45 protein-coding genes and 1 pseudogene are annotated in these 44,621 nt (G+C 63.2%); 13 read left to right on the top strand and 33 right to left on the bottom strand.

The genetic code is table 11. The features are described 5' to 3' along the window. Nucleotides 1–550: 550 nt before the first annotated feature. Nucleotides 551–817 (top strand): hypothetical protein, encoded by a 267-nt coding sequence (locus JQ597_RS35020; protein ID WP_212269957.1) that lies wholly within the window; start codon nt 551–553, stop codon nt 815–817. A gap of 45 nt (nt 818–862) precedes the next feature. Here the strand turns inward: JQ597_RS35020 and JQ597_RS35015 are convergent, their stop codons facing one another. Next, a complete protein-coding gene (locus JQ597_RS35015; protein WP_212269960.1) occupies nt 863–1,720 on the bottom strand; it encodes a PCC domain-containing protein in 858 nt (285 codons plus the stop codon). A gap of 35 nt (nt 1,721–1,755) precedes the next feature. Next, the gene (locus tag JQ597_RS35010; RefSeq protein ID WP_212269956.1) at nt 1,756–3,396 is read right to left on the bottom strand and encodes an acyl-CoA synthetase; all 1,641 of its coding nucleotides are present in this window, start codon (nt 3,394–3,396) and stop codon (nt 1,756–1,758) included. A gap of 212 nt (nt 3,397–3,608) precedes the next feature. Between JQ597_RS35010 and JQ597_RS38180 the strand changes: the two genes are divergently transcribed. Continuing rightward, nucleotides 3,609–3,737 carry a hypothetical protein gene (locus JQ597_RS38180; RefSeq protein ID WP_283813479.1) on the top strand — a complete coding sequence of 43 codons (129 nt, stop codon included), beginning with the start codon at nt 3,609–3,611 and terminating at the stop codon, nt 3,735–3,737. 112 nt (nt 3,738–3,849) lie between these two features. Here the strand turns inward: JQ597_RS38180 and JQ597_RS35005 are convergent, their stop codons facing one another. Next, complete coding sequence (locus JQ597_RS35005) at nt 3,850–4,254, bottom strand: SPW repeat protein (RefSeq protein WP_212269955.1); 405 nt, start codon at nt 4,252–4,254, stop codon at nt 3,850–3,852. A 144-nt stretch (nt 4,255–4,398) separates the two neighbouring features. Further along, on the bottom strand, nt 4,399–5,343 hold the full coding sequence (locus tag JQ597_RS35000) for a tetratricopeptide repeat protein (RefSeq protein WP_212269954.1): 945 nt from the start codon (nt 5,341–5,343) through the stop codon (nt 4,399–4,401). 98 nt (nt 5,344–5,441) lie between these two features. On the opposite strand from JQ597_RS35000, the gene JQ597_RS34995 reads away from it, so the two are divergent. Beyond that, a complete protein-coding gene (locus JQ597_RS34995; RefSeq protein ID WP_212269953.1) occupies nt 5,442–5,711 on the top strand; it encodes a GNAT family N-acetyltransferase in 270 nt (89 codons plus the stop codon). A gap of 132 nt (nt 5,712–5,843) precedes the next feature. Here JQ597_RS34995 and JQ597_RS34990 read toward each other — a convergent pair whose 3' ends face one another. Further along, nucleotides 5,844–6,632 (bottom strand): fumarylacetoacetate hydrolase family protein, encoded by a 789-nt coding sequence (locus tag JQ597_RS34990; RefSeq protein ID WP_212269952.1) that lies wholly within the window; start codon nt 6,630–6,632, stop codon nt 5,844–5,846. Between the two features lie 187 nt (nt 6,633–6,819). Between JQ597_RS34990 and JQ597_RS34985 the strand changes: the two genes are divergently transcribed. Beyond that, a complete protein-coding gene (locus JQ597_RS34985; RefSeq protein WP_212269951.1) occupies nt 6,820–6,984 on the top strand; it encodes a DUF1127 domain-containing protein in 165 nt (54 codons plus the stop codon). An 81-nt stretch (nt 6,985–7,065) separates the two neighbouring features. Here the strand turns inward: JQ597_RS34985 and JQ597_RS34980 are convergent, their stop codons facing one another. Continuing rightward, nucleotides 7,066–7,440, bottom strand: a complete 375-nt coding sequence (locus JQ597_RS34980) for a DUF3597 domain-containing protein (RefSeq protein WP_192739852.1) — start codon at nt 7,438–7,440, stop codon at nt 7,066–7,068. A 292-nt stretch (nt 7,441–7,732) separates the two neighbouring features. Here JQ597_RS34980 and JQ597_RS34975 point away from each other — a divergent pair, with 292 nt between their 5' ends. Beyond that, nucleotides 7,733–8,662 carry a DUF2189 domain-containing protein gene (locus JQ597_RS34975; protein ID WP_212269950.1) on the top strand — a complete coding sequence of 310 codons (930 nt, stop codon included), beginning with the start codon at nt 7,733–7,735 and terminating at the stop codon, nt 8,660–8,662. 257 nt (nt 8,663–8,919) lie between these two features. Next, on the top strand, nt 8,920–9,735 hold the full coding sequence (locus JQ597_RS34970; protein WP_212269949.1) for a lytic murein transglycosylase: 816 nt from the start codon (nt 8,920–8,922) through the stop codon (nt 9,733–9,735). A gap of 57 nt (nt 9,736–9,792) precedes the next feature. Here JQ597_RS34970 and JQ597_RS34965 read toward each other — a convergent pair whose 3' ends face one another. Next, nucleotides 9,793–10,056: a hypothetical protein gene (locus JQ597_RS34965; RefSeq protein WP_192739849.1), complete on the bottom strand. Its 264-nt coding sequence runs from the start codon at nt 10,054–10,056 to the stop codon at nt 9,793–9,795. Then, nucleotides 10,046–10,381, bottom strand: coding sequence for a hypothetical protein (locus JQ597_RS34960; protein ID WP_212269948.1), 336 nt, complete (start codon nt 10,379–10,381; stop codon nt 10,046–10,048). Before JQ597_RS34960 ends, JQ597_RS34965 begins: the two co-directional genes overlap by 11 nt. Before the next feature lie 516 nt (nt 10,382–10,897). On the opposite strand from JQ597_RS34960, the gene JQ597_RS34955 reads away from it, so the two are divergent. The 3 genes from JQ597_RS34955 (at nt 10,898) to JQ597_RS34945 (ending at nt 13,748) form a co-directional block, all read left to right on the top strand. Further along, on the top strand, nt 10,898–11,050 hold the full coding sequence (locus tag JQ597_RS34955; protein WP_016846063.1) for a DUF1127 domain-containing protein: 153 nt from the start codon (nt 10,898–10,900) through the stop codon (nt 11,048–11,050). A gap of 135 nt (nt 11,051–11,185) precedes the next feature. After that, nucleotides 11,186–12,619: a methylenetetrahydrofolate--tRNA-(uracil(54)-C(5))-methyltransferase (FADH(2)-oxidizing) TrmFO gene (gene trmFO / locus JQ597_RS34950; RefSeq protein WP_212269947.1), complete on the top strand. Its 1,434-nt coding sequence runs from the start codon at nt 11,186–11,188 to the stop codon at nt 12,617–12,619. A 4-nt stretch (nt 12,620–12,623) separates the two neighbouring features. Beyond that, the gene (locus JQ597_RS34945) at nt 12,624–13,748 is read left to right on the top strand and encodes a serine/threonine protein kinase (RefSeq protein ID WP_212269946.1); all 1,125 of its coding nucleotides are present in this window, start codon (nt 12,624–12,626) and stop codon (nt 13,746–13,748) included. On the opposite strand, the gene JQ597_RS34940 is transcribed toward JQ597_RS34945, so the two are convergent. The 5 genes from JQ597_RS34940 to yajC form a co-directional block, all read right to left on the bottom strand. Further along, complete coding sequence (locus tag JQ597_RS34940; RefSeq protein ID WP_212269945.1) at nt 13,745–14,608, bottom strand: phytoene/squalene synthase family protein; 864 nt, start codon at nt 14,606–14,608, stop codon at nt 13,745–13,747. The genes JQ597_RS34945 and JQ597_RS34940 overlap by 4 nt on opposite strands. Further along, the gene (locus JQ597_RS34935) at nt 14,605–15,000 is read right to left on the bottom strand and encodes an Mth938-like domain-containing protein (protein ID WP_212269944.1); all 396 of its coding nucleotides are present in this window, start codon (nt 14,998–15,000) and stop codon (nt 14,605–14,607) included. Before JQ597_RS34935 ends, JQ597_RS34940 begins: the two co-directional genes overlap by 4 nt. A gap of 45 nt (nt 15,001–15,045) precedes the next feature. Continuing rightward, entirely contained in the window at nt 15,046–16,047 is a 1,002-nt protein-coding gene (gene secF / locus JQ597_RS34930; protein WP_212269943.1) for a protein translocase subunit SecF, read from the bottom strand. Between the two features lie 122 nt (nt 16,048–16,169). Further along, on the bottom strand, nt 16,170–17,774 hold the full coding sequence (gene secD, locus JQ597_RS34925) for a protein translocase subunit SecD (RefSeq protein WP_212269942.1): 1,605 nt from the start codon (nt 17,772–17,774) through the stop codon (nt 16,170–16,172). A 39-nt stretch (nt 17,775–17,813) separates the two neighbouring features. Next, nucleotides 17,814–18,179: a preprotein translocase subunit YajC gene (gene yajC, locus JQ597_RS34920; RefSeq protein ID WP_211996710.1), complete on the bottom strand. Its 366-nt coding sequence runs from the start codon at nt 18,177–18,179 to the stop codon at nt 17,814–17,816. Between the two features lie 178 nt (nt 18,180–18,357). Here yajC and JQ597_RS34915 point away from each other — a divergent pair, with 178 nt between their 5' ends. Next, a complete protein-coding gene (locus tag JQ597_RS34915) occupies nt 18,358–19,329 on the top strand; it encodes an ATP-binding protein (protein ID WP_212269941.1) in 972 nt (323 codons plus the stop codon). Nucleotides 19,330–19,503: 174 nt separating this feature from the next. Here JQ597_RS34915 and JQ597_RS34910 read toward each other — a convergent pair whose 3' ends face one another. Together JQ597_RS34910 and JQ597_RS34905 are read right to left on the bottom strand one after the other, a co-directional pair. After that, nucleotides 19,504–20,883 (bottom strand): peptidoglycan DD-metalloendopeptidase family protein, encoded by a 1,380-nt coding sequence (locus JQ597_RS34910; protein WP_212269940.1) that lies wholly within the window; start codon nt 20,881–20,883, stop codon nt 19,504–19,506. Nucleotides 20,884–20,993: 110 nt separating this feature from the next. Further along, nucleotides 20,994–21,638 carry a protein-L-isoaspartate(D-aspartate) O-methyltransferase gene (locus tag JQ597_RS34905; protein ID WP_409363352.1) on the bottom strand — a complete coding sequence of 215 codons (645 nt, stop codon included), beginning with the start codon at nt 21,636–21,638 and terminating at the stop codon, nt 20,994–20,996. A 256-nt stretch (nt 21,639–21,894) separates the two neighbouring features. On the opposite strand from JQ597_RS34905, the gene JQ597_RS34900 reads away from it, so the two are divergent. Further along, on the top strand, nt 21,895–22,272 hold the full coding sequence (locus tag JQ597_RS34900) for a response regulator (protein ID WP_212269939.1): 378 nt from the start codon (nt 21,895–21,897) through the stop codon (nt 22,270–22,272). Between the two features lie 173 nt (nt 22,273–22,445). Here JQ597_RS34900 and surE read toward each other — a convergent pair whose 3' ends face one another. The 12 genes from surE to JQ597_RS34840 form a co-directional block, all read right to left on the bottom strand. After that, the gene (gene surE / locus JQ597_RS34895) at nt 22,446–23,213 is read right to left on the bottom strand and encodes a 5'/3'-nucleotidase SurE (protein ID WP_212269938.1); all 768 of its coding nucleotides are present in this window, start codon (nt 23,211–23,213) and stop codon (nt 22,446–22,448) included. Between the two features lie 91 nt (nt 23,214–23,304). After that, the gene (locus JQ597_RS38580; RefSeq protein WP_212269937.1) at nt 23,305–23,835 is read right to left on the bottom strand and encodes a hypothetical protein; all 531 of its coding nucleotides are present in this window, start codon (nt 23,833–23,835) and stop codon (nt 23,305–23,307) included. A gap of 11 nt (nt 23,836–23,846) precedes the next feature. After that, nucleotides 23,847–25,181: a serine--tRNA ligase gene (gene serS, locus JQ597_RS34885; RefSeq protein ID WP_212269936.1), complete on the bottom strand. Its 1,335-nt coding sequence runs from the start codon at nt 25,179–25,181 to the stop codon at nt 23,847–23,849. A 148-nt stretch (nt 25,182–25,329) separates the two neighbouring features. Then, nucleotides 25,330–26,157 (bottom strand): twin-arginine translocase subunit TatC, encoded by an 828-nt coding sequence (gene tatC / locus JQ597_RS34880; RefSeq protein ID WP_211996703.1) that lies wholly within the window; start codon nt 26,155–26,157, stop codon nt 25,330–25,332. Then, the gene (gene tatB, locus JQ597_RS34875) at nt 26,154–26,675 is read right to left on the bottom strand and encodes a Sec-independent protein translocase protein TatB (protein ID WP_212269935.1); all 522 of its coding nucleotides are present in this window, start codon (nt 26,673–26,675) and stop codon (nt 26,154–26,156) included. The genes tatC and tatB overlap by 4 nt, the downstream gene beginning before the upstream one ends. Nucleotides 26,676–26,814: 139 nt before the next feature. Further along, nucleotides 26,815–27,054 (bottom strand): twin-arginine translocase TatA/TatE family subunit, encoded by a 240-nt coding sequence (locus JQ597_RS34870; protein WP_192739514.1) that lies wholly within the window; start codon nt 27,052–27,054, stop codon nt 26,815–26,817. Between the two features lie 230 nt (nt 27,055–27,284). Next, nucleotides 27,285–28,016: an SMC-Scp complex subunit ScpB gene (gene scpB, locus JQ597_RS34865; protein ID WP_212269934.1), complete on the bottom strand. Its 732-nt coding sequence runs from the start codon at nt 28,014–28,016 to the stop codon at nt 27,285–27,287. Between the two features lie 21 nt (nt 28,017–28,037). Continuing rightward, entirely contained in the window at nt 28,038–28,868 is an 831-nt protein-coding gene (locus JQ597_RS34860) for a segregation and condensation protein A (protein WP_212269933.1), read from the bottom strand. Continuing rightward, nucleotides 28,865–29,887: a beta-N-acetylhexosaminidase gene (gene nagZ / locus JQ597_RS34855; RefSeq protein ID WP_212269932.1), complete on the bottom strand. Its 1,023-nt coding sequence runs from the start codon at nt 29,885–29,887 to the stop codon at nt 28,865–28,867. The genes JQ597_RS34860 and nagZ overlap by 4 nt, the downstream gene beginning before the upstream one ends. Nucleotides 29,888–29,934: 47 nt before the next feature. Then, nucleotides 29,935–31,395 (bottom strand): SPOR domain-containing protein, encoded by a 1,461-nt coding sequence (locus tag JQ597_RS34850; protein ID WP_212269931.1) that lies wholly within the window; start codon nt 31,393–31,395, stop codon nt 29,935–29,937. A gap of 120 nt (nt 31,396–31,515) precedes the next feature. Continuing rightward, nucleotides 31,516–33,309, bottom strand: coding sequence for an arginine--tRNA ligase (gene argS, locus JQ597_RS34845; RefSeq protein ID WP_212269930.1), 1,794 nt, complete (start codon nt 33,307–33,309; stop codon nt 31,516–31,518). A gap of 23 nt (nt 33,310–33,332) precedes the next feature. After that, entirely contained in the window at nt 33,333–34,541 is a 1,209-nt protein-coding gene (locus JQ597_RS34840) for a deoxyguanosinetriphosphate triphosphohydrolase (protein WP_212269929.1), read from the bottom strand. Between the two features lie 107 nt (nt 34,542–34,648). Here JQ597_RS34840 and erpA point away from each other — a divergent pair, with 107 nt between their 5' ends. Then, nucleotides 34,649–34,978: an iron-sulfur cluster insertion protein ErpA gene (gene erpA / locus JQ597_RS34835; RefSeq protein ID WP_192739521.1), complete on the top strand. Its 330-nt coding sequence runs from the start codon at nt 34,649–34,651 to the stop codon at nt 34,976–34,978. A gap of 6 nt (nt 34,979–34,984) precedes the next feature. Here erpA and JQ597_RS34830 read toward each other — a convergent pair whose 3' ends face one another. The 3 genes from JQ597_RS34830 to JQ597_RS34820 are packed head-to-tail and all read right to left on the bottom strand — an operon-like array spanning nt 34,985 to nt 40,101. Next, entirely contained in the window at nt 34,985–35,824 is an 840-nt protein-coding gene (locus tag JQ597_RS34830; protein WP_249148438.1) for an amidohydrolase family protein, read from the bottom strand. A gap of 17 nt (nt 35,825–35,841) precedes the next feature. Continuing rightward, nucleotides 35,842–38,967: an efflux RND transporter permease subunit gene (locus JQ597_RS34825; protein ID WP_212269928.1), complete on the bottom strand. Its 3,126-nt coding sequence runs from the start codon at nt 38,965–38,967 to the stop codon at nt 35,842–35,844. A 3-nt stretch (nt 38,968–38,970) separates the two neighbouring features. Beyond that, nucleotides 38,971–40,101: an efflux RND transporter periplasmic adaptor subunit gene (locus tag JQ597_RS34820; protein WP_212269927.1), complete on the bottom strand. Its 1,131-nt coding sequence runs from the start codon at nt 40,099–40,101 to the stop codon at nt 38,971–38,973. A 157-nt stretch (nt 40,102–40,258) separates the two neighbouring features. Between JQ597_RS34820 and xth the strand changes: the two genes are divergently transcribed. Further along, entirely contained in the window at nt 40,259–41,050 is a 792-nt protein-coding gene (gene xth, locus JQ597_RS34815) for an exodeoxyribonuclease III (protein WP_212269926.1), read from the top strand. 54 nt (nt 41,051–41,104) lie between these two features. On the opposite strand, the gene JQ597_RS34810 is transcribed toward xth, so the two are convergent. From JQ597_RS34810 to JQ597_RS34800, 3 genes and pseudogenes are all read right to left on the bottom strand, one after another. Further along, nucleotides 41,105–41,965, bottom strand: a complete 861-nt coding sequence (locus tag JQ597_RS34810; RefSeq protein WP_212269925.1) for a tetratricopeptide repeat protein — start codon at nt 41,963–41,965, stop codon at nt 41,105–41,107. Then, nucleotides 41,952–42,593, bottom strand: a pseudogene (locus JQ597_RS34805) (dihydroxy-acid dehydratase domain-containing protein); the annotation flags it as partial. The pseudogene JQ597_RS34805 and the gene JQ597_RS34810, both read right to left, overlap by 14 nt. A 340-nt stretch (nt 42,594–42,933) precedes the next feature. Beyond that, nucleotides 42,934–44,175 (bottom strand): cytochrome P450, encoded by a 1,242-nt coding sequence (locus JQ597_RS34800; RefSeq protein WP_212269923.1) that lies wholly within the window; start codon nt 44,173–44,175, stop codon nt 42,934–42,936. Nucleotides 44,176–44,621 lie beyond the last annotated feature (446 nt).

Raw genomic sequence — 44,621 nt, 5'->3', positions numbered from 1 at the left:
TCGTGTGCAGCTTTCTTTGCACTATTCGCACACGAGACCGCGGGTGCAGCGCGCATCCGGCATTCCCTGCGCCCTCTGAATTCTGAGGGCGGAAGATTTCGAGCAAGCCTCGGGCGCAATGTGCCGCGAGAATGCGAAGCTATTCCCGCGTCGTCCCGGCGAAGGCCGGGACCCATAACCCCAGGGAGTAGTTTTGCGGAAGGTCTCTGCTATCGAGCCACTATTGAGAGATCACGCAGTATGGGTCCCGGCCTTCGCCGGGACGACAACAACATATATCTGAATGATCGTCTCTGTTTGAAATGTGAATCAGAACCTCGCGCAAGAGATGCACGCCATCTGCATCTCTCACCCAGCAAAAAGGTTCAGGACAAACCCACGACGTTCGATCTCGTCCGTGATCCAACTCACACATGATGCCGATTGCTCCGTGAACCCATGGAACTTTTCCCGCCACCAACCTCCCGCAAACAGGACGCCAGCAATCCAGCGAGCGGCCGTTGTGAAAACGCCCACGCGACAATCGCGCCGGGCCAACAGAGGAAGTGTCATGAAGAAGTTCGTACTCATCGCTGCCGCTGCCGCCGCGCTCGCCGTGTCCGCAGCCTCCCCGGCCAGTGCCCTCACCATCATCAAGCCCGGCGTTGTCGGCGGTGGCCACCACCATCACCACCACGGCCACGGCTGGTGGGGTGGCGGATTGTCGATCGGCCTGATCGGCGACACCGGCTACGCCAGCGATTGCTACTACGCGCGTCGCACCGCGTTCGTCCCCGGCATCGGCTACGTCGCCAAGCGCCAGCTGGTCTGCTACTAAACGTCGTTCAGGTGGGAGGCTGGATTACCAGCCTTCCCACGCTGATCAGAGCACTTCGAGCACCAGCTCCATCGTCATCAACACCGGATTGTCGCCGCGCATCAGCCGGCCTTCGGCGATACCGCCGAGATAATCCACCAGCGCGATATCGAGCGCGGCCTCCAGCGTACCGTCGGCGGTTGACGTGATGGTGCCGGAACGGATCGCTAGCTCGGTCGCGAACGGCACGACGCATCGGCCATCGGTGAACTGCGCGCCAATCGTGCTGCCGACCCCGCCATGAATCCGGGCGTGAAAGATTCCGTGCTGCCGGCAGAAGGATTCCAGCGCGCACGCAAAATCCTGGTTCGGCCGCAACCGCAGCGCAAAGGCCCGACTCGTGGTGTCGGCATCGGTTGCCTCGCGCGGCACCGGCCCGAACAATTTGAAATTGGTCTCGCTATCCACCTCGGCGGTAAAGACAGCGCCATCGATCCCGAACGCTTCCACCGCGAACGGCTCCGCGACGATGCTCTCCTCGGGCAGGATATGACCGCCATGCAGGTCGCCATCGGTCTCGGTCCACAGGCCATGGCAGTGGAAGAACGGCGCGCCGTCGCGCTCGCCAAAAGTCATCGCCGCGAATTTGAGCTGCGTGACGCCTTCGGGCCGGAAGGTGTCGCTGTAGAACGCGGCATTGGCGCCGGTCTTGGACAGCGCCGGCATCACATAGGCCATCGGCCCGAGCGCCCCGCCCCGCATGCTCAGCACGCCGCCGGCAAATCCGGCCTCGGCAAAGCCGCGACGCACGGCTTCCAGCAGCGGCAGGCCGGCTTGCAGCGTGAACGAGAACGCGCGGCCGCGCGCCTCGACCCACTGGATGCGTTCAGGATTGGGCGGACCGGGCTGGACGATGCTTCGCATCGCCTCGGGCGCCGGCCGGTTTGCCTTCGCCGCCGTCATCGTGGCGCGTCTTGATTGGTGAGGTCGAGCAGCCCGCGCGCCTCGAGTTCGTCGCGCACCAGCCGCTTGGGAATCTTGCCGTAGCCGGACTTCGGCAACGCCTCCCAGAAAAAGAAACGCTTCGGCATCTTGTAGCGCGGCACCTTCGGCGACAGGAACGCGGCGAGCTCGGCTTCGCTCACCGCTGCGGCCCCCTCGCGCGCGACGCAGACAGCAACGCCCACCTCGCCCCAGAACGGGTCGGGCACCCCAATCACGGCGACCTCGCCGATCCCGGGATGAGTCAAAATCTTCTCCTCGACCTCGCGCGGATAGATGTTGGAGCCGCCCGAGATGTACATGTCGGAGGCGCGGCCGGTGATGTAGACAAAACCTTCCTCGTCCATATGGCCGAGATCGCCGGTGCGGAACCAGCCGTCGCGAAACGCCTTCGCGTTGGCATCGGGGTTGTCGTAATAGCCGGCGAACACGGCGGGGCCGATCACGCAGATCTCGCCGGTCTCGAAAGCTTTAAGTTCGCGCCCGTCATCGCCCTGGATCGAGACCTGCATGCCGGTGCGCTCGAAGCCGCAGGTGCCGATCCGCGCATGCGGGCTATCCTCGGGATCATGCAGATTGGCCGGCATGACCGTGATGTTGCCGGTGACTTCGCCGAGCCCGAAATACTGCACCAGCACCTTGCCCAGCTTGTTCAGCGCGGCCTTCTGGTCCTCGCGGTACATCGGCGCCCCCGCATAGATGATGAAGCGGAGCGAGGAATGGTCGTAGCGGTCGACCGCGGGATGCTCGACCATCATTTTCAAAATGGTCGGCACCGTAAAAATGTTGCTGACGCGATGCGCCTCGATCAGCCGGAACGCCTCGTTGATATCGAATTTTTCCGACGGCAGCAGGATGGTCGGCACCCCGCGCGCGGCCTGCACCAACTGGTGCACGCCGGCGCCATGCGACAACGGCGCCACCACCAGCGAGGCGTCCTGCTCGGTGGTGCCGGGCATCAGGTCGGCGAGATGGTTGGTGACCACAAAGGCCATTTGGCCGTGGGTCAGCACCGCCGCCTTGGACCGTCCCGTCGTGCCGGAGGTGAAGAAGAACCAGCAGGGGTCGTTGTAGTCGACCGCGGCATTGGCAAAACTCTCGCCCGCATGCGCCGCAATGGCGGCGCTCACCGACTTCTCGCCAAAGGCGCCCTCGCCGATCCGCCAGATGAACTCCAGCGCCGGGTTGGCGGCCGCGGCGGCATGCTCCGGGAAATCGCCGTGGCACAAAAACCCCTTGGCGCCGGAGGCGGTGGCGAGATAGGCGACCTCGTCCGGCATCAGGCGGAAATTGGTCGGCACCCAGACCACGCCGAGCCGGAACGCGGCAAACATCGACCAGAACATCTCGTCGCAATTTTTGGAATGCACCAGCAGCCGGTCGCCCTTGGCGAGGCCGCGTTCGGCAAGCGCCGCCGCCAGCGCCGAGACGGCGCGGTCGATCTCGCGCCAGGTCCAGGTCCGGTCGCCGTAGATAAAGCCGGTGCGATCGCCATGGCGGCGGGCGTTCTGGGTCACCAGATGCGCCAGATTCATCACCCGGTTCGACATCCGTGCCAGGCCGCCGCGCGGCGCGACTGTGGTTGCGGTTCCCGTCATGTCGGCACCGCCGCACTGCACAAGCCAAGCGAAATCATCATCGTCACGCTTCTCAACACTGATTTGAACGTCCCAGCCGGACGTTAGCAGAAAGCCCGGCCTCTGCCAGCGCGTCCAGGCGTCCCGGTGCTGGTTCAGGCTGCGTGCTTATAGACGCGGCTGCGGGGCTGGCTCATGGTGCCCTCAGCCAAAAACGCCGCTGGGAGATCATGATGGCCAATGAAAAAGGCCCGAACATCAAGAAGAAGCAGAAATGCAAGAATTGCGAGGGCAAGGGCCTGGTGAAGAAGGGCGACAACGTCGTGAAATGCCAGCGCTGCAAGGGGACCGGCGTGCGCTGACCTCCCGATTTCCTGAACCGGGGCCGTGGCCGATCCGGCGGGTATTGGCCGCCCCACCTCCCGAAAGACCAGCGGACCTGCCGCTCGCAGACCGGCAGGTCCGTGGCAGGATTTACTGCGGATGGTTGGCGAGTTCCTGGTCGCTCAGGCGCCAATCCTGCCACAGCTGAAGCGCGCCGAGCAGAGCCACGACTGCGCCGAGTATCGCGTGCCAGGCCGGTAGAAACGCGTCGCCGGAATAGCCGAAAATCCACGGTGAAGCGATCAGCCAGAGTCCGAGGACGATCTCCGCCACCTCCTCCCAGCGCTGCAATGCGACATATTCCAGCTGGGCGAGGCCGAATACCAGCATGCCGACCACGAACGTGTTGAGGATCATGGTGCTGCGATCGGCGGTCATGACCTCGTTGGCCGGCTGCAGGGGAAACCAGGGCGACACCACGATCAGCACGCCAAGCAGCATGCCGAACCAGTCCTCCCACGATCGATGCGTTCTGAAGAAACGAAAGTCCGACATGTAAACCTCCCATTGAAAAGAGGCATACGTCAGCGGCCGGCCATACCTGACATTTCCGATCTCGAACCACATCCGGCCGCATCGGGGCGTATGTCTTGCAAAAGACTTAGGCACACCCTTCCCGGTTGCAAGACCTCAACGGACTTATTGCGCTGCGCCAAGTAGCTGCAGGCCGTCACGGGCGGTGCGCAGGCTGGGATCGATCTCCAGGGCTTTGCGGAAATCCACGACCGCGCCGGCCTTGTCGCCCAGCCGCATCTTGGCCTGGCCGCGGTTGTTCCAGGAATAGGCGTCGGCCGGATCGTATTGCAACGCCTTGTCGTAATCGGCAATGCCGCGCTTGGTATCGCCCTGGTACAGCCGGATCATGCCGCGGTTGCGCCAGCCCCGCGCATCGGTCGGTGCGATTTTCGCCGCCGCGCCGTAATCGGCGGCGGCACGCTCCAGTTGCTCGGTATCGCGGTAGACATTGCCGCGGTTGATATAGGCCAGCACGTCCGGCTTCAGCTTGATCTGCATGCTGTAGTCGGCGATCGCACGGGCCGTGTCGCGCTTGCGATGATGGAGATAGCCGCGATTGCCATAGGCGATGGCGAGCGACGGGTTGTGTTTGATGGCGGCGTCGAAGTCGGTCAGCGCGCGATCGAGGTCGCCTTTGCCGAACCAGGCGTCGCCGCGGTTGTTGTAGGCCAAGGCGAAGGTCGGATCGATGCGGAGCGCCGCGTCATAGTCTGCCATGGCGTGATCGAGATCGCGCTTGAAGGCATAGACCCGTCCGCGATTGGAATAGGCACAGGCATAGTCCGGATCGAGCTTGATCGCCTCATTGAGATCGGCCATGGCGGCGTCGAGCTCACGCTTCTCGGTAAAGCCATGGCCGCGGTTGCAATAGGCGCCGGCGAGCCTCTTGCCGGTCTCGGTCTTGCCATCGATCACGACGCTGCAGGCCGTCACCCTCTCATTCGGCGCGGTCGTCGTGCCGGTGCAGGCCTGCCAGTTCCGGTCGCCTTCGGCGGATGCGGCAGGCGGTTGCGCGAACGTCAGGGATGCGCCCAGCAGCGAAACGGTCAGGCAGGTCAAAATTCGCATGTTGTCACCCCGGCAAGCGATTTTCCCGTTGGTCGCTCGTTTGCATCACAGGGTTCACATGCCTAGATGATTGAGGTGAACCGCATGGGAACCCCTCGATGGCCGTCCGCGACAACAAAGCCCAAAACCGCTTCGAACTCGATGTTGAGGGTGCGGTAGCGTTTGCGAATTATCGGCTGACCCCGTCGGCTGTTATCATCACCCATACCGAAACGCCGAGGGCGCTGCGCGGCCGCGGCATTGCCTCCGAACTGGTCAAGGGTGCGCTGGAATTGATCCGCGCCGACGGCCACAAGGTGATCGCCGGCTGCGGTTTTGTTGTCGACTATCTGCACAAGAATCCGCAGTTCGCCGATTTGACGGGGTAATCCCTTGTCGTCCCGGCGAACGCCAGGACCCATAACCACCGGCCGGCCTTATCGCGAAAGGTATCAACCACAACCTATCAAAATCGAGAAGCTGCGGCGTATGGGTCCCGGCCTTCGCCGGGACGACAACATCTACACAATCTTGATCGACATATCCGGCAGCCCTTCGAGCTTGCACAGCAGCACATCACCCTTCACGACTGGACCGACATTTTCCGGCGTGCCGGAATAGATGATGTCGCCAGCCTTCAGCTCGAAGGCATCAGACAATTTGGCGATCTGCTCGGCGACACTCCAGATCATGTTCTGCAGGTTGGAGTTCTGCTTGACGGTGCCGTTCAGCGCCAGCGAGATTGCGCCCTTGGTGAAATGGCCGGTCTTGGCGGCGGGGTGGATCGGGCCGAGCACCGCAGAATGGTCAAAGCTCTTGCCGATCTCCCAGGGCTTCTTCTCGTCGCCCAACGCGCGCTGCAGATCGCGCCGGGTCATGTCGAGCCCGAGCGCATAGCCATAGACGTGATCGAGCGCCTTCTCCGCCGGGATGTTGGTGCCGCCCGACTTGAGCGCCGCCACCAGTTCGACCTCGTAGTGATAGTTCTTGGTCAGCGAGGGATAGGGATGATCGGCGACACTGCCGACCGCGACGTTCTGGATTGCATCCGTCGGCTTCTGGAAAAAAAACGGCGGTTCGCGGGTCGGGTCGGACCCCATTTCGCGCGCATGCGCGGCGTAGTTGCGCCCGATGCAGTAGATGCGGCGGACCTGGTACACGTCGGTCTCGCCGACGATCGGAATGGTCGTCGCCGGTACCGGAAACATCGACTTCGGGCCGGCCTGCGCAGCGGCGGGAACGCTTGCCGCCGCCCCCGCCAATGCGAGCGCTCCCGTCGTTAGAATGGTCCTGCGGTCGAGGCTGTTCATGATGGTCTCCTTGGTTCGCGTTTCTTGGGTCCGCGTTTCCTGTTCAAACGCCGTCTTTACAGCGTTTTCGCACAAATTGCATGGCACCTGCGCTTTGCTGCATTGCAGTGAACCGCGTCGCCGCAGCTTGCGACCAACGGCCATCAGCACCGCAAAGGTGCCTCTCACATCCCGATAGGAAAAGACCATGTTGATCTCTCTGATTGCCGCCATCAGGCGATACGCCCGCTACCGCTCCGAACTCACAAGCATCAGCCGGCTTGACGAGCGTATGCTCCGCGACATCGGCATCAGCCGCGCCGACCTTGCTAACTCCGCCCCGCGCTACACCGGGCGCCGGCCGTATCCCTGAACGATCGTTCTCGCGCGCATCCCAAAAGAAAGAAGGCCCGCGTCACCGCGGGCCTTTTGCCTGTTGATCAGAACGAAAGCGTCAGTGAATTTCCGGCGGCAGCTTGCCGCCATTTGCGGCTAACTTGGTCATCACCTGCTTGTGCAGCCAGATGTTCATGCTCGCCGAATCATTGCTGTCGCCGGTATAGCCGAGTTCCTTGGCGAGTTCCTTGCGCGCCGTGAAGCTCGAATCGATGTCGAGCGCCTTCATCAGATCGACGATCGAGGTGCGCCACGCCAGCTTCTCGCCCTTGTCAGCCACGGCCTTGTCCAGGATCGGAGCAACATCGATCGTTGCCGCCGGTGCTGCGGATCCGCCGGCGGCAGCTCCGCCTGCAGCCGCTCCGCCGGAAGCTGGCGCCGCGTCTGCCTTCGTACCGAAAATCGCGCCCATGATTTTTCCGAAAATGCTCATCGTTGGCTCCCAGTGGAATTGAATAGGTATGTCGCTAGCGGCACTGTTTGACCGGCAGCACCAGGCCGGGCTCGCCTTGTAGTTTAGCCAGCGAATTGTGGCTTGCCAATGAAACATTCACCGAAGCGTGAGTGCTATTGTCCCGGTTTGGGGGTACGCTGCTGGCTCAGTTCGCGGCATGGCCTGTTATTCTTCCCTGTCTTCGCGTCTGGCCTGATCGTGATCATGTTTGGAAACGGCACGTTTGCGCCCTCCAGCGAGCGCAAAATGCGGCCGCCAAAGGGAGACGACCATGGCGACTCCAATTCAAGGCACCTCATATCAAGGCAATGTCACATCTCTGACGCAGAGCGGACAGGAAACCGCGAAAGCGCCAGTGATCCGAACCATCGGCCTTTCCGATTTGCACCGGGCCTTGCAGCTCGGCTGGGAGGATTTCAAGGCCGTTCCAAGTCACGCCATTGTCCTGTGCGTGATCTATCCCGTGCTCGGATTGGTGCTGGCGCGCACGGTGCTCGGTTACTCGGTGTTGCCGCTGTTGTTTCCGCTGGCCGCAGGCTTCGCCCTGCTCGGCCCCTTCGCTGCACTGGGCCTGTATGAGATGAGCCGCCGTCGTGAGACTGGCGCACAGGCGTCTGCGTGGGATGCGCTCCAGGTGCTGCGCTCGCCCTCGTTCGGCGCCATGCTCGGGCTCGGCGTCCTCCTGCTGGCATTGTTTGTGACCTGGGTAGCCACCGCGCAGGCGATCTACATCGCGGCGTTCGGTTATGAAGGCGCGACCGGCATGCGGGATTTCGCGACGCGCGTGCTGACGACGCCGCAAGGCTGGTGGCTGATCGTGGTCGGCTGTGGCGTCGGCTTCCTGTTCGCCATCGTTGCGCTCTGCATCAGCGTCGTATCGTTCCCGTTGATGCTCGATCGTCACGCCGGCGCCGGCGACGCGATGGTGACGTCCCTGCGCGCGGTCGCACGAAATCCCGTGCCGATGGCGGTCTGGGGTTTGATCGTGGCGGTGCTGCTGGTTGCAGGAACGCTGCCGTTCTTCCTTGGCCTTGCCGTCGTCATTCCACTGCTTGGCCACGCCACCTGGCATCTCTACCGGGAAACCATTGAACCGGAACTCAATCCTCAGCCGCTTCCGCCCCGCGCGCCGCGCGAGCGCAAGCCCGCGGCGGACTTCCCGGCCAATCTGTTTCCCTGGCGGCGCAAGGAAGGCGCATAGGCCTTAAACCGCCGGTCGGTTGTCGACCGGCGGTTTGGCGTCCATTCATGCAAGCATCGCGCAAGACCAACCTAGGCCGCCCCACGGCCTCGGCCTTCGGGTTCAGAATTGCCTATGAATTGAGCGCCTGTGCCGATGACACGTTTGTGTCAGCGCCGGCGAAATGGCGGCCTTGTTTTGGCCGCTGTTGCTCCGAACATTCGGTGTGGTTTCGAGACTAATGTCGATCATGAATCGACTTTGGAGCGAACGACACTATGACCTCTCGCGTTTCTGTTCGGACTTTGGCGCTGGCTGCACTCCTCCTGACTTCGGCAAGCCCATCGATTGCAGCATCCTGTGGCACCGGCACGTTTGAGGGCTGGCTCGAAGACTTCAAGAAGGAAGCCGCGGCGAAAGGAATTTCGCCGGCGGCCATTCAAACCGGACTGACCGGTGTGGCGCTCGACAAGGCCGTCATTACGCGGGACCATTCGCAGAAGGTTTTCAGCCAGAGCTTTGAGGAATTTTCCGGCCGCATGGTCCCGCCCCGGCTCGCGCGCGGCGCCAACATGCTCAAGCAATATGGATCGGTGCTCGGGCGCATCGAACAGGCCTATGGCGTGCCCGGCGAAGTGCTGGTGGCAATCTGGGGCCTGGAGACCGATTACGGCGTCAACATCGGAAAATTCCCGACGCTGCGCTCGCTGGCGACGCTGGCCTATGATTGCCGTCGCACCGACTTGTTCAAGGCCGAGTTGATGGACGCGCTCCGCATCGTCGAGCGCGGCGATATCTCACCACAGGATATGCGCGGCGCCTGGGCCGGTGAAATCGGCCAGACCCAGTTCATGCCGTCGTCCTACATCAAGTATGCGGTCGATTTCGACGGCAATGGCCGCCGTGATCTGCTGCGCAGTGCGCCCGATGTGCTGGCCTCGACGGCGAACTACCTCAAGAGCTATGGCTGGCAGCGCGGCAAGGACTGGGAGCCCGGCAGCGCGAATTTTGCCGTGATCCAGCAGTGGAATAAGAGCGAGGTCTATTCCAAGACCATCGGCTATTTCGCGACGCAGCTTGCGCGCGCGCCCTGAAGGATCGGGAAATCGGAGGGCCAGGCACCGAGGCAACAGGCCCTCCGCCGGATACGTCTACTTCGCCGTACCTATGTGCATCGCCTTGCTCAGATGCGCGCCGCAGACGCCCATCTTGCCGCTCAGCATGGCGTCCTGAGCCAGGGCGATTTCCTTCTGCGCGACAATCTTGCCCTCGCCGTCCGCCATCGCTTCGATGGCGGTCTCGGTCTTTTCGAGGTTGGGACCGCTGCAGCCGGCGTTCACCTTGGCGGCGTTTGCGGGAGCGATGGCGTAGGCAATGGCAGCCATTGCGGCTGCTGCGATTAATTTATTGAGCATGTTGTTTTCCGTTTTCTGTTTTTGACAGCACCAGCGTCATTGCCGGAATCTGCGCGATGATTGTTTTCCGGTTGCAGAAAATTTCGGAATAACGTTCGCGCGAGGTGCTGAGCGCAGCATGCAAGGCGCTTATGCGAAACGACGCTTTTTCATTACGGCTGCGTAATTCATTACAGCCGCGTAACGACGCGGCGCAGCATGCGCGTTGATCGATCCAGCGCTGCAGTGAGCGTTCGTTCTCGCCACGGTGCGTGCAACACCCGGTGACGATGACCAACGCATCTTGGCGCGGTGTCGCATTCACATCGCGATCGGTTGTTCGCACCGTCTTCGTCTAGCGCCAGGAGAGCTGTCGTCACCCGCGATCGGCGCAAAGTTCGCCAGCCGAAGCACGACACCGGCAGCGACCCTGCCTTGGGCCGTCGCGGTACGCGTGGTGCGGTCCGCAGGCAATATAGTGATTTTTAATTCATTTCTATACTGCGGAGTGCATGCGAATCACGCATGCAGAAATTCCTTACGCAGAGAGACGGGTTCGACGAGTTTCAAGTCCGTTTGCGGCGATTTCAGACCACGGAACCAAGCAGTGATGGTTGTGTCGTGATTGCGTCAACGCCGCGATCTTACAGGATAATTCGTATCAATTGACTGGCCAGACACCCCTTCGGCCACTTGATGAGGCAGCCCTGCCGAAAGGTTAATCGGATCTTACCTTAGCCATGCGCTTTTGGATTAGCTGCACCGCAACATCGGAACTTCTGCACTGCAAAATACCAGCTATATTCATTTCAACGATGAGGCTTCCCTCCAAGAGCTGAATCGTAATTTCAAGGAGACTACCATGTTACTCTCGCTCATCCGCATGATCCAGGCGTTCCGGGACTATCAGCGCAATGTCAGCGAACTGTCCCAGCTTAGCGATCGCGAACTGGCCGATATTGGCCTTGATCGTTCGGACATTCCGCGCGTTGCAGCCGGGACCTACAACGGCTGATCCTTTGTCAGCCGCCTGACGAACGGATAACGCCCGCCTCGCTGCGGGCGTTGTCGTATCTGAGTCTGGATTCCTGTTTTGAAAACGCCATTGCCGCAGGTGCACTTGGCGAGAAAACGCGCTAACCCTGCGCGCATGACCGCAGCCAAGAATCCAACTAACACCGTCCATGTGATCGGCGGTGGCCTCGCCGGCTCGGAAGCCGCATGGCAGATCGCCAATGCCGGCATCCCCGTGGTCCTGCACGAGATGCGCCCGGTGCGAATGACCGAGGCCCACCAGACCGAAGGGCTTGCCGAGCTCGTCTGCTCCAATTCATTCCGCTCCGACGATGCCGCCAACAATGCGGTGGGCCTGCTGCACGCCGAAATGCGGCGGCTGGGCTCGCTGATCATGCGATCAGCGGACGCCAACCAGGTGCCCGCCGGCGGCGCGCTGGCGGTTGATCGCGACGGATTTTCGGCCGCCGTCACCCGTGCCCTGCACGATCATCCCCTGATCGAGATCGACCGCACGGAAATCGCCGGACTGCCGCCGGCCGACTGGGGCAATGTGATCGTCGCGACCGGCCCCCTCACCTCGGCGCCGCTGGCGGACGCGATTCGCGAGCTCACCGACGAGAACGCGCTGGCGTTCTTCGACGCCATCGCGCCGATCGTGCACAAGGATTCCATCGACATGTCGATGGCCTGGTTCCAGTCGCGCTACGACAAGGTCGGGCCCGGCGGCACCGGCGCCGATTACATCAACTGCCCGATGACCAAGGAGCAGTACGACGCGTTCGTCGCTGATCTGTTGGCCGGCGAGAAGGTCGACTTCAAGGACTGGGAGACCAACACCCCCTATTTCGACGGCTGCCTGCCGGTCGAAGTGATGGCCGAACGCGGCCACGAGACGCTGCGCCACGGGCCGATGAAGCCGGTCGGCCTCACCAATCCGCATAACCCGACGGTGAAGGCCTACGCCATCGTGCAGCTGCGCCAGGACAACAAGCTCGGCACGCTCTACAACATCGTCGGCTTCCAGACCAAGCTGAAGCACGGCGCGCAGCAGCGCGTTTTCCGCACCATTCCCGGGCTCGAGGGGGCCGAATTCGCCCGCCTCGGCGGGCTGCATCGCAACACCTTCCTGAACTCGCCAAAACTTCTGGACGGCCAATTGCGGCTGCGCGCGCAGCCGCGGCTGCGTTTCGCAGGCCAGATGACCGGCTGCGAAGGCTATGTGGAATCCGCCAGCATCGGCCTGATCGCCGGGCTCTATGCCGCGGCGGATGCGCGCGCGCAGTCGCTGGCGCCGCCGCCGGCAACGACAGCGCTGGGATCCCTGCTTGGCCACATCACCGGCGGTCACATCGAGACGGTCGACGCAGGTCCGCGTTCGTTCCAGCCGATGAACATCAATTTCGGCCTGTTCCCGCCGCTTGCCAGTCCGCCGACCAAGAAGCCGGACGGCACACGGCTGCGCGGCAACGAGAAGACGGTCGCCAAGAAGCAGGCGATGAGCGCGCGGGCGCTGGCCGATCTCGACCGCTGGATCGCCGATCACCTGCGCGTCGCAGCGGCGGCGTAGGATCATGGCTTTGCCAAAGGATGACGCCGCGATTCTGTCGGCGCGATGGACCGAAGGCGTGCTGCTGAAGCGCGACGTGTTTTCGACCGTCGAGCGCGGGCGCTTCAAAAGCGACGCCGGCGAGGTCGATGCGGTGTTGCGCCGGCTCGATCAGGTGCCGGTATGGTCTTATCTCCTCGCCCGACATTTGTTCGCCCGCGAGCGCCGCGCGCTGGCGCTGGCGCGCGACCTGAATGTCGGCCCGAAGCTGCTGTGGGCCGGCCGGCAGGCACTGGTGCGCGGCTTCATCGATGGCGTCGCGCTGCAGATGGCCAAGCCCCACGGCGACCTCGGCTATTTCCGCTCGGCCAAGCTGGCGCTTCGAAAGCTGCATCGCGCCGGCATCTGCCATAACGATCTCGCCAAGGAGCAGAACTGGCTGCGCGGCAGCGACGGGCAGGCCTATCTCACCGATTTCCAGCTGGCCGCCTGCTTCAAGAGCCGCAGCCGGCTGTTTCGCATCGCGGCCTACGAGGATCTGCGGCACCTCTTGAAACACAAGCGCAGCTACGCGCCTGCAGCGCTGACGCCGATGGAACGCAAGATCCTGGCGCGCAAATCCGTCGTCGCCAGCGTCTGGCTGATGACCGGCAAGAAGGTCTATCAGGCCATCACCCGCGGCCTGTTCAATTTCACCGATCGGGAGGGCGGCGGCCGTCGCCTGGTCAATGACGCGCCCGTGCTGATCGAGATGATCCGGAAGAACCCCGACGTGCGCGACACGGCTATCGTCGCCTTTGCTGACCGCCGCACCGGCGTCGGGCTCTATGCGTTCGTCGAGGCCGATCAAGTCTCGCTCGAAAAGCAGCTGCGCAGCGAGCTTTCGTCCGCCAAGGGCGTCAAACCGCCGGAGCATATCCAGGTCGTGCACGCGCTGCCGCGCGACAGCGCCGGCAAGCCTCGCACCGAGATCCTGCAGCTTGTCGCGATGAACCAGCTGGACCTAATCGAGCCGATGATGAAGAACGACACCGACCGCGCTTTCCTGAAGGACATTCTGGAGAGCCGCAAGAATTTGCGGGACCGGTTCAATTTTGAAGCGGCCGATATGGACTCGCCGTCGGGCGCATCTACGCGAGCAAATTCCTAGCCGCCGAACTCCGGCGAGCGCGACGCGCGCCACAGCGTCCACAGCGTCCGCAATCGCGACGTGGTCTTAGGCACGAACGGATCGGAATCGGCCCGCGACATCCGCTTCAGGTCGCGGCGGACCAGCGCCAGCGGCAGGAATACCGGCCTCACCTCCGTCGGCACGCCGGCGAGCAGTTCGAAGGCGGTTTCCAGATGCTCCCGCGCCTCGCCGATCAGCTGGTCGATCGCCGCACGCGCCTGCGGCGTCTGTTTGCCAGTAAACACCTCTTCCACGCCACTGCCGTGTTGCTGCAGCAATTGCAGCGGCAGGAACAGCTGGCGCCGCGCCGCATCCCACGGCAACTTCTCGATCACCTGCACCAGGCCCTGGGCGAAACCGGCGTGGCGCGCGAGGTGATCGACCGCTTCCGAAGGCCGCGCCGCGATACGCCCGGCCAGCGAAAACAGCGCCGACGAGGTGTCGTTGATGTAGCCTTCGAGTGCTGCCATCGACGGCATCGGGTCGTTGTAGAGATCGAACTGGTGTTCGTCGATCAGGCGGGACAGCGGGTCGACCGGCAGGCGGTTGTCGCGGATCACCTGCAGCAGTTCGGCCGCGACCGGGTTGCCTTCGATGCCGCCATGGCCCGCGCCGGCCAGCATGTCGGTCCACCATTGCAGCCGCATCTCGCCGGGCAGCGGCTGGCTGACCTGCTCGCGCACCCGTGAAATCTCCGCGTTAAAAGCGTAGATCGCGAGCAGCGCGCGGCGCTGGGCCGCCGGCATGAACAACGTCGACGCGTAGCGGACGAAATCATGGGTGCGCACCAGGTCGGCGCAGAAGCCGGCGGAATCCTTAGGTGCCTCGCTTGCGCTCATGGCACCGCGATCAGCGCGGCGGCAACGCGCCGGCGCTCACCCATCATGATGTTGTAGGTGCGGATCGCCGGCCCGGTCTGCATCGAGTCCAGCACCACCCGCACAGCACGCAACGCCTCGCGCAAATGTTTGGGCGGAATCCAGACGTCGGTGCCGGTGCCGACGACCAGGGTGTCGATCGCATTGGCCGATTTGAAGACGCGCGCCAGCGAGTACTCATCGATTTCGCTGGGCTTTGTAACATCCCAGGCCCAGATGCCGTCCGGCAGGCACAAAAGCGAGCCGCGATGCGACATGTCGGCGAACGCAAAACCGCCCTTGCCGTAGGCCTCGATCGGCGCCGACCTCGGAAAATGCGGTACGTCCGAGGAACCAGTGTTTTGATTAGGCATGATCACGTCCGAAAACCGGCTCCCACTTTTCGGGATCATGCCGGCCTACTTCTTTGCAGGCTTCTCCGGCGCGTCGCGGTGCTCGCCGACGCCGAGATAGATCAGGATCGGCGCCGCGATGAAGATCGAGGTGTAGGTGCCGACCAGCACGACGCCGAACATCATGACCGCCGTGAAGCTGTGGATCGCGTGCCCGCCGAACAACAGCAGCGCCAGCAAGGCCAGCGTCACCGTGACGTGGGTGATGATCGAGCGCGACAGCGTCGAATTGATGGATTCATTGAGCAGTTGCGGCATCGGCATCTTCTTGTAACGCCGCAGCATTTCCCGGATCCGGTCATAGATCACGACCGTGTCGTTCAGGGAGTAGCCGAGAATCGTCAAGAGCGCCGCGATACTGGTGAGGTCGAAATCGACCTGGGTGAGCGACATGAAGCCGATCGTCAGCACGATGTCGTGGACGTTGGCGATCATGGCGCCGAGCGCGAACTGCCATTCGAACCGGAACCAGAGATAGATCAGGATCGCGAAGATCGCGAGCATCAGGCCGAGCATGCCGTAAGCCAGCAATTCGCCGGAAACGCGAGGTCCGACCACTTCGACGCGGCGATACTCCACGCTGTCGCCGAGGGCGGTGCGGACTTTCGTCACCGCATCCTGCTGCGCCTTGTCGCCGCCGGGCTGCTCGGCAACCCGGATCAGGACGTCGGCCGGACCACCAAACTGCTGAAGCTGCACCTCGCCGAGGCCGAGATTGCTCAAGGTCGCACGCATCGTGGCGATGTCGGCGGAGCCCGACTTGGACTGCACCTCCAGCAACGTTCCGCCCTTGAAGTCGATGCCGAAATTCAGGCCGTGGGTGAAGAACAGGATGATCGCCACGATCGAAAGCGCCGCCGAGATCGGAAAGCTGATACGGCGAAAGCGCGTGAAATCGAAATGCGTATCGTCGGGGACGATCCGCAGCGGCGGCAGCAGATCGAATATGGCGACCACGGTAAGCACGGCAATCAGAATGCCCAGCCCGATGAGGACGTATTGTGTCAAAGCTGGCTCCGCATTCTCCGCGCGAACATGATCCAGCGTAGCTGGATCATGTTCGTCGCTCTATTTTCGTTTGGAAGCATGATCTGTTCCGAAAACCGGTGTCCACTTTTCGGGATCATGCTTCAGATTGGCACGGTCTTCGGCCGCTTCCATCGTACCCAGCCGGCGACGATCAGGCTGGTCAGGGTAAACGCGGTGAACACGGTGGTGATGATGCCGATGCCGAGTGTCACGGCGAAGCCGCGCACCGGCCCGGTGCCGATATAGAACAGCACCGCGGCGGCGATGAAGGTCGTGATGTTGGAGTCGAGAATGGTCGACAGCGCGCGCCTGAAGCCGGCGTCGATCGCCGAAATCGCGGTTCGGCCGCCGCGCAACTCTTCGCGGATGCGCTCGTAGATCAGCACGTTGGAGTCGACAGCGATACCGACCGTGAGCACGATGCCGGCGATGCCCGGCAACGTCAGCGTGGCGTTCAGCAGCGACAGGATGCCGAAGATCATGGCGACGTTGATGGCGACTGCGATATTGGCGAACACGCCAAACAGCCGGTACGTCACCAGCATGAACACGATGACCAGGATCGACCCGACATAGGCCGCAAGCTCGCCCTTCTCGATCGAATCCTGACCGAGGCCCGGACCGACGGTGCGTTCCTCGATGATGGTCAGCGGCGCAGGCAGCGCGCCGGCGCGGAGCAGAATCGCCAGGTCGTTGGCGGCCTGCACCGTAAAGTTGCCGGATATCTGTCCGGAGCCGCCAGTGATCGGTTCCTGGATGACCGGCGCCGAGATCACCTTGCCGTCCAGCACGATCGCGAACGGCTCCTTGACGTGTTCTGTTGTCGCCGCCGCGAACTTCCGTGATCCGGAGCTGTTGAACTTGAATGAAACGATCGGCTGGTTGGTGCGCTGGTCGAAGCCCGGCTGGGCGTCGATCAGGTCACCGCCCGAGACGAGCACCTGCTTCTTGATCACATAGGGCTGCGGATACTGCGGGTCGGCGCTGGGCAGCAACTCCGAGTCCGGCGGTACGCTCCCCCGTTGCGCCTGGTCCGGCGGCACCGTCAGATCGACCATCCGGAATTCCATCTTGGCGGTCTTGCCAAGAATGTCCTTCAGTCGGGTCGGATCTTGCAGGCCCGGCACCTGCACCAGGATGCGGTCGATGCCCTGACGCTGGATCAAGGGTTCCACCGTTCCAAGTTCGTTGACGCGGCGCTCGACGATCTGGATCGATTGTTCGACCGACTGGCGGATGCGCTCCGTGACCGCGGCCGGAGGCACTGTCAGCCGGATCACCCCACCGCCACCGTCAGTAACCTCAAGGCCACGCTGGCCGCTCGACCCTAATAGGCCGCCAAGTGGTTGCGACAGTTCGCGCAGTTTGGTCAGCGCGGTCTGCGCATCGGTGTCTTTGGTGATGCGCACTTCGACGACATCGGCACGGGCACTGAGGCCGGTATACTGGATCTTGGCCTCACGCAGCACACGGCGGACGTCGTCGCGCACCTGGTCGAGCTTTTCCTTCTTGACGTAATTGGAGTCGACTTCCAGCAGCAGCGACGAGCCGCCCTGCAAGTCGAGGCCGAGCACGATGTGGCGCTGCGCCCATTTCGGCCAGGTCTTTACCTTGGCCTCGGGGAAGAAATTCGGAACGGCGCACAGGCACACCACCAGCGCGGTCAGAATGATCGCCAGCGCCTTCCACCGCGTGAAATACAACATCGAGTTGACCCGTCAGATCAGGAGTATGCAGAGCGCAAATCAGCTCGCGGACGTCTCGTCCTTGGCGGTTTCGGCCTTTTCCTTGGCCGGCTCCCCCTTGGCGCGAACGCCGGAGATCATCTGCCGCATCTGGCGCACGCGAACGCCGTCGGAAATCTCGAACTCGATCTGGTCGTCATCGACAACCTTGGTCACCTTGCCGACCAGGCCGCCGGAGGTCACGACGGTGTCGCCGCGCCGGATGTTTTTCACCAGTTCGGCATGGTCCTTTATCTTCTTCTGCTGCGGACGCAGAATCAGGAAGTACATGATGACGAAGATCAGCGCGAACGGCAGCAGCGACATCAACATGCTGTTGGCATCGCCACCGGCTGCAGCCTGGGCGTACGCAGGGGTAATCAGCATTCGAACAATCCTCGTGAGACGGGAAACGACCGGCGACGCAAGCGTCTGGCCGGTCCGGGCAAATTCGCGCGGACTATAGCGGCGGCCGTCCCAATTGCAACGCTGCCAGCCCCCTCATTTAGGCCGCTTGCGGGAGCTTCCAAGGCCCGTTATGGCTGCGCGGTCAGGAACAGGGAAAATGTCGAAAAAGCCCAAGAAAACAGCGGCTCGCGCCACCTCCAAAGCAGCCCCGCGGAGGACTGCGAAAACCGCGACAAAACGTCCGGCAGCCCCCTCCAAAGACGCCACCGCCGAGCGCATCGCGGACGCGCTGGAGGCCATCGCGAACCACCTTTCCGCGGCCTCCCCGGCGACCTCGGGGCCTGAGTCGTTCGGGGCTGCGGACGCCTTCGTCTGGCACCCGGACGGGCGGCTGGCGCCGGTGCCGCGCGTCAGCCGGGTCGACCTCGGGTTGCTCAAGGGGATCGACCGGATGCGCGACATCCTGATCGAGAATACCGAGCGGTTTGCCGACGGCCTGCCGGCCAACAACGCGCTGCTGTGGGGCGCGCGCGGCATGGGCAAGTCGTCGCTGGTCAAGGCCGCGCATGCCGACATCAACCTCAAGCGCAAGCCGGCCGAAAAACTCAAGCTGATCGAGATCCATCGCGAGGATATCGAGAGCCTGCCGGGCCTGATGGACCGGGTGCGCAGCTCTTCGTTCCGTTTCATCGTGTTCTGCGACGACCTCTCCTTCGACGGCAACGACGCCTCCTACAAATCGCTCAAGGCGGTGCTGGAAGGCGGCATCGAGGGACGCCCGGACAATGTAATCCTCTACGCCACCTCGAACCGGCGGCATCTTCTGGCGCGCGAGATGATCGAGAACGAACGCTCGACCGCGATCAATCCCGGTGAAGCGGTCGAGGAAAAGGTCTCGCTGTCGGACCGCTTTGGTCTGTGGCTCGGCTTCCACCGCTGCAGCCAGGACGAATATCTGGCGATGGTCCGCGGCTATTGCGGCCATTACGGCATCAAGCTTGCCGATGAGGAACTGGAGCGCGAAGCACTGGAATGGTCGACGACACGCGGCTCACGCTCGGGGCGCGTCGCCTGGCAGTTCACGCAGGAGCTGGCGGGACGGCTGGGTGTGCGGCTGACGGAGAAATAGTTCGTTACGCGCAAACAGCACACGACTGTCGTCCTCCGCGAAAGCGGGGGACCCAGTACGCCGCAGCCTCTCGGCTCAATCACGCGTCTCTGGAATACTGGATCACCCGCTCCAGTGCGCAATTGCGCACAAGGCGGGCGACGACAGTTCTGGATGTGGACGCTCTTGAGCGCCTCACGCCCCGTTCAGGAATTGAAGCGGGTCAACCGGTGAAGATCCTTTGCGGATCTCGAAGTGGAGTTGCGGCGACCCCACCTCACCCGACTGACCCGACTTGGCAATGATCTGGCCGCGCTTGATCGTGTCGCCGCGCTTCACCATCAGCTCACTCGCATGGGCATATGCGGTGACGTAACCGTTGGAGTGCCGAACCAGAATGAGATTGCCGTAGCCCTTCAATTCATTGCCCGAGTAGGCGACGACGCCGTCTTCGGCAGCCTTCACCGGGGTACCTTCCGGCACCGCCAGATTGATGCCGTCATTGGCCTTGCCGTTGGTCTTGGCGCCGTAGGTCGTGATGACCTTGCCGCGTACCGGCCAGCGGAAGGTCGGCAGCGCGCCAGTGGCTTCGCTGGACTTGACCGCCGGCGCTTCGGTCGGTTTTTCCTCGACATTGACGGTCGACTGCGCCAGGCGCGCGCTTTGCGGCTGTGCGGCGGGTGTCAACGGCTTGGCGGCAGGCGCTGCGACCGCTGCGACTTGCTGCACCGGTGCAACCGGCTGCGCCGCAGGTGCGGCGGCGGTCTTGGCGCCGGGCACGGTCAGCTTCATGCCGAGGCTGAGCTTGGCCGATGTGTCGAGGTTGTTGGCCTTGGCGAGATCCGCCACCGGAAGGTTGTTGCGGCGTGCAATGCTCATCAACGTATCGCCGCGATTGACGACGTGTACGCTCGACGGCCCTGCCACGGCCGCGACCGGCTTGCTGACCGGCGGCGCTACCGCCGGCGCGGGCGCGGCGGCGACGGCCTGGCGCGGGATGATCAGTTGCTGGCCGGGCGATAGCGCGCGCGGTCCCTTGTAACCATTGGCCTGCAGGATCGCGGCCGGCGAAACGTTGTAGCGCTTGGCCAGGATGTCGAGCGTGTCGCTGGTACCGACGATGATCGTGGTGCCGCCATGTGCGGGCGCAGCGGCAACCGAGCGCGGCGCAACGGTGGCGGTGGTCTCAAGCTTGGGTTGACCCGGCGGGGTATAGGACGAAAGCCCGCGGCCTCCTCCCGACACGCCGTTGCCTGCGGCCTGATAGGACCGCGGCGCCGTGACCACGGGCGGCGGTGGCGGCAAGGCCGACGACTGGTATTGCGACTGATACTGCGGAGCCTGGGCTTGCGGCCGCGCATATTGCGGCAGTTCGCGACGCTCGACCTGGGGCGCCGGCGCCTGCTGCACCGTACCGGTCGCGTCCGGCTGATAGTTGAACGGGTTTGATAAAGTGTTTTGGGACAAGCGCGTCTGCATATCGGCGCTGCAGCCGGCAAAGCCAACCGACATCAGCGTCAGCACCGCAATCTGCGGCATGCGACGCGAGCGAAGTAACTCGGCGACACGGGACATGGTTACTCACTTGTACGCAACAAAATACTCTTTTGAGTAAACACGTCCCGAGTAAATAACCGCTTAACCCTTCAAATAAGATGTTGGCGGAAACCGCCAATCCCGTGCTTCTACAGTTCGCGGGCAATTCCCGGCAGTGCCGGCACGAAGCGCACGTCGACCAGCGCCTTGCGATCGAACCCTGCGTCAGTCCTCGTGACGCGCACCAGCGTCTGGACGCCCTGATGCGGCCCCACCGGCGCGAGCAGGATGCCGCCCGGCTCCAGCCGCGCCAGCAGCTGTTCGGGAATTTGCTCCATTGCCGCGGTCACGATGATGCGGTCGAAATCCCCCGCACCAGCAGGGATATCGAAACCGTCGCCAAGCAGGACCTCGATATTGTCGTAGCCCAGCTTTTCCAGCCGGGCGCGCGCGCTGTCGGCCAGCGTCCGGTACCGCTCCATGGTCAGGACATGCTTGCAAAGCCGGGACAGGACCGCGGCCTGGTAACCGGAGCCGGTGCCGATCTCGAGCACCTTATGTTGCTTCTGCAGCTGCAATTGCTCGGTCATGTAGGCGACCACGAAGGGCTGGCTGATGGTTTGCCCGCACGCGATGCCGAGCGCGCTGTCGCGATAGGCATGGCCGCGATCGGCAGCGGTCACGAACGTCTCGCGCGGCACCTCTTCCATGGTGCGCAGGATGGTCTGGTCGCTGATCCCCCGCCGCCGCAGGGTCAGCTGGAACATCATCTTTTCGGGCGGTTCTTGCGACATTAGCGACTCAAGGGTCACGGCTGGCCATTCATCTAGTGCTTCGGCAGAGATTGGATGCAATAGCCACCAGAGCTTTAAGGAAGAATTTCCTCAAAAATGGGTTCCGATCGCGGAACCAGGGTCCGGAAGCAGCGTTAGAGCCCGGAAAATCGGACTCTTGACGGGTGGGCCGCAGGCCTTGGCCTATCCCATCTTGTCGTTGCGCCGACTGGTGTTATTTGCGAACCTTGAGCTCGGGAAGGGCAAGGATTCCATCATGATGGCGACGCGGCCGCAGGGCTGTTCAGTGTTTCTCGTCGAAGACGAAGTCATGATCCGGATGATGGTGGCCGACATGCTCGAAGAGCTCGGCTACAGCGTCGCCGCCGAGGCCGGCGAAATCGGCGAAGCCGTCAAGCTCGCCCAATCGACCGACTTCGATCTCGCCATCCTCGACGTCAACGTCAACGGCAAGGTGATCACGCCGGTGGCCGAACTGATCAAGGCGCGCAACCGCCCGTTCATTTTCGCGACTGGCTACGGTTCCTCCGGCCTGCCCGAGGAATATCGCGACCGCCCGGCCCTGCAAAAACCGTTTCAGCTGGAAACGCTGGCGCAGATGATCAACAGCGCGCTGAAGAGCGCTGCGGCTTAGCCGCATATAACCGCTGTCGTCCCGGCGAAGGCCGGGACCCATACGTCGCGTCCCATCGTTTGCCCCGGGCAGCAAATACCAAGCGTCACAATCATCGCCGGTGTTTATGGGTCCCGGCCCCCCGTGCGCAATTGCGCACCAGGCCGGGACGACGACGGAGGACTGCCTTCGTCTCACTTCAACGTCGTCGTCAGTGCTTCCGAAAACGCTTCATCGGTGCGGTCGAGCCGCAGCGGCGTCACTGAGACGTAGCGCGCGGCCAATGCGGCGAGATCGGTGCCTTCGGCCGGCGTGTCCAGCACCGCGGCGCGTTCGAAGCCGATCCAGAAATAGGGGTTGCCGCGGCCGTCGTGACGCTCGTCGACTTTCAGGAAACCGAGATTGCGCTTGCCCTGCCGCGTGACGCGGATGCCCTTGACCTGGTCGGGGGTGCAGGCCGGAAAGTTGACGTTGATCACGGTGTTCTTGGGCACGCCGGCGTCGATCACCTTGCGCACGATATCCGGTCCGAATTTCACCGCCGTGTCCCACAGCGGCGCGTGGCGCGTGTCGATGGAAAATTCCTGGCTCAGCGCGAATGACGGGATGCCCAGAATGGTGCCTTCCAGCGCGCCCGCAATGGTGCCGGAATAGACCACGTCCTCGGCGACGTTGCGGCCCTTGTTGACGCCGGACAGCACGAGATCAGGCAGCTTCTCGCCGAGGATGTGGCGCGCGCCCATGATCACGCAATCGGTCGGCGTGCCGCGCACTGCAAAGTGTCGGGGGCCAACTTCGCGCAGCCGCAGCGGATCGTTCAGCGACAGCGAATGCGAGACGCCGGATTGATCGAGTTCGGGCGCCACGATCCAGACGTCGTCCGACAGCGCGCGGGCGATCTCCTCGACGACCTTCAGACCGGGAGCGTGAATGCCGTCGTCATTGGTGCAGAGAATGCGCATCCGTCAAAATGCCTTCTGGTTCGAGTCGAGGCCGGTTTCCGGGCGCCGTATTATCCGGCTATCGCCGCCGAGGCAAACCGCCAAAATACCGTCACTCTTTCATTCGGACCCGCCAGGGACGAACGAACTTGCCATGCCCCAGAAACCGCATCTGAAATTTTTCCAGCGCAGATTTTGCCGGATCGATCATTTCAGGCTCTTGCGGGAGTAGTTCTGCAGGCGTCGTGATTTGCACGGGCGCCGGCGTTTTTCTAACCGGCTTGATCGATGTGATGACCGGAGCCGCTACGATGGGCGGAGCCGAAGCAACGGGCGTCGCTGGCGGAACCGGTTGAGCCTCCGGAACTGCCGCCAATGCGGCCCGCTGCGCTGGGGTGGCCGCCGCCGGCGGCGACGTCACGCTGCCCGGAGGAAACCGCTTTCGCGCCACCTCGAGCCCCTTGTCGAAATCCGCGACGTTGAGCCATTCCTTGGCGCGCGTGGTTTCGATCAGCGCCTCGTCCCACAATTGCGGGACCTCGATATCAAAGAAGCCCTTCAGCTTTTGGTCGATCAACTGCATCCCGAGGCCGGTGACAGCCCATTGCCGGCCGATCCAATGGATGTCGCGATGCAGGGCCATTTTCGACTTTGCTATTTGTCGTGCTCGATCACTTTGAGGCCGCCCATATAAGGTTGCAGCACGTCGGGCACCGCAATCGAGCCATCCTGTTGCTGATAGGTTTCCATGACCGCAATCAGCGCGCGGCCGACCGCAGTGCCGGAACCGTTCAGCGTATGCACGAAACGCGGCTTGCCGTCGGGCCCGCGATACCGTGCATCCATGCGCCGCGCCTGGAAATCGCCGCACACCGAACAGCTGGAGATTTCGCGATAAGCACCGCCGTCGCCCTGCCCCGGCATCCACACTTCGATGTCGTAGGTTTTTTGCGCGGAGAAACCCATGTCGCCCGCGCACAGCGTCATGACACGATAATGCAGGTCGAGGCGGCGCAGCACTTCCTCAGCACAGGACAGCATGCGCTCGTGTTCGTCGCGGCTGTTCTCCGGCGTGGTGATCGAGACCAGCTCGACCTTGGTAAACTGATGCTGGCGGATCATGCCTCGGGTATCACGGCCGGCGGCACCTGCCTCCGCACGGAAACACGGCGTCAGCGCCGTGAGACGCATCGGCAATTCCTTGTCGTCGACAATGGATTCGCGGACGAGGTTAGTGAGCGATACTTCGGCCGTGGGAATGAGGCCAAGACGTTCACTCTTTAAGCGGCCATCATCCGGAGCCGCCAGCAGTTCGCCCTTGATCGCCCAGAACTGATCATCCTCGAATTTCGGCAGTTGCCCGGTGCCGAACATCACATCGTCGCGCACCAATAGCGGCGGATTGATCTCGCTGTAGCCGTGCTCATTGGTGTGGAGATCGAGCATGAATTGCCCGATCGCGCGCTCCAGCCGCGCGAGGCCTTTTTTCAGCACGACAAACCGCGCACCGGACAGTTTCGCCGCCGCCTCGAAATCCATATAGCCGAGCGCGCCGCCGAGATCGTCATGCGGCTTCGGCGCAAAACCGTAGGTGCGCGCCTTGCCGAACACCTGACGCTGCACATTGCCGTGCTCGTCGGCGCCGTCGGGCACTTCGTCGAGCGGCAGGTTCGGGATCGCGGCCAACTCTTTTGCAAGCTCGTCGTCCGCCGTCTTTGCCGCAGCTTCAAGCTCGGGCATCGTGGTCTTGAGTTCGGCCACCTCGGCCATCAACTTTGATGCACGCGCCTCATCCTTCGCCTTCTTGGCGTCGCCGATTTCCTTTGAAGCCGCATTGCGCCGTGCCTGCGCCTGTTCGGAGGCCAGGATCGCCGCGCGGCGCCTTTCGTCGATCGCCAGCAGCGACGGCGACAGCGGCGCCAGGCCACGGCGCTTCAGTCCGGCGTCGAAGGCTTGCGGGTTATCGCGGATCGATTTGATGTCGTGCATGGCCATATTCCTGCGTCATGGCCGGGCTTGTCCCGGCCATCCACGTCTTTGCTGCCTTAGAACAAGTCGTGGATGCCCGGGTCAAGCCCGGGCATGACGAATCATAGGCCGCCGTCGGGATGATAGGTGAAACGTAGGCGAAGCGGCCCTACTCTGCCGGATTGGCCGCGGGCGGCGGGGTCGCGGAGGGCGGCGTGCCGGTCGCGGCCTTGGCTGCGGCGGCGGCGCGCTTCTCCACCAGGGCGACCGCGAGGATCGAGCCTTCGTAGAGAACCAGCAACGGCAGCGCGAGCGAGGCCTGGCTCAGCACGTCGGGCGGCGTCAGGACGGCGGCGATGACAAAGGCGACCACGATGAAATAGCGCCGCTTTTCGCGCAGCTGTTTTGCGGTGAGGATGCCGATCCGGCCGAGTAGCGTCAGGATCACCGGCAGCTGGAACGCGATGCCGAAGGCAAAGATCAGCCCCATCATCAGCGACAGATATTCGCCGACCTTCGGCAACAGCTGGATTTGCGCGGTCTCGTCGCCGCCGGACTGCTGCATGCCGAGCGAGAAGCGCACCAGCATCGGCAGCACGATGAAATAGACCAGGAGCGAGCCGAGCACGAAGAAGAACGGGGTCGCCACCAGATACGGCAGGAACGCACCGCGCTCGTGCTTGTAGAGCCCGGGCGCCACGAATTTGTAGATCTGCGTCGCGATGATCGGGAATGAGATGAAGCCGGCGCCGAACAGCGCAAGTTTCAACTGCGTGAGGAAATATTCCAGCAGCGCCGTGTAGATGAACTTCGAATTCTCGGGGCCGGCGACCCAGACAAACGGCCACACCAGCACGTTGTAGATCTGCTTGGCGAAGAAGAAGCAGAAGATGAAGGCTATACCGAACGCCAGCAGCGCCTTGATCAGCCGCGAGCGCAGCTCGATCAAATGGTCCATCAGCGGCGCTTTGCTGGCCTCGATGTCTTCGTCGCTCATGACGCTTTGGCGTCCTTGAGAATATCCGGCGCCGGTGGCGCGATGTCCTGCTGCTGCGCGGCCTGAACTTCACGCGTAATCACCAGCGGCTCGGAAGCAGCCTGATGGGTTTCGGCCTCGACAAAGGTCTCGGCCGTCGGGGCGGCCGGCGTGGTCGGCGCGACGATTTCGGGCGTCACGGTTTCGCCGATCGAGGTTTCCACCTGCGAATTGACGGGCTTGTCGATGTCGCCGATCTGCAAGGCGCCGCCGACGTCCTTTTGCAGCGAAGTCATCAGATTGGTGGGAGACATGCCGGTCGCGACGTCCTTGACCTCGTCAAAGCTCTTCTTGAGGTCGGCCATTTCGGCCTCGCGCATCGCTTCCTGGAACTGGCCCTGGAATTCGGAGGCCATCTTGCGGGCCTTGCCCATCCATTGCCCGACCATGCGCAGCACGCCCGGCAGCTCTTTCGGGCCGATGGCGATCAGCGCGACAACCGCGATGACGACCAGTTCACTCCACCCGATGTCGAACATGAAAATTTCCGCTTACGCGACCCCGCCCCACCCAAATCTCAATAGCAAGATTTTGGGGCGGCCCACGTCTTTTCTCAACCGGCGTCCATGGCTTCACCGGACACCGGTCCGCGCCAGACGGGCGCCTACAACTAAACCGTCAAACAGCCTTGCTGCCGACATCGGTGCGTGCCGCCGTCGGCGCCGCATTGTGATCGATGGTCTTGGTCGGCTCGACCGCAGGCTTTTCCGCAGGCTTGTCATCGTCCTGCAAGCCTTTCTTGAAGGACTTGATGCCCTGCGCGACGTCGCCCATCAGGTCCGAAATCTTGCCGCGGCCGAACAACAGCAGGACCACTGCGATCACGACGATCCAGTGCCAAATACTAAGCGAACCCATCCTGCAACCCTCCAAAAGAGACGGCCGGCATCCGGCCCAAGCTTTGCCGGAAGGTAGGCCCGGGAGGTGTCAAAAACAAGGACCTACGCCGCGGCAAATCGCTGTCGCGACTACGTATTATTGCTACCGTTAATCCGGTTTCGAGGACTAACCGGCCCTTGGCGGAACAGGCTCCGAACCGGGCCCGTTCTACTTTGCATGGGGTTGTTTTCGATATTTTTGTCCGCGCCCTAGCCCTCGCTCGGCGTCTCCGGCTCGGCGGCCGGCGCCAGCAGGAGTTCCAGGGTGTCGCCGGCATCCAGCGGATCCTCGTCCTCTCGCAGCGCCACGTCGTCCGACGGGGTCGGAACGCTGAAGCCGGAAGGCAGCCGCGAATCCAGCAGGCCCGTGCCCTTCAGCTCTTCCAGGCCCGGCAGATCGCCGAGCGCTTCCAGGCTGAACTGCGACAGGAACCCGTCGGTGGTGCCGAACGTCAACGGCCGGCCCGGCGTCTTGCGGCGGCCGCGGGGACGGATCCAGCCGGTCTCCAGCAACACATCCAGCGTGCCCTTGGAGGTGATCACGCCGCGGATTTCCTCGATCTCGGCGCGCGTCACCGGCTGGTGGTAAGCGATGATCGCGAGCACCTCGATGGCCGCGCGCGACAGCCGCCGCGTTTCCGTGCTCTCCCGCGTCATCAGCCACGACAAATCGCCGGCAGTGCGGAACGTCCACTTGTTCGCGACCCGCACCAGATTGACGCCGCGCGTGGCGTATTCCGCCTGCAGTTGCGCCAAAGCGACCTTGACGTCGACGCCGTCGGGCATGCGCTTGGCCAGCGCCGCCTGATCGACCGGCTCGGCGGAGGCGAACAACAGCGCTTCCAGCAGCCGCAATTCTTCGGGCCGCGCTTCGGGCTCGTTCGTGGGATCGACGGAATGTTCCTCGGCTTCTTCCATTCGCTTTTCCGCGAGGCTCGCCATGGCTAGGTCTCCTTCTTCCACTTACTCGACCGAGAGATCCGAAGCGGACATCGCCCCGGACGCCTGCGGCTGACGCTTACGAAAATACAGGGGCGCGAACGCCTCTTTCTGGTTCAGTTCCATCTCGCCTTCCCGCACCAGCTCAAGCGCTGCGGCAAAGGTGGATGCAAATACCGTCGCCTTCTGCGAGGGATCGACGACATAGCTGAGGAGATACTCGTCGAGGCAGCTCCAGTCATCGGCCACGCCGACCAGCCGCTCCAGCGAGGCGCGCGCTTCCGACAGCGACCACACCGTGCGCTTGGCCAGATGCACCGTTGCCAGCACCTTCTGTTGACGCTGCGTGGCATAGGCCGTGAGCAGGTCGTACAGGGTCGCGGTGAATTTGGGGTGGCGGATTTCCGCGATCGATTCCGGATTGCCGCGCGGGAAAATATCGCGCTGGAACTGCGGCCGGTTCATCAGCCGGTTGGCTGCCTCGCGGATGGCTTCCAGCCGGCGCAGCCGGTTGGCGAGCGCGGTCGCCATCTCCTCGGCGCTCGGGCCGTCGGGCGTCGCCGGCTCGGGCAGCAGCAGCCGCGATTTCAGGAACGCCAGCCAGGCCGCCATCACCAGATAGTCGGCCGCCAGTTCGAGGCGAATCTTTCGCGCCGCCTCGATGAAGACGAGATACTGGTCGGCCAGCGCCAGGATCGAAATCTTGGACAGGTCGACCTTCTGTTGCCGCGCCAGCGTCAGCAACAGGTCAAGCGGCCCCTCATAGCCCTCGACGTCGACAACCAGCGAGGGCTCGCTGTCGGTGCCGTCAGCGGCGGGCCGTCCGGTCTCAAACGATAGAATCTCCGCCGTCATACCGTCCCTACCCGATTCATCAACGCGTCCAGTTCAGCCCGCGCCGCCTGCCGGTCGAGCGGCAGCGGCGCCTTTCGCGAGGCCAGCGCCCGGTTGGCGCGATTGAGGGCCTCGCCCGTCAGTTCCGGCGTCTCCGCTGCGACATCGCGCATCTCGTCGAGCTTGCCGTTGCAGTGCAAAACCATGTCGCAGCCGGCGTTGACGATGGCTCGAGTCCGCTCGGCGATCGATCCCGCCAACGCATTCATGGACACGTCATCACTCATCAACAAACCTTGGAACCCGATTACGCCGCGAATCACCTGCCGGATGATTGTCGCAGAAGTCGTCGCCGGATGGACGGGGTCTAGCGCGCTAAACACAACATGTGCGGTCATCGCCATCGGCAGGTCCGCCAGCGGTTGGAAGGCGGCAAAATCGGTCCGATCGAGCTCTTCCCTCGTCGAATCAACCGTCGGCAGCCGAAAATGGCTGTCCGCTGTGGCCCTTCCATGGCCGGGAATGTGCTTCAGGACCGGCAACACCCCGCCCTGCTCGAGCCCCTCGGTGACGGCGCGGGCGATCGCGGCGACCTTGCCCGGGTCGGTTCCATAGGCCCGGTTGCCGATAACAGCGTCGGCGCCGGCGATCGGCACGTCTGCGAGCGGCAGGCAGTCCACCGTGATTCCGAGGTCGATCAGGTCGGCTGCGATCAGCCGTGAACTCAAACGGGCGGCCTTGAAGCCCAATTGAGGGTCGATGTCGTACAACGCCCCAAAGACGGCGCCTGGCGGATAGACCGGCCAATGCGGCGGTCCGAGCCGCTGCACCCGCCCGCCTTCCTGGTCGATCAGGACGGGCGCCTCGGCGTTTCCGATCAAAACGCGTAATTCGCCAACAAGCGAAGCAGCTTGCGCGGGGGTCTCAATGTTTCGTTTGAATAGGATAAAGCCCCATGGCAGCTCGGCACGGATAAAAGCGCGCTCGTCGGCGCTCAATTCCAGTCCGGATATGCCTGTGATGAATGCGCGGCTGCTCATGGGGGCCGATTAGGCCCCTCACAGCTCCCGGGTCAAGGAAACGGCCGTTAATTCCTGAGGATGACGCACTGTCCGCCGGCGGTTTTCAGGTTGCCGCACAGCTGCGCCGCCTCCTCCTGAGAACCAAAGGGTCCGACCATCGAGCGGTAAACGACACCCTTTTCGCCGAGATCCGCCCGCCTGATCGAAGCCGAACGTGTCCCCAGCACGGATGGATACTTGCCCTGCAGCGCCCGGTAGGAAGCCAGCGCATCGGCCTCGTTCTTCTGCGAGGAGACCTGGACGAGGTATCCGACGCCGGAAGGCGCAGCCTGTGCCGGATTGGTTGCGGCGACACGGGTGGGCGCCGGATCGGGCGCTGCGCCGCCTTGCGGCGTCAACGCGAGCGGACCATTGGCGCTGGCGTTGGCGGATGACGGGTTGCGCGGCGCCGCGGCCGGGGCTGGCGCCGGCGCGGCCGTACGCGCAGCTGGCGCCGGCTTTGCGGCTGGCGCGGCAACCCCTGCAGGAACGCCACCGTTATCGGCGTCGCCCTTCACGGCAAGGGTCTTGATCTTGCGCGGTTCGTTGTTCGGCAGGGAGCCGTTCGCGGCGGTCGCGGGCGACGAAGCGGCCGGAGAGACGCTTGCGACCGAGGGCGGGCTGCCATTCTGGTTCAGCGGCGGAAACACCACGCGCGGGCCGGACCTGGAATTGACGTCGACCGGAGCCTCTTCACGCGAAACGATCTTTTCGCCGCCATCGCCGGGCACCATGCGGTCCGGTGTCTTGCCAGTGGCGCCCTCGCCGGGCGTCGCCATGACCTTGGTCGGGCTGTTGTCGGCCTTGATGATCGGCGGCTCGCCGCTGCGGGGTGAACCGACATAGGTTCGATAGGCGAAGGCAGCCCCCGTCCCGACCACAGCCAGCGCCAGCACCGCGGCGACCGTTATCAAGCCGTTGCTGCGCTTGCGGGGCGGCTCGGGCTCTTCCTCATAATCGCTCTGGTAGGCGTAGGGATCATCCGGAAAGGCCGGATCACGCGCATATTCATGCTGCCCGGATTCGAGCTGGCCATACAGCGCGTCGTCATACCGCGAAGGATCCACGGGCTGCTCAGCCGCGTATTGCTGCGCCGGCTCGTGATAGTCCTGTTCATGTGCCGCCGGCTGCTGAGCGGCGTAGCGGTGCAAGGGATGCACGGGGCTCGGCTGGTATTCCGGCTCCGGCTCTTCGTATTCCTGTTGCGGTGGCGGCGCATCGTGCCTGGCGCGCTGCATCCATGGCGGCGGGCTCGCGGCCACGCTGACCTCTTCCTCGTCCACGGTGTCGTATTGCGGACGCACGTTGGCCCGTGACTGCAGTGGGTGCGGGGTCTTGGTGCTGCCGTCAAACGGGTCGGACTGCCCGATCAGCCGCGCCAGCTCCGCCAGCGGATCGCTGTCGCCCCTCGCCGGGGCAGCCGGGTTCGCGCCGCGATCATCGTCGGCGTCGGAAGGAAAAGGTCGTTCCTGATATCGATCAGCCATCGTGAAGATGCATCCCCTTCGGGACAGCGCCAACCCGCCATGACCATACGAGCCATGAAATACGAATTGGCCCCTGCCAGATACCCTCACAATCCCCATTGTGAGGGCCTTCGCCCCTGCCTACCGCATCTCGGTCGGAGCGTGGACGCCGAGAACGGCTAAGCCCGATGCCAGAACCGAGACGACGCCCTGGACCATTGCCAGTCGCGCCTTCGTAATCTGTGCATCATTAGTGATAATGAAGCGTAAATAGGGCAAATCCCGCCCCCTGGTCCAAAGCGCGTGAAATTCACTCGCGAGATCATAGAGGTAAAAAGCGATTCGGTGGGGTTCATGCGCCACCGCCGCGGCCTCGATCATCCGGGGATAGAGCGCCAGCTGCTTCAGCAGGCTGAGTTCCGCAGGGTCCGTCAGCCGCTCCACCGCGGCATCCCCGAGAAAGGCCGCCCGGGCGGAATCGCTCTCCGGCAGGTCGGGAACCAGTTCCCGGGCGTTCTTGAAGATCGAATGGCCGCGGGCATGGCCGTACTGGACGTAGAACACCGCGTTGTCCTTGGACTGCTCGATCACCTTGGCAAGGTCAAAATCCAGCACTGCGTCGTTCTTGCGGAACAGCATCATGAAGCGAACGGCGTCCGAGCCGACCTCGTCGACCACCTCGCGCAAGGTGACGAACTCGCCGGAGCGCTTTGACATCTTCACAGGCTCGCCGTCGCGCAGCAGCTTGACCAGCTGCACGATCTTGACGTCGAGGGCCGCCTTGCCCGAGGTCACGGCCTTCACCGCGGCCTGCATGCGCTTGATGTAGCCGCCATGATCGGCGCCGAACACGTCGATCAGGTTGGTAAAACCGCGATCGAATTTGTTCTTGTGGTTGGCGATGTCGGACGCAAAATATGTATAGGCGCCGTCCGACTTGATCAGCGGACGATCTACATCGTCGCCGAATGCGGTGGCCCGAAAGAGCGTTTGCTCGCGGTCCTCGTAGTCGTCGACCACCTTGCCTTTGGGCGGCGCCAGGCGGCCTTCATAGACATCGCCTTTGGAACGCAGATAATCGATGGTCTCGGTGACCTTGTTGTTGCCGGACTCGATCAGCGAGCGCTCCGAGAAAAACACATCGTGCTTGATGTGGAGCGCGGCGAGATCGGTCTTGATCATGTCCATCATCATGTCGATGGCCTTGAGCCGCACGATCGGCAGCCAGACGTTTTCCGACATCGCCTTGAACTTGTCGCCGTATTCGGCGGCAAGCGCCTGCCCGACCGGCACGAGATAGTCGCCGGGGTACAGGCCTTCCGGTATAGCGGCGATGTCCTCGCCGAGCGCCTCAAGGTAACGCAGATAGGCGGAGCGGCCGAGCACGTCGACCTGCGCGCCGGCGTCGTTGATGTAATATTCGCGCGTGACGTCATAACCCGCGAATTGCAGCAGGCTGCATAGCGCGTCGCCGAACACCGCGCCGCGGCAATGGCCGACATGCATCGGCCCGGTCGGATTGGCCGAGACATATTCGACATTTACCTTTTCGCCGCCGCCGATCGCGCTCGCTCCATATGCCGCGCCCTCGCGCAGCACCGTGCGCAGCGCGTCGGCCCACACCTCTGGCTTCAAGGTGAGATTGATGAAGCCTGGCCCGGCGACTTCGACGGAGGCGATCAGATCGTCCGCGCGCAGCTTTTCGGCGAACTTGTCGGCGAGATCGCGCGGCTTTGCCTTGGCGTCCTTGGCGAGCACCATCGCGGCATTGGTCGCCATGTCGCCATGGGTCGCATCGCGCGGCGGCTCGACCACCACGCGGGAGAAATCGATGCCGGCGGGCCAGTTTTCCTCGGCCGCTAGCACGGCACAAATCCTGTGCACGCGCGCAAGCACATCGGCAAAAAGGTGCGGAGAAGTGGGTTTTTCGGCCATTTTTTGAAGTCCTCGGCCGCCGCCTAACGCAAATCCGGGGTCGAGTCAAAAAGCCTTTGATGCTCGGTCAGGGCAAAACGGTCGGTCATCCCGGCAATGAAATTGCCGATCCGGCGGATACGTTCGCCCTCGGTCTCGTGCTCGGTGCCCTCGACCCACTCGGCCGGCAGGTTATCCGGCGATTTCTGGTAGCGCGCGAACAGGTCGAACACGATCTGCTCCGCCTCGCCCATCACCCGCATCACCCGCTTGTGGCGGTACATTCGCAGCTTCAGGAACGCCTTGATGTCGGCCTCTTCCGCCGCCACGGCAGGCGGAAACGCGACCAGCGGCTGAGCGCAGTGGCGTACATCATGGGCCGATTGCGGTTTGGCGGCCTCGATCCGCCTGCCGGCCTCCGCCACAACAGCCGAGATCATGTAGGAAATCAGCTCGCGCACCAATTCCGCCCCGCGCCTGCTGTCATCGAGATCAGGATAGTGCTTGCCGATGTCAGCGATGATGGCTGCCGTGAGCGGCATCACCTTGAGGTCGTCAACGCTGAACAGGCCCGCGCGCAGGCCGTCATCGATATCGTGAGCGTCATAGGCGATGTCGTCGGCGAAGGCTGCGACCTGGGCCTCCAGCGAGGCGTAGGTCCACAACTCCAGATCATATTTGCGGTTGAAATCGGCGATCCCGACCGGGATCCCACTGTCGCTGTAGCGCCCGGCCGGGGCCCCGCTCCGCTCCGTCAGCGGGCCGTTGTGCTTGACGATGCCCTCCAGCGATTCCCAGCTCAGATTGAGGCCGTCGAACTCGGGGTAGCGATGTTCCAGCGAGGTGACGACGCGCAGGGTCTGGGCGTTGTGATCGAAGCCGCCATGGGCCTGCAGGCATTTGTCCAGCGCCCGCTCCCCGGCATGGCCGAACGGGGGGTGGCCGAGGTCATGGGCCAGCGCCAGCGTCTCGGTGAGGTCCTCGTCGAGCCCGAGTTGGCGGGCCAGCGCGCGGGCGATCTGGGCCACCTCCAGCGAATGGGTCAGTCTTGTGCGGTAATGATCGCCTTCATGGAACACGAAGACTTGAGTTTTGTGCTTCAGGCGGCGGAAGGCGGTAGAATGGATCACCCGGTCGCAGTCGCGCCGGAACGGGCTGCGGGTCTTGCTCGGCGGCTCCGTAAACAGCCGGCCGCGGCTGCGATCGGGATCGCAGGCATAGAGCGCGCGGGGGGCAGCCATTCCGACCGACACGTTTTTTTAGTCCTTATCCATTTGATTCTGCGAGATTACATACTTAACTATGGGGAGCGCGGGATACCAAATGAATTGGGTATGACGCCTTCGACCGGAGACCACGCATGACCACTGCCATCACCGTCAGCGAGCGGGCCGCCCGCCGCATCGGGCAAATCCTCAAGACCGAGGGCGACGGCGCCATGCTGCGCATCTCTGTCGAAGGTGGCGGCTGCTCCGGCTTCCAGTACAAGTTCGACGTCGAGCACGCCCAGGCCGAGGACGATCTGGTGATTGCGCGCGAGGGCGCGGTGGTGCTGGTCGATCCGGCATCGGTGCCGTTCCTGGCCGGCTCGGAGGTCGATTTCGTCGACGACCTGATCGGCGCGTCGTTCCGGGTGGTCAATCCGAACGCCACCGCCTCCTGCGGCTGCGGCACCAGTTTTTCGATCTGAGCGATATCAGCGCGGCGCGGCGAATAGCGCCTTCGCATTGCCGCTCGCGATCTGCTCGGCGATTTTTGGCGATAGCTGCGCCAGCCATGCGCGATAGCTCGCCATGATCTCACCATAGCTGGCCCAGCGCTCCGGCACCCAGGTGTCCGAACCGAGCAGGAAGCGATCAGGATAGCGTTCGAACAGCGTCCGCCACTCAGCCGTCAGCTTGCCTGCGCCGTCGGTGATGCCGCTGCGATACGACAACTCTCCCCACAGCTTTGGGTATTTCGACAGCATCGCCGTGACGCGATCGGTCGACAGCCCAAAGCCGGTATGCGCCCAGATGATCCGGGCTTTCGGATTGTGCCGCATCAGGATCTCGACCGCCTCGTCATCGGCATGGGCGTGCAGATAGAGGTCGTTGGCGACAGCAAAATCGACGGTCTTCTTCACCCACTCGTTTTCCGCCGACTTGCCCGACAGATGGAATTCGCCGATGCCGCGGTAGTAGCCGCGCTTGAATTCGTCCTGCACGAGATCGAAGATCACGGGATCGCCGAACCAGCTCTGGATATCTGACCGGACGCGGTACGGCCGAATGAAAGGCACGACCTGCAGGCCATCGGCCTTCGCATCCACCAGCGCATGCGTTCCACTGTTCGGGCGGCTGGTCGCGAGGATGCCGGTGACGCGATGCTTCTTGAACAGCGCGAGCACCTCGTCGAGCTGGTAATAGGGCTTCGGTTCCCAATTGTAATGCAGATGCGCATCGAAGATTTCGATCGGCTCGGCCGCAACGGCCTTGGTCCCGGCAGTCCACGCAAGCGCGATCAGGACGACGATGCATCGCAAGGCGGTCCACATTGCCCGCGCCAGGACCATTACTCGGCCGCGACCACGTGCGGCCGCTCGCCGTCGGTTTCTTCGAGCTGCGGCTCGAGCCGGCGCTTCAGGCGGCGGTCGATGCGGTCGAGATAGATGTAGATCACGGGGGTGATGTACAGCGTCAGCAGTTGCGACAGGCACAGACCGCCGACTACGGCGACGCCGAGCGGCTGGCGCAGTTCGGCGCCGGCGCCGGCGCCGAGCGCGATCGGCAGCGTGCCGAAGATCGCGGCGAACGTCGTCATCATGATGGGGCGGAAACGCAGCAGCGCGGCTTCGCGGATCGCATGCTCGGCGCTGAGGCCGACGCTGCGGCGTTCCAGCGCAAAGTCCACCATCATGATGGCGTTCTTCTTGACGATGCCGACCAGCATCACGATGCCGATCATCGCGATGACGGACATCTCCATTCCGAACAGCATCAGGGTCAGGATCGCGCCGATGCCGGCCGACGGCAAGCCGGAGATGATGGTGATCGGGTGGATGAAGCTCTCGTAGAGTATGCCGAGGATGACGAAGGCCGCGAACACGGCGGCGAGGATCAGGACGCCCTGCCCGCGCAGCGAATCCTGGAACACCTGCGCCGTACCGGAGAAGCCGGTGGCAATGGTCGCCGGCAGGTTGGAGCTCTGCTCGAGCGTCGTGATCTTGTCGACCGCATGCCCGAGCGAATAGCCCGGCGCGAGGTTGAACGAGATCGTCACCGCCGGCTGCTGCGCCTGATGGTTGATTTGCAGCGGCCCCACCGTCGGAACCAGCTTCGCCACCGCTGACAGCGGAATGGTCTGGTTGTTCTGGGTCTTCATGTAGAGCTTGGACAGGTCGGACGGATCGACCCGGAACTGCGGCTGCACTTCCAGGATGATCTGGTAGTCGTTCGACGGCATATAGATGGTGCCGACCTGGCGCGAGCCGTAGGCGTTGTAGAGCTGGTTTCGAACCTGGTCGACGGTAACGCCGTATACCGCGGCCTTCTCGCGGTCGATGTCGACCGTCATCTGCGGGTTCTTGATGTAGAGATCGGTGGTGACGTCGAGCAGGCCCGGCACCTTCTCGATCTTGTCGCGCATTTCCGGCGCCAGCCGGTACAGCGAGTCGGTGTCGCCGCTCTGCATCACATACTGGTATTGGCTCTTGGAGATCCGCCCCCCGATATTGAGGTTCTGGATCGGCTGGAAGAACGCCTGCATGCCTGGAATCTGGCGGGCTTTGCCCCGCAGCCGCCCTATGATCGTCGTGAGGTTGTCGCGTTCCTTCTTCGGCTTCAGCGCAATGAACAGCCGTCCGTAATTCGCCGTCGTGTTCGGTCCGCCGGCGCCGACGGTGGAGTTGATGTATTCGATCGCGGGATCGCTTCTCAGCACCGCGACCAGCGCCTGCTGCCGCTCCTTCATCGCATCGAAGGACGTGTCGGTCGCAGCCTCGGTCACGCCGATCAGGAAGCCGGTGTCCTCCTGCGGAAAGAAGCCCTTCGGCACGATCATATAGAGGTAGACGGTGCCGCCCAACGTCGCCAGCGTCACGGCCAGCATCAGCGCCTTGCGCGCCAGCACCCAGTCGAGCGTCCATTCATAGGCACGCAGCCAGGATTCGAACATCGCCTCGAAAACGCGAAGCACGATGTTCGGCTTCTTGTTCGGGTCGTGCGCCCGCAACACGCGCGCGCACAGCATCGGCGTCAAGGTCAGCGAAACGAATCCTGACACGATGATCGCGACCGATACCGTCACCGCAAACTCGCGGAACACCCGGCCGACGATGCCACCCATCAGCAACACCGGGATGAACACGGCGATCAGCGAGAACGTGATCGAAATGATCGTGAAGCCGATCTCGCGCGCGCCTTTCAGCGCAGCTTCAAACGGCTGCATCCCGCGCTCGATATGGCGGACGATGTTCTCCAGCATGACGATGGCGTCGTCGACCACGAACCCGACGGAAAGGGTCAGCGCCAGCAGCGTCATGTTGTTGATCGAATAGTCGAGCGCGTACATCACCGCGCAGGTGCCGAACAGCGAGATCGGAACCGCCAGCGCCGGAATGAAGGTCGCCGACGCCGAGCGCAGGAACAGGAAGATGACGAGGATGACCAGCCCGATCGCGATCAGCAGCGTCTCCTCGACGTCGGCCACCGCCTGACGAATGGATACCGAGCGATCCATCAGCACGTTGATCGACACCGATGGCGGGATCTGCGCCCGCAGCACCGGCAATTTGGCCAGAATGCCATCGACCACCGCCACCGTGTTGGCGTCCGGCTGTTTCTGGATGCCGAGCACGATCGAGCGCTCGTCGTTCAGCCAGGTTGCGATCCGCTCGTTCTCGACGCTGTCGTAGATCTTTGCGACCTCATCGAGCTTGACCGGCGAACCGTTGCGCCAGGCCACCACGATCTTGCTGTAGTCAGCCGCCTTGTCCATCTGGCCGGAGGCCTGCAACGCCACGTCCTGCTTTGGTCCATTCAGCGTGCCGACCGGGGTCGACGAATTGGCGGCCGAAACCGCGGCGCGAATGTCTTCGAGCGACAATCCGCGCGCCGCGGCGGCTTCCGGATCGGCCTGGACGCGAACGGCGAACTTCTGCGCGCCGTAGACGCTGACCTGCGCGACGCCCGGTATCTGCGACAAAGTCTGGCCGATGGTGATTTCGCCATATTCATTGACCGCCGACAGCGGCAGCGTGGACGAGCCAAGCACCACGAACAGGATCGCGAAATCGGCCGGGTTCACCTTGCGGAAACTCGGCGGGATTCTCATCTCGATTGGCAACCGGCGTTGCGCGATGGTCAGCGCCGTCTGCACGTCGAGCGCGGCGGAATCGATATTGCGGTTGAGATCGAACTGGATCGTGATCTGGCTCGAGCCCTGCGATGAGTTCGACGACATCGAGGAGATGCCGGCGATGGTCGAGAGCTGGCGCTCGATGACGCCGGCCACCGAGGCTGCCATCGTATCCGCGCTCGCGCCCGGCAAGGTCGCGGTCACGGCAATGGTCGGGAAGTCGACCCGCGGCAGCGCCGATACCGGCAGCAGGCGGAAGCCGAAGATGCCGAACGCAATGATCGACGCCGTGATCAGCGTCGTCATGACCGGCCGGCGGATGCAGAGCTCCGAGAGCGTCATCGGCTACGCCCCCGCCTTCTTCGCCCGCGGCTCGACCCGCGTTCCATCCGACAGCAGCAATTGTCCGTCGACCACCACGCTCTCGTCGCCGGCGAGCCCTTCTGAAATCACCGACATGCCCTGCGAGGTACGATCGACCGTGACCGATTGAACCTTGGCTGTGCCGTCCTTGACGATGAAGACGAAGTTGCCGGTCTGGCTACGCTGCACGGCGACCGTCGGAACCACGATCGCATCTTCGCTGCGGATCGTCAGTCGGGTCGCGACCAGGGTGCCCGGCCACAAGGTCTCGTTCTCGTTGTTCATGATGCCGCGCACGGTGACCATGCCCGTGGTGGCATCCACCGTGTTCTCGACCATCGCGATCTTGCCGCTTTCCGAGCGCTGATGGCCCGGGATCGTCGCGGTCACCCCGGATGCCCCCTTCGCCATCGACTCGCGCAGATCGACCAGCACGCGCTGGGGAACGGCGAACGTCACATAGACCGGCGCCATCTGGTTGATGACGGCGAGCGGCGCGAGATCGGCCGGCCGCACGAAATTGCCGACCTTGACGTTAGCCGCACCGACCCGGCCCGAGAACGGAGCGCGGATCGTGGTGTAGCTTTTCTGGACCTTCAGATTGTCGAGCGCCGCCTGGTCGGCCTTGATGGTTCCAGCCAGGATGTCAGCCGTCGTCTTCGCGTTGTCGAGATTGACCTGCGTGGTGGCACCCTTGCCGATCAGTTCGCTGTACCGCCGGACATCGCGCTGCGCACCTTCGAGCTGGGCCTGGTCCTTCGCCAGGACCCCCTCGGCCTGCTCGATCTGGGCGTCGATCTGGCGCGCATCGAGCGTGAACAGCAAGTCGCCTTCGTTGACCTTGGCGCCGTCCTGGAAATGGACCGACACGATGGTGGTTTCCAGCCGCGACTTCAGCGCCACGCTGGAGATCGGCGTGACGATTCCGTTGGCGTCGACATCGACGGGCACGGACTTGCGCTCCGCCTTCGCCAGTTCGACCGAGACCATGCGCGGGCGCTGCGGCCCCTGTGCGCTGGCGTTGCTCCCCATCCACGACGAGCGGGTTGTGTAGGCCGCGACGGCAGCAATGCCGATAATGCCGGCGAAAAGTATCCAGTTACGCTTTTTCATAATTTTTCACGTCCGCCGGTCCGCAAAGGGCGGGACAGCTGCTCCCGCCCCCCTTGACGGCGACTTTTACGCCTTATTTCTAGATAGTTATCACAGCCTCGCGGCACATGGTATGCCACTGCAGCGAAAATGTGTGATTACAATCCGGGCTTTTGCAATGCGTATTGCTACGTGGAACGTCAATTCGGTCCGGCAGCGGATCGACCATCTCCTGACCTGGCTGAAGGACTGCGCGCCTGACGTCGTCTGCCTGCAGGAAATCAAATGCATCGATGAGGCCTTTCCGCGGCTCGAGATCGAGGCGCTCGGCTACAACGTCGTCACCCACGGCCAGAAAACCTTCAACGGCGTTGCGCTGTTGTCGAAGCTGCCGTTCGAGGAAACCAAATCCGGCCTCGCCGGCGACGACGAGGATGCCCATGCCAGGTTCCTCGAAGGCGTGATTCCCCTGAAGAAGGGCGTGCTGCGCATCGCCTGCCTTTATCTGCCCAACGGCAATCCTGCGGATTCAGATAAATATCCCTATAAACTCAAATGGATGTCGCGGCTTCTTGAGTACTCCAGGGAGCGACTTAAAGCGGAGGAGCCGCTGATCCTGGCGGGCGACTTCAACGTCATCCCGGCAGCCCGGGACGTCTACAATCCCGCCGCCTGGGCCAATGATGCGCTGTTCCGCCCGGCGACCCGCGAATCCTTCCAATCGCTGCTCGGGCTTGGCCTGACGGACGCGCTGCGGGCCGTGAACGACGCCCCCGGCCAGTACACCTTCTGGGACTATCAGGCCGGTGCCTGGCAGAAGAACTGGGGCATTCGGATCGACCATTTGCTGCTGTCGCCGCAGGCCAGCGACCGGCTCATCAATGTCGGTATCGACAGCTACGTGCGCGCCTGGGAGAAGCCGTCGGACCATGTCCCGGTCTGGGCCGATCTCGATCTCGAAACCGCCTGAGCGAATAAGCGCCGCTCAAGCCAGGCCGCGGCAGCAACCAAGCCGCGGCGGGAATCAGTCCCGGCGGCCCTGCACCCAGTGCTCGAGCATCTGCAGCGCCATGGCGCGGTCGTCGCCGGAGGCTTTCGACATCGCCCGGGTGTAGCTTTCCTTGATCCAGACCTCGTCCGGCGTCGCACTCTCGCTCGCCAGGGTCAGCCACATCAGCCCGCGGGCGCGCTGCGGCGGCAGCCGGTCGCCATTGAACAGCATCTGGCCGAGCAGCGCCTGCGCCTGATGCTGGCCCTTCTGGGCGGCCAGACCAAGCCAGCGGGCGCCATAGCGGAAATCTTCCCGCGAAGCGTCCGGGGTCTTCAGATAGAGCCGCGCCAGGTCGTACTGGGCGTCGGCATTGCCGAAATAGGACGCGGCATAGGAGAACATCTCCCGCGCCCGCTCCCGGTCGACCTTGACCTTCGAATTGGGAATGCCGTTGAGATAATACCGCCCCAGCGCCACGAACGCGTTGGCCACGATCGTCGCCTGAGGCGCCGACGGGCTATCCTCGGCGTGCTGGTTGGCAATGCGGCTGAAATATTCGAACGCCCGCAGGTCGTCCTGGGTGACGCCATCGCCGTTGGCATACATCCGGCCGAGCTTCCACTGGGCCACGGGATGACCGCCTTCAGCGGCGTATTGCAGGGAGGTCAGCGACGGCGCGGAGGCGGCAGCCGCCGCGGTTGCCGGCGGAATCGCCTTTTTTGCCCCTGGAATACCCAAGGCCTGGGCGTTCAACGCCTGTGCGGCGGGCTGGGAAACCACGGGAAGAGCGGCATCTTTGGGATTTACCGGCGCACCATCGAACGCGAATCCGGAGCCTGCCACCGGCGCGGCCCCTAACATCAACGCAAGAATGATACGCCTAGATGTCCGCATAACACTGTTTCTCGTGCGCACCGTCTGGATGGGAAACAGCGCCATCCATCGCCTGCCCGGTCCTTTGGGCGTCCTTCCACAGCGCAGCCGATTTGAAGTTAGTCGCTCGGGACTGCCGTTTGGTCTCATGTTCAGGGGCGTCGGCGCCGGTCAACTTTACGTTAAGACTCGCCGCGGCGTTCTTTTCGCGGTCCAAGCCGCGGACAGAACTTGAAAATTCAGAACCTGAAAATATCGGCTTCGACATGCCCGCGACCTTCACGACCGCACCTTCCTGCGCAAAATCTTTTTGGCCAACGATACCGCCGGTGGCGGCCATCGGCTTTACGCTCTTGAGGTTTTCGGCGATCGTCCGGCCCGTGGCGGTAAGGCAATTCCCGCGCAGGTGGCCGTTGTCGAGCAGCGTCTTCATCAGAAGCGATATGCTCCCAATTTCCTGCATGTCTTTGGCAACATAACGGCCGCTCGGCTGCAAACCCGCGGCACACGGAGTCTTTTTGAAGATTTTTCCCGCGAAGATTTCGGCGCCGTCGATCAAATCGAATCTGGTGCGGCAGCGATTGGCGATCACAGGCGAGTGCGATGCAGCATTGCCGGTGCCGAAGGAAGCCGCGATGACGGCGGCTGCGACATAGGCTTGGGCTTGGGCTTGGGCTTGGGCTTGGGCTTGGGCTTGCGGCGCGCGCGCGGGTCCCGCCGTCACGTGACAGCTCGGCAGCCTGTCCTTGATGTTGGTCCCTGCGTGCATCGCGAACCTGTTTCCCCAGCCGACTCGTCTTGGCGAGCGCTGTGGCCATCAGCCTATGAAGGCATGATTTCATGCAGGGGTGTGGCTAAAAAGCGGCGCAGGCAATAGCTGGCTGATTTGACGGTTAAATGTTCAGGAAGTGTTGCGGCCACGCAACAATCGTAGCAAGCGGGCAACGATCGATGGCACAACCCGCACAGGCTGTGGAACCAAAAACCCGCTACTCCTGCTTTACGCCACCCGGACCGCGTGTTTGCCTGATCACCACAACCGGCAACCGGTCGATCGCGCGCAGGCCAGGCCGCTTGCGCCATTTGATTTCGGATGGATCGACAGCCAGCGCCAGCTCGGGCCAGCGCCGGAACAGCGATTTCAGCGCACATCGGCCTTCGATCCGCGCCAGCTGATGGCCGAGGCAAAAATGGATCCCGGTGCCGAACGCGATGTGGCGGTTGGGCCTGCGCTGCAGGTCGAGCCGCTCAGGATGCGGATTGGCTTGCGGGTCCATGTTGGCGGCGGCGAGCATCGCCATGACCTTGTCGCCCTTCCTCACCTGCACGCCGCCAAGATCGACATCCCGGCGCACATAGCGCGGCTTGGTGAACTGCACCGGCGTGATGAAGCGCAGAAATTCCTCGACAGCCAGATCGAGCCGGCTTTCGTCCTCACGCAGCCAGTAGCGCAGTCCGGGATTCTTCAGAAGCTCGAACGCCGATCCGCTGATCAGATGCGTCGTGGTTTCGTGGCCGGCGAACAGCAGCAGGAACACCATCGACACGATCTCGTCGCGGCGGATCTTCCCGCCGTCCTTTTCGACGCGCACGATCTCGGCGATCAACCCCTGCCCGCCTTGCCGGCGAACGGTTTCCAGATGCTGCTCGACATAGCGCCGCATGGCAAAAATCTTCGGCATCATGCCGAGAAAGCCGAGCGCGCCGGTGAAACGGGTAAAGCCGCTGGCCCAGGCGGTGAATTTGGCGCGGTCGGCGAGCGGCAGCCCGAGCAGTTCGCAAATCACCGACAGCGGCAGCCGGCGCGCAAAGCGCTCGACGAGATCAGCCGGACTGCCTTCGGCAAACAACTCATCGGCAAGCTGGTCGCCGATCGCCTGGATATGCGGCTCCATGTCGAGCACGGCACGGCGGCGGAACGCTTCGTCGACGATGTCGCGCAGCCGCTTGTGATCGGGCTCGTCCATCGACAGCATGCTGTTGGCGAGCGTGCGCACGATGCCCGGCATCCACCATTGCAGCCCGGCGACATTGCCATCGTCGCGGCGGATGGTGAAGGTCTCGGTATCCTTCAGCACCTGATCAGCGAGCGCTTGCGTGGTCGTGGCCCACACCTTGCCGATGATGGGAAAGCGCACTTCCACCACCGGCCCGGTGGTGCGCAGCTTCTCGATCGCGGTGGCGGGGTCGCGAAAGAACTCCTGGCTGGTGAAGTCGGCCTGTAAACTCATGTGCGGTTCCTTCGCTGAAGTCCGATGCCCGATATGCGAGCTCGACGTAATAATTCCAGCCCCAATGGGTAACGTCATTGCGAGGAGCGATAGCGACGAAGCAATCCATGCTGCCCGCGCGGATGGATTGCTTCGCTCCGCTCGCAATGACGGCGACGGAGCGGCTCCACACAATGCCGTCATCCCCGCGCAGGCGGGGATCCAGTACGCCGCGGCTTATCGGTTCAATCATCAGCGTCTCTGGAATACTGGGTCACCCGCCCCCCGTGCGCAATTGCGCACTCGGGCGGGTGACGACGACCGAATATGTCTATGCAATCTCGCGACGCGATGCGCCCGAGGTTTGCCAGAAACTTCCCGCCCTCCAATGAGAGGGCGCAGGGAAGACCGGGTGCGCGCTGCACCCGCGGTCCCGTGTGCGGTTTGCACTAAGTAGGCTGCACACG

Origin of the sequence: Bradyrhizobium sp. AUGA SZCCT0177 (assembly GCF_018130125.1) — a bacterium.
Classification (GTDB): Bacteria; Pseudomonadota; Alphaproteobacteria; order Rhizobiales; family Xanthobacteraceae; genus Bradyrhizobium.
The sequence above is the reverse complement of the archived record's forward strand: the minus strand, read 5'-3'. Positions and strand labels throughout refer to the sequence as shown.

Coding starts and splice junctions, on each gene's coding strand:
- JQ597_RS35000 (WP_212269954.1), bottom strand. CDS start 5,343: ATGCGAATTTTGACCTGCCTGACCGTTTCGCTGCTGGGCGCATCCCTG.
- tatC (WP_211996703.1), bottom strand. CDS start 26,157: ATGAGCGACGAAGACATCGAGGCCAGCAAAGCGCCGCTGATGGACCAT.
- JQ597_RS34870 (WP_192739514.1), bottom strand. CDS start 27,054: ATGGGTTCGCTTAGTATTTGGCACTGGATCGTCGTGATCGCAGTGGTC.
- nagZ (WP_212269932.1), bottom strand. CDS start 29,887: ATGAGCAGCCGCGCATTCATCACAGGCATATCCGGACTGGAATTGAGC.
- JQ597_RS34850 (WP_212269931.1), bottom strand. CDS start 31,395: ATGGCTGATCGATATCAGGAACGACCTTTTCCTTCCGACGCCGACGAT.
- JQ597_RS34940 (WP_212269945.1), bottom strand. CDS start 14,608: ATGAGCGCAAGCGAGGCACCTAAGGATTCCGCCGGCTTCTGCGCCGAC.
- JQ597_RS34830 (WP_249148438.1), bottom strand. CDS start 35,824: ATGTGGACCGCCTTGCGATGCATCGTCGTCCTGATCGCGCTTGCGTGG.
- JQ597_RS34985 (WP_212269951.1), top strand. CDS start 6,820: ATGTTGATCTCTCTGATTGCCGCCATCAGGCGATACGCCCGCTACCGC.
- JQ597_RS34800 (WP_212269923.1), bottom strand. CDS start 44,175: ATGAGTTTACAGGCCGACTTCACCAGCCAGGAGTTCTTTCGCGACCCC.
- serS (WP_212269936.1), bottom strand. CDS start 25,181: ATGCACGACATCAAATCGATCCGCGATAACCCGCAAGCCTTCGACGCC.
- argS (WP_212269930.1), bottom strand. CDS start 33,309: ATGGCCGAAAAACCCACTTCTCCGCACCTTTTTGCCGATGTGCTTGCG.
- JQ597_RS34910 (WP_212269940.1), bottom strand. CDS start 20,883: ATGTCCCGTGTCGCCGAGTTACTTCGCTCGCGTCGCATGCCGCAGATT.
- JQ597_RS34980 (WP_192739852.1), bottom strand. CDS start 7,440: ATGAGCATTTTCGGAAAAATCATGGGCGCGATTTTCGGTACGAAGGCA.
- JQ597_RS34810 (WP_212269925.1), bottom strand. CDS start 41,965: ATGCGGACATCTAGGCGTATCATTCTTGCGTTGATGTTAGGGGCCGCG.
- scpB (WP_212269934.1), bottom strand. CDS start 28,016: ATGGCGAGCCTCGCGGAAAAGCGAATGGAAGAAGCCGAGGAACATTCC.
- JQ597_RS35010 (WP_212269956.1), bottom strand. CDS start 3,396: ATGACGGGAACCGCAACCACAGTCGCGCCGCGCGGCGGCCTGGCACGG.
- JQ597_RS34955 (WP_016846063.1), top strand. CDS start 10,898: ATGTTACTCTCGCTCATCCGCATGATCCAGGCGTTCCGGGACTATCAG.
- JQ597_RS34945 (WP_212269946.1), top strand. CDS start 12,624: ATGGCTTTGCCAAAGGATGACGCCGCGATTCTGTCGGCGCGATGGACC.
- xth (WP_212269926.1), top strand. CDS start 40,259: ATGCGTATTGCTACGTGGAACGTCAATTCGGTCCGGCAGCGGATCGAC.
- JQ597_RS34965 (WP_192739849.1), bottom strand. CDS start 10,056: ATGCTCAATAAATTAATCGCAGCAGCCGCAATGGCTGCCATTGCCTAC.
- JQ597_RS34995 (WP_212269953.1), top strand. CDS start 5,442: ATGGCCGTCCGCGACAACAAAGCCCAAAACCGCTTCGAACTCGATGTT.
- JQ597_RS35015 (WP_212269960.1), bottom strand. CDS start 1,720: ATGCGAAGCATCGTCCAGCCCGGTCCGCCCAATCCTGAACGCATCCAG.
- JQ597_RS34990 (WP_212269952.1), bottom strand. CDS start 6,632: ATGAACAGCCTCGACCGCAGGACCATTCTAACGACGGGAGCGCTCGCA.
- JQ597_RS34825 (WP_212269928.1), bottom strand. CDS start 38,967: ATGACGCTCTCGGAGCTCTGCATCCGCCGGCCGGTCATGACGACGCTG.
- JQ597_RS34975 (WP_212269950.1), top strand. CDS start 7,733: ATGGCGACTCCAATTCAAGGCACCTCATATCAAGGCAATGTCACATCT.
- tatB (WP_212269935.1), bottom strand. CDS start 26,675: ATGTTCGACATCGGGTGGAGTGAACTGGTCGTCATCGCGGTTGTCGCG.
- JQ597_RS35020 (WP_212269957.1), top strand. CDS start 551: ATGAAGAAGTTCGTACTCATCGCTGCCGCTGCCGCCGCGCTCGCCGTG.
- JQ597_RS34915 (WP_212269941.1), top strand. CDS start 18,358: ATGTCGAAAAAGCCCAAGAAAACAGCGGCTCGCGCCACCTCCAAAGCA.
- JQ597_RS34970 (WP_212269949.1), top strand. CDS start 8,920: ATGACCTCTCGCGTTTCTGTTCGGACTTTGGCGCTGGCTGCACTCCTC.
- secD (WP_212269942.1), bottom strand. CDS start 17,774: ATGTTGTATTTCACGCGGTGGAAGGCGCTGGCGATCATTCTGACCGCG.
- JQ597_RS34900 (WP_212269939.1), top strand. CDS start 21,895: ATGATGGCGACGCGGCCGCAGGGCTGTTCAGTGTTTCTCGTCGAAGAC.
- trmFO (WP_212269947.1), top strand. CDS start 11,186: ATGACCGCAGCCAAGAATCCAACTAACACCGTCCATGTGATCGGCGGT.
- JQ597_RS34905 (WP_409363352.1), bottom strand. CDS start 21,638: ATGTCGCAAGAACCGCCCGAAAAGATGATGTTCCAGCTGACCCTGCGG.
- JQ597_RS34820 (WP_212269927.1), bottom strand. CDS start 40,101: ATGAAAAAGCGTAACTGGATACTTTTCGCCGGCATTATCGGCATTGCT.
- JQ597_RS34860 (WP_212269933.1), bottom strand. CDS start 28,868: ATGACGGCGGAGATTCTATCGTTTGAGACCGGACGGCCCGCCGCTGAC.
- yajC (WP_211996710.1), bottom strand. CDS start 18,179: ATGCTGATTACCCCTGCGTACGCCCAGGCTGCAGCCGGTGGCGATGCC.
- surE (WP_212269938.1), bottom strand. CDS start 23,213: ATGCGCATTCTCTGCACCAATGACGACGGCATTCACGCTCCCGGTCTG.
- JQ597_RS38580 (WP_212269937.1), bottom strand. CDS start 23,835: ATGGCCCTGCATCGCGACATCCATTGGATCGGCCGGCAATGGGCTGTC.
- erpA (WP_192739521.1), top strand. CDS start 34,649: ATGACCACTGCCATCACCGTCAGCGAGCGGGCCGCCCGCCGCATCGGG.
- JQ597_RS34935 (WP_212269944.1), bottom strand. CDS start 15,000: ATGCCTAATCAAAACACTGGTTCCTCGGACGTACCGCATTTTCCGAGG.
- JQ597_RS35005 (WP_212269955.1), bottom strand. CDS start 4,254: ATGTCGGACTTTCGTTTCTTCAGAACGCATCGATCGTGGGAGGACTGG.
- JQ597_RS38180 (WP_283813479.1), top strand. CDS start 3,609: ATGGCCAATGAAAAAGGCCCGAACATCAAGAAGAAGCAGAAATGCAAG.